This is a genomic window from Pseudomonas sp. ICMP 8385 (genome assembly GCF_002699915.1).
GTDB lineage: Bacteria > Pseudomonadota > Gammaproteobacteria > Pseudomonadales > Pseudomonadaceae > Aquipseudomonas > Aquipseudomonas gessardii.
Genome location: NZ_LKBY01000168.1, coordinates 56216 through 113726 on the forward strand (window position 1 = coordinate 56216; position 57511 = coordinate 113726).

The 57511-nt window shown below is 58.2% G+C and carries 54 protein-coding genes (2 of these 54 cut by a window edge); 35 read left to right on the plus strand and 19 right to left on the minus strand.

The window, feature by feature from the left end; translation table 11 throughout:
• The 3 genes from AO268_RS31525 to AO268_RS31535 all read right to left on the minus strand — a co-directional run.
• Positions 1-2259: the 5' portion of a CHASE2 domain-containing protein gene (locus AO268_RS31525; protein ID WP_076964392.1), read on the minus strand. The gene continues 45 nt to the left of window position 1, outside the view; only the first 2259 of its 2304 coding nucleotides appear in the window; its start codon is at positions 2257-2259; its stop codon lies beyond the left edge, outside the window.
• Positions 2260-2265: 6 nt separating this feature from the next.
• Positions 2266-3255 (minus strand): FecR family protein, encoded by a 990-nt coding sequence (locus AO268_RS31530; RefSeq protein ID WP_169865753.1) that lies wholly within the window; start codon positions 3253-3255, stop codon positions 2266-2268.
• A gap of 375 nt (positions 3256-3630) precedes the next feature.
• A complete protein-coding gene (locus AO268_RS31535; protein WP_076964394.1) occupies positions 3631-3891 on the minus strand; it encodes a hypothetical protein in 261 nt (86 codons plus the stop codon).
• Positions 3892-4090: 199 nt separating this feature from the next.
• On the opposite strand from AO268_RS31535, the gene AO268_RS31540 reads away from it, so the two are divergent.
• Complete coding sequence (locus AO268_RS31540; RefSeq protein ID WP_076964395.1) at positions 4091-4810, plus strand: response regulator transcription factor; 720 nt, start codon at positions 4091-4093, stop codon at positions 4808-4810.
• A 98-nt stretch (positions 4811-4908) separates the two neighbouring features.
• Here AO268_RS31540 and gyrB read toward each other — a convergent pair whose 3' ends face one another.
• From gyrB to dnaA, 4 genes are read right to left on the minus strand one after another with little or no spacing between them, the layout of a single operon-like run.
• Positions 4909-7326 (minus strand): DNA topoisomerase (ATP-hydrolyzing) subunit B, encoded by a 2418-nt coding sequence (gene gyrB, locus AO268_RS31545; protein WP_076964396.1) that lies wholly within the window; start codon positions 7324-7326, stop codon positions 4909-4911.
• Between the two features lie 4 nt (positions 7327-7330).
• Entirely contained in the window at positions 7331-8434 is a 1104-nt protein-coding gene (gene recF, locus AO268_RS31550) for a DNA replication/repair protein RecF (RefSeq protein ID WP_029290195.1), read from the minus strand.
• Positions 8435-8454: 20 nt separating this feature from the next.
• The gene (dnaN, locus tag AO268_RS31555) at positions 8455-9558 is read right to left on the minus strand and encodes a DNA polymerase III subunit beta (protein ID WP_029290193.1); all 1104 of its coding nucleotides are present in this window, start codon (positions 9556-9558) and stop codon (positions 8455-8457) included.
• Between the two features lie 39 nt (positions 9559-9597).
• Positions 9598-11118 (minus strand): chromosomal replication initiator protein DnaA, encoded by a 1521-nt coding sequence (gene dnaA / locus AO268_RS31560; RefSeq protein WP_076964397.1) that lies wholly within the window; start codon positions 11116-11118, stop codon positions 9598-9600.
• Positions 11119-11703: 585 nt separating this feature from the next.
• Here dnaA and rpmH point away from each other — a divergent pair.
• From rpmH to glmS, 21 genes are all read left to right on the plus strand, one after another.
• A complete protein-coding gene (gene rpmH / locus AO268_RS31565; RefSeq protein ID WP_003213577.1) occupies positions 11704-11838 on the plus strand; it encodes a 50S ribosomal protein L34 in 135 nt (44 codons plus the stop codon).
• A 16-nt stretch (positions 11839-11854) separates the two neighbouring features.
• Positions 11855-12259 (plus strand): ribonuclease P protein component, encoded by a 405-nt coding sequence (rnpA, locus tag AO268_RS31570; protein WP_207303162.1) that lies wholly within the window; start codon positions 11855-11857, stop codon positions 12257-12259.
• The gene (gene yidD, locus AO268_RS31575; RefSeq protein ID WP_010465488.1) at positions 12252-12497 is read left to right on the plus strand and encodes a membrane protein insertion efficiency factor YidD; all 246 of its coding nucleotides are present in this window, start codon (positions 12252-12254) and stop codon (positions 12495-12497) included. The genes rnpA and yidD overlap by 8 nt, the downstream gene beginning before the upstream one ends.
• A 2-nt stretch (positions 12498-12499) precedes the next feature.
• The gene (gene yidC, locus AO268_RS31580; RefSeq protein ID WP_076964399.1) at positions 12500-14182 is read left to right on the plus strand and encodes a membrane protein insertase YidC; all 1683 of its coding nucleotides are present in this window, start codon (positions 12500-12502) and stop codon (positions 14180-14182) included.
• Positions 14183-14261: 79 nt separating this feature from the next.
• Entirely contained in the window at positions 14262-15632 is a 1371-nt protein-coding gene (gene mnmE / locus AO268_RS31585; RefSeq protein ID WP_099170854.1) for a tRNA uridine-5-carboxymethylaminomethyl(34) synthesis GTPase MnmE, read from the plus strand.
• 551 nt (positions 15633-16183) lie between these two features.
• Positions 16184-18076 carry a tRNA uridine-5-carboxymethylaminomethyl(34) synthesis enzyme MnmG gene (gene mnmG / locus AO268_RS31595; protein WP_076964410.1) on the plus strand — a complete coding sequence of 631 codons (1893 nt, stop codon included), beginning with the start codon at positions 16184-16186 and terminating at the stop codon, positions 18074-18076.
• Positions 18073-18717 (plus strand): 16S rRNA (guanine(527)-N(7))-methyltransferase RsmG, encoded by a 645-nt coding sequence (gene rsmG, locus AO268_RS31600; protein ID WP_076964401.1) that lies wholly within the window; start codon positions 18073-18075, stop codon positions 18715-18717. The genes mnmG and rsmG overlap by 4 nt, the downstream gene beginning before the upstream one ends.
• A gap of 18 nt (positions 18718-18735) precedes the next feature.
• Positions 18736-19533 (plus strand): ParA family protein, encoded by a 798-nt coding sequence (locus AO268_RS31605; RefSeq protein WP_076964402.1) that lies wholly within the window; start codon positions 18736-18738, stop codon positions 19531-19533.
• A gap of 9 nt (positions 19534-19542) precedes the next feature.
• On the plus strand, positions 19543-20415 hold the full coding sequence (locus tag AO268_RS31610) for a ParB/RepB/Spo0J family partition protein (protein ID WP_076964403.1): 873 nt from the start codon (positions 19543-19545) through the stop codon (positions 20413-20415).
• Between the two features lie 148 nt (positions 20416-20563).
• Positions 20564-20971, plus strand: a complete 408-nt coding sequence (locus AO268_RS31615) for a F0F1 ATP synthase subunit I (protein ID WP_010565865.1) — start codon at positions 20564-20566, stop codon at positions 20969-20971.
• 16 nt (positions 20972-20987) lie between these two features.
• Positions 20988-21857, plus strand: a complete 870-nt coding sequence (atpB, locus tag AO268_RS31620; protein ID WP_017736231.1) for a F0F1 ATP synthase subunit A — start codon at positions 20988-20990, stop codon at positions 21855-21857.
• Positions 21858-21990: 133 nt separating this feature from the next.
• Positions 21991-22248, plus strand: coding sequence for a F0F1 ATP synthase subunit C (gene atpE / locus AO268_RS31625; protein WP_002555987.1), 258 nt, complete (start codon positions 21991-21993; stop codon positions 22246-22248).
• A gap of 56 nt (positions 22249-22304) precedes the next feature.
• Positions 22305-22775, plus strand: coding sequence for a F0F1 ATP synthase subunit B (locus tag AO268_RS31630; protein ID WP_008439543.1), 471 nt, complete (start codon positions 22305-22307; stop codon positions 22773-22775).
• A 12-nt stretch (positions 22776-22787) separates the two neighbouring features.
• The gene (locus tag AO268_RS31635) at positions 22788-23324 is read left to right on the plus strand and encodes a F0F1 ATP synthase subunit delta (protein WP_057439298.1); all 537 of its coding nucleotides are present in this window, start codon (positions 22788-22790) and stop codon (positions 23322-23324) included.
• A 21-nt stretch (positions 23325-23345) separates the two neighbouring features.
• Entirely contained in the window at positions 23346-24890 is a 1545-nt protein-coding gene (gene atpA, locus AO268_RS31640) for a F0F1 ATP synthase subunit alpha (protein ID WP_029290137.1), read from the plus strand.
• Between the two features lie 50 nt (positions 24891-24940).
• Complete coding sequence (gene atpG / locus AO268_RS31645; RefSeq protein ID WP_029290134.1) at positions 24941-25801, plus strand: F0F1 ATP synthase subunit gamma; 861 nt, start codon at positions 24941-24943, stop codon at positions 25799-25801.
• 27 nt (positions 25802-25828) lie between these two features.
• Positions 25829-27205: a F0F1 ATP synthase subunit beta gene (gene atpD / locus AO268_RS31650; protein WP_015886645.1), complete on the plus strand. Its 1377-nt coding sequence runs from the start codon at positions 25829-25831 to the stop codon at positions 27203-27205.
• 44 nt (positions 27206-27249) lie between these two features.
• Complete coding sequence (locus AO268_RS31655) at positions 27250-27666, plus strand: F0F1 ATP synthase subunit epsilon (protein ID WP_099170855.1); 417 nt, start codon at positions 27250-27252, stop codon at positions 27664-27666.
• Positions 27667-27789: 123 nt separating this feature from the next.
• On the plus strand, positions 27790-29157 hold the full coding sequence (gene glmU / locus AO268_RS31665) for a bifunctional UDP-N-acetylglucosamine diphosphorylase/glucosamine-1-phosphate N-acetyltransferase GlmU (RefSeq protein WP_099170857.1): 1368 nt from the start codon (positions 27790-27792) through the stop codon (positions 29155-29157).
• Between the two features lie 228 nt (positions 29158-29385).
• On the plus strand, positions 29386-30153 hold the full coding sequence (locus tag AO268_RS31670; RefSeq protein WP_076964405.1) for a DeoR/GlpR family DNA-binding transcription regulator: 768 nt from the start codon (positions 29386-29388) through the stop codon (positions 30151-30153).
• A gap of 10 nt (positions 30154-30163) precedes the next feature.
• Positions 30164-31996, plus strand: a complete 1833-nt coding sequence (glmS, locus tag AO268_RS31675; protein ID WP_099170858.1) for a glutamine--fructose-6-phosphate transaminase (isomerizing) — start codon at positions 30164-30166, stop codon at positions 31994-31996.
• A gap of 160 nt (positions 31997-32156) precedes the next feature.
• On the opposite strand, the gene AO268_RS31680 is transcribed toward glmS, so the two are convergent.
• The 3 genes from AO268_RS31680 to AO268_RS31690 form a co-directional block, all read right to left on the minus strand.
• On the minus strand, positions 32157-32900 hold the full coding sequence (locus AO268_RS31680; protein ID WP_076963051.1) for a 3-oxoacyl-ACP reductase family protein: 744 nt from the start codon (positions 32898-32900) through the stop codon (positions 32157-32159).
• Positions 32901-33005: 105 nt separating this feature from the next.
• A complete protein-coding gene (locus AO268_RS31685) occupies positions 33006-33953 on the minus strand; it encodes an alpha/beta fold hydrolase (RefSeq protein WP_076963052.1) in 948 nt (315 codons plus the stop codon).
• Between the two features lie 160 nt (positions 33954-34113).
• Positions 34114-35292, minus strand: coding sequence for an MFS transporter (locus AO268_RS31690; RefSeq protein ID WP_099170859.1), 1179 nt, complete (start codon positions 35290-35292; stop codon positions 34114-34116).
• A gap of 212 nt (positions 35293-35504) precedes the next feature.
• Here AO268_RS31690 and AO268_RS31695 point away from each other — a divergent pair, with 212 nt between their 5' ends.
• Positions 35505-36041, plus strand: a complete 537-nt coding sequence (locus AO268_RS31695; protein WP_232243963.1) for a TetR/AcrR family transcriptional regulator — start codon at positions 35505-35507, stop codon at positions 36039-36041.
• Between the two features lie 90 nt (positions 36042-36131).
• Here AO268_RS31695 and AO268_RS31700 read toward each other — a convergent pair whose 3' ends face one another.
• A complete protein-coding gene (locus tag AO268_RS31700; protein WP_169866709.1) occupies positions 36132-37100 on the minus strand; it encodes a bifunctional GNAT family N-acetyltransferase/nucleoside diphosphate kinase regulator in 969 nt (322 codons plus the stop codon).
• 754 nt (positions 37101-37854) lie between these two features.
• Between AO268_RS31700 and AO268_RS31705 the strand changes: the two genes are divergently transcribed.
• From AO268_RS31705 to AO268_RS31735, 7 genes are read left to right on the plus strand one after another with little or no spacing between them, the layout of a single operon-like run.
• Positions 37855-38880 carry a glycosyltransferase gene (locus tag AO268_RS31705; RefSeq protein ID WP_099170861.1) on the plus strand — a complete coding sequence of 342 codons (1026 nt, stop codon included), beginning with the start codon at positions 37855-37857 and terminating at the stop codon, positions 38878-38880.
• The gene (locus AO268_RS31710) at positions 38880-40028 is read left to right on the plus strand and encodes an FAD-dependent oxidoreductase (RefSeq protein WP_099170862.1); all 1149 of its coding nucleotides are present in this window, start codon (positions 38880-38882) and stop codon (positions 40026-40028) included. Before AO268_RS31705 ends, AO268_RS31710 begins: the two co-directional genes overlap by 1 nt.
• A gap of 25 nt (positions 40029-40053) precedes the next feature.
• The gene (locus AO268_RS31715; protein ID WP_099170863.1) at positions 40054-40839 is read left to right on the plus strand and encodes an NAD(P)-dependent oxidoreductase; all 786 of its coding nucleotides are present in this window, start codon (positions 40054-40056) and stop codon (positions 40837-40839) included.
• Positions 40836-41669, plus strand: a complete 834-nt coding sequence (locus AO268_RS31720; RefSeq protein WP_099170864.1) for a sugar phosphate isomerase/epimerase family protein — start codon at positions 40836-40838, stop codon at positions 41667-41669. Before AO268_RS31715 ends, AO268_RS31720 begins: the two co-directional genes overlap by 4 nt.
• Before the next feature lie 2 nt (positions 41670-41671).
• On the plus strand, positions 41672-42028 hold the full coding sequence (locus AO268_RS31725) for an SMR family transporter (protein ID WP_070996626.1): 357 nt from the start codon (positions 41672-41674) through the stop codon (positions 42026-42028).
• Between the two features lie 12 nt (positions 42029-42040).
• Complete coding sequence (locus AO268_RS31730; RefSeq protein WP_099170865.1) at positions 42041-42847, plus strand: glycosyltransferase family 2 protein; 807 nt, start codon at positions 42041-42043, stop codon at positions 42845-42847.
• A gap of 15 nt (positions 42848-42862) precedes the next feature.
• Complete coding sequence (locus AO268_RS31735; RefSeq protein WP_099170866.1) at positions 42863-46039, plus strand: hypothetical protein; 3177 nt, start codon at positions 42863-42865, stop codon at positions 46037-46039.
• A gap of 80 nt (positions 46040-46119) precedes the next feature.
• On the opposite strand, the gene AO268_RS31740 is transcribed toward AO268_RS31735, so the two are convergent.
• Genes AO268_RS31740 through AO268_RS31765 form a run of 6 tightly spaced genes read right to left on the minus strand, consistent with a single transcriptional unit; the run spans position 46120 to position 51806 of the window.
• Positions 46120-47052 carry a phosphatidate cytidylyltransferase gene (locus AO268_RS31740; RefSeq protein ID WP_076963055.1) on the minus strand — a complete coding sequence of 311 codons (933 nt, stop codon included), beginning with the start codon at positions 47050-47052 and terminating at the stop codon, positions 46120-46122.
• Between the two features lies 1 nt (position 47053).
• Entirely contained in the window at positions 47054-47674 is a 621-nt protein-coding gene (locus AO268_RS31745) for a lysophospholipid acyltransferase family protein (protein ID WP_076963056.1), read from the minus strand.
• A gap of 9 nt (positions 47675-47683) precedes the next feature.
• Positions 47684-48127, minus strand: a complete 444-nt coding sequence (locus AO268_RS31750) for a hypothetical protein (RefSeq protein ID WP_076963057.1) — start codon at positions 48125-48127, stop codon at positions 47684-47686.
• On the minus strand, positions 48117-49415 hold the full coding sequence (locus tag AO268_RS31755; RefSeq protein WP_076963058.1) for a phosphatase PAP2/dual specificity phosphatase family protein: 1299 nt from the start codon (positions 49413-49415) through the stop codon (positions 48117-48119). The genes AO268_RS31750 and AO268_RS31755 overlap by 11 nt, the downstream gene beginning before the upstream one ends.
• 2 nt (positions 49416-49417) lie before the next feature.
• Positions 49418-51172 (minus strand): bifunctional alpha/beta hydrolase/class I SAM-dependent methyltransferase, encoded by a 1755-nt coding sequence (locus tag AO268_RS31760; protein ID WP_099170867.1) that lies wholly within the window; start codon positions 51170-51172, stop codon positions 49418-49420.
• 10 nt (positions 51173-51182) lie between these two features.
• Positions 51183-51806, minus strand: coding sequence for a CDP-alcohol phosphatidyltransferase family protein (locus AO268_RS31765; RefSeq protein ID WP_099170868.1), 624 nt, complete (start codon positions 51804-51806; stop codon positions 51183-51185).
• A gap of 216 nt (positions 51807-52022) precedes the next feature.
• On the opposite strand from AO268_RS31765, the gene bufA2 reads away from it, so the two are divergent.
• The 4 genes from bufA2 to cfaB all read left to right on the plus strand — a co-directional run bounded on the left by bufA2 (position 52023) and on the right by cfaB (position 55228).
• Positions 52023-52277 carry a BufA2 family periplasmic bufferin-type metallophore gene (gene bufA2 / locus AO268_RS31770; RefSeq protein WP_076963061.1) on the plus strand — a complete coding sequence of 85 codons (255 nt, stop codon included), beginning with the start codon at positions 52023-52025 and terminating at the stop codon, positions 52275-52277.
• Positions 52278-52339: 62 nt separating this feature from the next.
• Complete coding sequence (gene bufB / locus AO268_RS31775; RefSeq protein ID WP_099170869.1) at positions 52340-53185, plus strand: MNIO family bufferin maturase; 846 nt, start codon at positions 52340-52342, stop codon at positions 53183-53185.
• Entirely contained in the window at positions 53176-53958 is a 783-nt protein-coding gene (locus AO268_RS31780; RefSeq protein ID WP_099170870.1) for an HvfC/BufC N-terminal domain-containing protein, read from the plus strand. Before bufB ends, AO268_RS31780 begins: the two co-directional genes overlap by 10 nt.
• Positions 53959-54043: 85 nt before the next feature.
• Positions 54044-55228 carry a C17 cyclopropane fatty acid synthase CfaB gene (gene cfaB, locus AO268_RS31785; RefSeq protein ID WP_076963064.1) on the plus strand — a complete coding sequence of 395 codons (1185 nt, stop codon included), beginning with the start codon at positions 54044-54046 and terminating at the stop codon, positions 55226-55228.
• Between the two features lie 147 nt (positions 55229-55375).
• Here cfaB and cls read toward each other — a convergent pair whose 3' ends face one another.
• Positions 55376-56815, minus strand: a complete 1440-nt coding sequence (cls, locus tag AO268_RS31790) for a cardiolipin synthase (RefSeq protein ID WP_099170871.1) — start codon at positions 56813-56815, stop codon at positions 55376-55378.
• 130 nt (positions 56816-56945) lie between these two features.
• Here cls and AO268_RS31795 point away from each other — a divergent pair, with 130 nt between their 5' ends.
• A complete protein-coding gene (locus tag AO268_RS31795; RefSeq protein ID WP_099170872.1) occupies positions 56946-57467 on the plus strand; it encodes a DUF3617 domain-containing protein in 522 nt (173 codons plus the stop codon).
• A gap of 14 nt (positions 57468-57481) precedes the next feature.
• Here AO268_RS31795 and AO268_RS31800 read toward each other — a convergent pair whose 3' ends face one another.
• Positions 57482-57511, minus strand: the 3' end of a protein-coding gene (locus AO268_RS31800) for a dihydroorotase (RefSeq protein ID WP_099170873.1). It continues 1308 nt past the right edge of the window; 30 of the gene's 1338 nt are visible here — the last part of the coding sequence; its start codon lies beyond the right edge, outside the window — the gene reads right to left on this strand; the stop codon is at positions 57482-57484.

Here is a 57511-nt window from a genome sequence, read left to right on the forward strand (position 1 = left end):
CCCGACCACACTCGCACAGTCGATCCGCCCCCCATGGCGGTCTATCACCGCCTTGACCATGGTCAGGCCCAGCCCCAGGCCCTCACTGCCCTTGGCCGATGCAAAACGTCGGTATTGGCCGAACAGTTCCGGCAGCTCCTGGGCTGCAATGCCTGGGCCCTGGTCCTGGATATGACAGGCCAGCCCTTGGTCGTTGCGTTCCAGGCGCACCGTCACCGTGGTCCCGGCGGGGCTGTACTTGATCGCATTCTCCATCAGGTTGAACAAGGCGCGGGTCAGCAACGATTGGTCAGCCAGGACCATTTCCTCACCGGCCTCGTCCAGGTCATGAACCAATTGGATAGGTTTCAATTGGGCCAGCAGCGCCACCTGGTCAAACGCATCGAGCACCAGCATGGCAAACAGGCTGGGCTCGAACTGGTAACCGTCGGACTCGGCCTTGGCCAATTGAACGAACGATTCGGTCAGGTTCAATGCGCGGCGCACTTGCTGTTCGATTTGGGTAAAGACCAGCGAGACGTCCGAGACCTCATGGCGCTGTACATCCAGCAAGGCGAGGATTGCCGAGTGGGGCGCCCGCAGGTCATGGGACAGGAACCGCAGCAGGGTTTCACGCTGCTGCTGGGCGTCACGTTCGATACTCAGGTCGGTCAGGCTCAACAGCCAACCCAGCGCCACATCACCATCGGCCGGTAACAACGGCGCCCGTTCCAGGCGCAGGCTGCGTTGCTCGGTGTCGCGGAACTCGACGATTTCCAGGGCTGACAGCGGCGTGTGCACCGCGCCTTGCAAGGGCGGATAGCCCAGGGCCGCCAGTTGCTGCAACAGGTTCTCGCCAATCAGTTCGTTGCCAAACACATCACGGGCGATCCGATTGGCCAGCAGGATTTCGCCCATGGGGTCGGTAATCAGCGTAGCCACCGGCAGGCACTCCAGGCCATCGGCCATAAAGCGCCGGGTGTCGCGGGTACGGCTGACGGCTTGCTCCAGGGCCACGATACGGCCCTGCAACACGTCGCCTTTGCTGACGGCGGCACGACGGCGTTCCGGCAGCACCTTGGGTTCGCTGTCGAGGCGTGCCAATTCCCAACCGAAATAGGCCAGGATCACGCTCAGGCGACGCCAGTTCCAAATCAGGTAGCCCAGCAGCATGCCGATCAGCGTGGCCGCTGGCGACCACCAGAGCCCCAGGCGCAACAGGCCCCAGGAAGCGAGGAGGGCGCCCCCCATGCATCCCAGGGTCAGCCATAGCGCATAGCGCGGGCGCAACAGCAGCAGGCCCAACAACAAGGCCACCATCGTGGTGGACAGCAGTGTGGCCAACCAGCCAGGCAACACGGTAATACTGCGCCCTTGCAGCAGGCCATTGAGGATATTGGCCTGGATCTCGACACCCGGCGTGGTCCCCACGCTGGCCGAAAGCGGCGTCACATAGCGATCGCCCATGCCTGGCGCGGTAGCGCCTACCAGGATGATCCGATCACGCAACAATTGGGCGGGGACTTCGCCACGCAGGACGCTGACATACGGCACGCTGGGAAAGCCGTGGTCGGTGGCGATAAATGGAATACGAATGGCATTGTCCCGTTGCCAGTCGCCCACCTCGGCAGACGCTGGCAACCCTGGCATATCGGCGTGCCGGCCGGTCAACTCGAAGGCCAGCCAGGCCAATTGCGGGACCAGTTGCCCGGGCGGTCCCTCACGCAAGTAGAGGCTGCGCACAATACCGTCGCTGTCCGCTTCCACGTTGATATGGCCAACCCCCCTGGCACAATCGCGCAGTGGCGGCACCGGGAGGATTTGCATGACTGGCTGACCCAGGCGCGGTGTACCTTCGCGAATCAACGGCAACAGGACATTGCCGGCATTGCAGATGGCCTGGGCCAGGCGTTGATCGTTGGCAGGCTCGCGCGCCGGTTCGCTGAAGATCACATCGAGCAGGATCCCGGTGGGTTTGCCGGCACTTAACTGATCAATCAGGTCAGCATGCAGGCGGCGCGACCAAGGCCATTGGCCGAGCGCCTTGAGGCTCATGTCATCAATGGTCACCAGCAGAATGCGCGGGTCCACCGGCAACGGCGCCAGGCGCCGCAGGCCGTCATACAACGGGTTGTTGAAGGAAAGCCCAGGGCTCAGGGAAAGCAGGGCTGTCATCGGCAGCAGCAGCAGGCTGATCCACAGCCACTCCCGGACCAGGCCATGGAACAGGCGTTGGGCCTGGGTTGGCTGGCGCTGTTCAGCCCGGCGCCACCACTTCACCGCGTATTACTGCACACGAGTGGCAGGGGGGTAATAGAAGATGTCATAAACGCCTGCCTCTCCTTCCAGTCCTTGTTCATCAAAGGCCGACACGCGCACGTGATAAAACGAGGCCTTGAGTCCAGTGAAGCTCAAGCGCGGCTCACTGGAGAAGTTTTCCTGCTTGATGTTCATAAATGTTGTATCTGTGGCCACTTGCGCACGGTAGCGCCGGGCACCCGGTTGTGGGTGCAGGATCAGGGTCCAGACCGGCGCATCGCCTTTCTGGCCGTCCTGGCCCATCAACCGTGGGGCGGGCAGTAGCTCAACCGTCTTCAACTCGCCCTGTTCCTTGAGCAATACACCTTGTCGGGCGCCGACCTTCAGTTCACCGTCCACCGGGCCTACCTGGGGTGCTTTCTTGACCTGTCGGCCCACAGGTGGCGGTTCGGTACGGCTGACAGCCACTTGGCCGTTGAGCACCTCGACGACCGATTGCTGATCGTCATTACGCACACGAAAGTGCGTACCGCGTACACCCAGTACGCCCACCGGTGTCACGATCTGAAAGCGGTCATAGTCACTGCTGCGCTTGAGTACGTAGGCTTCGACCTGCCCTTGTTGCAGGATCACCTGCGGGATCGCCTGCTCCTCCACCAGGTGCAGACGCACCTCGGAGCTGGAAGGCAAGACAATGCGCGAACCATCGCCCAGCAACAAGCTGACAAACGCCGAGGGCGAAGTTTTTACGCTTTCCTGTTCATCGATCAGCATGCCTTCTTCCAACACACTGGAGCGTCCCTTGGCATCCAGCTTCCAGGCTTCACCGTTAAGGTGCTGGACGACTGCCGGCAGCGGTTGTGCCCGGCACATCAGGTTGTCATCAATATAGGGCGCCCGCGCAGGTGCAGGCTTGGCCAAAAGGGGCGGGCTGTTGATAACCAGGGCCAGGGCCAGGCTTGAGCCCAACAGGGAAGAAAGGCAATAGGGGCGGGGAAAGAGGGTCATGGCACTCATCAAGGTTCTAGTTCTAAAGGTCCGTGGACTGTACGTTCGTTCAGAAAGCGTCTTGCAGCAGCAGGACCTTGAATCTTGCCTACGATACCCGATGACGAATAGAACTCGATAGCCGTAGTAGCAGGGATGAGGCGCGATGGGAAAAGATGACACATCCCTGTGTCTGCCAGTTCGACAATGCCGAGCCGGGTGTACATCGAAGAAATACTGTCCATCACATCCCCCCGACAGCAGCCCGTAGCGAACCGCGGACTACAGATGATACGTCCCTGTATCGAGAGCGCTTCCCGCGCACGCCCTCCGTGTGTCACTCAGCGAAAGAGAATTTACCTACAAGAGTGGTGCATAGGGGGGGAGCACAACATTTGTTCAGAATCAGAAGATCCACCGTTGGTCCTGGTCAAGCACGCTACCGTGTTGAAAGGCCTGCGGTGCATCAACCGTGCTGAGTCCAGCGTAACCAAGGCCATCTACGGCCTCGTTGTACACCGGTACTTCCTCAAGTGGCACACTGCGGGCATCCACTGTTTGCGTGCCTAAACCGGTGGCCACAACCAACATCAACATCTTTCCCCACACATTGACCTTCTGCACGAGACGCATGTGTCCCGACAACGCATAAAACCTGATTGCCATTGATCCTTTTCCTGAGGGGCTTGAGCCGGTATCTTTCCAGTTGGGTACACGATGTCTAACGGCCTTAGGGCTATCTGATATCAGCGTACCGAGAGATTCAGGGGGCTTGAGAAACTGGCCATAATTGTTCAGATTCAACGGTGAACCAGTACGCTCTCTTTAACCGCTGCAATACTCTTCAAGAAGAAAGGACCCTGCCATGCGTGTCGCGATACTGGATGACGAACCTGCTGAATTGCGGCGGGTGGAACAGACTCTGCGACAAATCCCAAGTGCCTCGGAGCAGCCATGGACGCTGCATTGCTTCGAGCGCGGTGAAGACCTGCTGCGCCAGTTGCGCCGAGAAACCTTCGACCTCTTGGTGCTCGATTGGCAACTGCCGGACCTGAGTGGCCTCGCGATCCTGCGCTGGACCCGTGAACACATGGAGGCGCCGCCTCCCGTCATCATGCTCACCAGCCGCGATGGCGAGAGCGATATTGTCCAGGCGTTGAACAGCGGGGCGGATGACTATGTCAGCAAGCCATTTCGGCCCAATGAGTTGAAGGCGCGGGTTAGTGCGGTGTTGCGCCGTCATGGCCTGCAGAAGTCTGCAGCCACTGAAGTGCTGATCTTCAATGACCTGACCTTCGACGATGCCGAACTGACCGTTACCCGCGCCGGCAGCCCCATCAACCTGACCGAGCGTGAATACCGTCTGGCACGCTGCCTGTTTGCCAATCTGGCTCGCCCACTGTCACGGGAGTATCTCTACGAACGTTTCTGGACCCATGAAGAGATGGTGTCGTCGCGGCCGTTGGATACCCATATCTATCGGCTACGCAACAAGCTGGGGCTGACCCCAGAGCGGGGTTGGCAGTTGCTAACGATCTATGGGTATGGCTATCGCTTGGAGAGCGTGAGCGCGGCGACTGCATAAGCCGATGTTCCACGTGGAGCATTTTGGACGCGCCCGGAATCTGGGCAATAAAAAAGGCCAACGTAAACGTTGGCCTTTTTTATTGCGCAATCGCGTTATCAGAAGTCCAGGTTGGACACTGCCAAGGCATTGCTCTCGATGAAGTCACGACGTGGCTCAACCGCATCACCCATCAGGGTGTTGAAGATCTGGTCCGCGCCAATGGCGTCTTCGATGGTCACGCGCAGCATACGACGCTGGGCTGGGTCCATGGTGGTTTCCCACAGCTGATCCGGGTTCATCTCGCCCAGACCTTTGTAACGCTGGATGGTGTGGCGCTTGGTGCTTTCGGCCATCAACCAGTCCAGGGCTTCCTTGAACTCCTTGACCTGCTTCTTGCGCTCGCCACGCTGAATATAAGCGCCGTCGTCCAGCAGGGTGCTCAGTTGCGCGCCCAAGGTAACCACGGTCTTGTAATCATTGCTGCCGAAGAAGTCGCGGTTGAAGGTGACGTAGTTCGACAGGCCGTGAGAGATCAGTTCGACCTCTGGCAGCCAGACGTTACGTTCACGGTCTTCGCGCAGGCTGGCTTTGTACACCAGGCCGGACTTCTCGACCGTGCGCAGGCGCACTTCATACTGGGCCAGCCAATCCTGCATCGCTGCGTGATCGCCCAACTGTTCCAGGCTCACGGCTGGCAGGTAGATGAAGTGCTCGGTCAGCTCCTGAGGGTACAGGCGCGACAAACGCTTGAGGGTCTTCATCACCATGCGGAAGTCGTTTACCAGGCGCTCCAGCGCCTCACCGGAGATACCCGGGGCTTCGTCGTTCAAGTGCAGGCTGGCATCTTCCAGGGCCGACTGCGTCATGTACTCTTCCATGGCGTCGTCGTCTTTGATGTATTGCTCTTGCTTGCCCTTTTTCACTTTGTACAACGGCGGCTGGGCGATGTAGATGTAGCCACGCTCGATCAGCTCCGGCAACTGACGGAAGAAGAAGGTCAGTAGCAGGGTACGGATGTGCGAACCGTCGACGTCAGCATCGGTCATGATGATGATGTTGTGATAGCGCAACTTATCAATGTTGTACTCATCGCGACCAATGCCACAGCCCAGGGCGGTGATCAAGGTGCCGACTTCCTGGGAGGAAATCATCTTGTCGAAACGGGCTTTCTCAACGTTGAGGATCTTACCCTTCAACGGCAGGATCGCCTGGGTGCGGCGGTTACGCCCCTGCTTGGCGGAGCCGCCAGCAGAGTCACCTTCCACCAGGTACAGTTCGGAGAGGGCAGGGTCCTTCTCCTGGCAGTCCGCCAACTTGCCTGGTAGGCCAGCGATATCCAGTGCACCTTTACGACGGGTCATTTCACGGGCTTTACGCGCCGCTTCACGAGCCCGCGCCGCGTCGATCATCTTGCCGACAACCAGCTTGGCTTCGTTGGGGTTTTCCAACAGGAAGTCGGAGAAGTACTTGCCCATTTCCTGTTCGACAGCGGTCTTCACTTCAGAAGAAACCAGCTTGTCCTTGGTCTGGGAGCTGAACTTCGGATCTGGCACCTTAACCGAAATAATCGCAGTCAGGCCTTCGCGGGCATCGTCACCGGTGGTGGCAACTTTGTGCTTCTTCGCCAGGCCTTCGGCTTCGATGTAGGTGTTCAGGTTGCGCGTCAGTGCGGAACGGAAACCCACCAGGTGAGTACCGCCATCGCGCTGGGGAATGTTGTTGGTGAAGCACAACAGGTTCTCGTTGAAGCTGTCGTTCCACTGCAGGGCGATTTCCACGCCGATGCCGTCTTCACGCTGGATATTGAAGTGGAACACCTGGTTGACCGCAGTCTTGTTGGTGTTCAGGTATTCAACGAACGCACGCAGGCCACCTTCGTATTTGAACAGCTCTTCCTTGCCGCTGCGCTCGTCCTTGAGGACGATACCCACACCGGAGTTGAGGAAGGACAGCTCACGAATCCGCTTGGCCAGGATGTCCCAGCTGAAGTGGATATTCTTGAAAGTGTCAGCCGAAGGCTTGAAGTGAATCTGGGTACCCGTGGTTTCGCTTTCACCGACGATCGCCATCGGTGCCTGAGGCACGCCATGCACATAGGTCTGTTCCCAGATCTTGCCGCTGCGGCGAACGGTCAGGATCAGTTCTTCTGACAGAGCGTTGACCACCGACACACCTACACCGTGCAAACCGCCGGATACTTTATAGGAGTTGTCGTCGAACTTACCGCCAGCGTGGAGCACGGTCATGATGACCTCTGCCGCCGATACGCCTTCTTCTTTATGCACATCTACCGGAATGCCACGACCGTTGTCGCGCACGGTGATGGATTCATCCGGGTGGATGATGATGCTGATGTCGTCGCAATGGCCGGCGAGCGCTTCGTCGATGGAGTTGTCGACCACCTCGAACACCATGTGGTGCAGACCGCTACCATCATCGGTGTCGCCAATGTACATACCGGGACGTTTGCGTACGGCATCCAAACCTTTCAGCACTTTAATGCTGGTCGAGTCGTACGTGTTTTCTTCGCTCATGCCTTCACTCCCGATGGTCGTGGGTCTGGGTGATACGGCCTTGTTCCACGTGGAACAAAGCGACTGGCGTTTCCGTCTGCCAGCCTTCCCTCAATAATTCGTGGTCTACACAGGTAATAAACACCTGGCAGCGTAAGTCTTCCAACAAGCGGCATAGCGCGCGGCGGTGTTGCTCATCCAATTCGGAGGGCAAGTCATCCACCAGATAAATACACTGCCCGCGCCGGGCCTGGCTAACCAAATGCCCCTGGGCGATACGCAGCGCGCAGACCACCAACTTCTGCTGGCCACGGGACAAGATATCCGCGGCGTTATGTGCACCTAATCTAAGGCGCAAATCAGCGCGTTGCGGTCCTGCCTGGGTGTGGCCAATTTGCTGATCCCGTTGCAAAGAGGTGGCGAGTACTGCACTCAAGTCACGCTCTTTGTCCCAACCACGGTAGTAACTCAGCGTCAGCCCCTCGAGTTCCAGCAACTCACTCAAGGTCTGCTCAAAGACTGGTTTCAAGGCTTTGATGTAGGTGCGGCGGTATTCATCAATTTCGTCGCTGGCCAGGCACAGTTCACGGTCCCAGGCCGCTTGCGAAGCGGCGTCAAGTGTACCATGCCGCAGCCATGAGTTCCGCTGCCGCAGGGCCTTCTGCAGGCGCTGCCATGTGGCCATGAACCGCGGTTCCACGTGGAACACTCCCCAATCGAGGAACTGTCTGCGGATTTTGGGTGCGCCTTCCAGCAAGCGGAAGCTGTCAGGGTTGATCAATTGCAGGGGCAGGATTTCCGCCAACTGCGCGGCACTGCGCGCATTCTGCCCATCAATACGGATCTGGAACTCCCCCTGGCGATCACGGGATATCCCCAGGCTGCTGTGCCCGCCTTGCGCCAGTTCAACCTGGCCAAATACGGTGCACGCCAATTGCTCGTACTGAATTACCGGTAACAGGCGGGCGCTGCGAAAAGAACGAGCCAGGCCCAGCAAGTGAATGGCTTCCAGCACGCTGGTTTTGCCACTGCCGTTGGCGCCGTGGAGGATATTGATGCGGGGGGAGGGGGAGAAGGTCACCGGGTGCAGATTGCGCACCGCGGTGACCGAGACGCGACTGAGGGACATCTAGCTTCTGCTGAGCATGATTACAGGCGCATCGGCATAACAACGTAAGCCGAGTCGTCGTTATCGGATTCTTGCACCAGGGCGCTGCTGTTGGAGTCTGACAGGATCAGACGCACCTGCTCGGTGGTCATCACCCCCAGCACGTCCAGCAGGTAGCTCACGTTGAAGCCGATTTCCAACGAACCACCGTTGTAATCAACGCTGATTTCTTCTTCAGCTTCTTCCTGCTCCGGGTTATTGGCCTGGATTTTCAGTTGACCGTTGGCCAATTGCAGGCGAATGCCGCGATATTTTTCGTTGGACAGGATCGCCGTACGGCTGAAGGCTTCACGCAAGGCCTGACGATCACCGATCACCAGTTTGTCGCCACCCTTGGGCAGCACGCGCTCATAGTCCGGGAACTTGCCATCTACCAGCTTGGACGTGAAGGTGAACTCGCCTGTGGTGGCCCGGATGTGATGCTGGCCCAAAACAATGCTGACGTTACCGTCCGGCTCGGTGAGCAGGCGCGCCAGTTCGAGGATACCTTTGCGCGGCACGATCACCTGGTGACGATCCGGCTGGCCGATATCAGCCTTCATCGAGCACATTGCCAGGCGGTGACCGTCGGTGGCCACGGCACGGATAATGCCTTCGGAGACTTCCAGCAGCATACCGTTGAGGTAGTAACGCACGTCCTGCTGGGCCATGGCGAAGCTGGTGCGCTCGATCAAACGGCGCAGGCGGCTTTGCTCCAGGCTGCAGGTCAGCGAACCCGGGCCTTCTTCCACAGTCGGGAAGTCGTTGGCCGGCAAGGTCGACAGGGTGAAACGACTGCGCCCGGCCTTGACCACCAACTTCTGCTCATCGACCTTGATGTCGATCAGCGCGTCGTTGGGCAGGCTTTTGCAGATATCCATCAGCTTGCGCGCAGGCACGGTGATCTCGCCGGGCTCGGCGGGTTCTTCCAGCTGTACACGTCCAACCAGTTCGACTTCCAGGTCGGTACCGGTCAACGACAGCTGCTGGCCTTCGACAACCAACAATACGTTGGAAAGTACCGGCAAGGTCTGTCGGCGCTCGACGACGCCTGCGACCAGTTGCAGGGGTTTCAACAGGGCTTCGCGTTGAATGGTGAAATGCATGGTCTAGTCCCTTGCCTTAATAAGCTGCGCTGGTGTTCATCAAGTTGTCAGTGTACGCAGCAGGTTCTTGTAGTCCTCGCGAATATCCGCGTCGGATTCCTTAAGTTCATTGATCTTGCGGCACGCGTGCAAGACCGTGGTGTGGTCGCGACCACCAAACACATCGCCAATTTCCGGCAGGCTATGGTTGGTCAGCTCTTTGGAGAGCGCCATGGCCACCTGACGGGGACGCGCTACCGAGCGCGAGCGGCGCTTGGATAGCAGGTCGGAAATCTTGATCTTGTAGTACTCGGCCACGGTGCGTTGAATGTTATCCACACTGACCAGTTTGTCTTGCAACGCCAACAGGTCTTTGAGGGATTCGCGAATCAACTCGATGGTAATGTCGCGGCCCATGAAGTGCGAGTGAGCGATGACCCGCTTAAGCGCGCCTTCCAGTTCACGCACGTTGGAGCGAATGCGCTGGGCAATGAAGAACGCCGCGTCGTGAGGCAGGTCGACTTTCGCCTGGTCGGCCTTCTTCATCAGGATCGCGACCCGGGTTTCCAGTTCCGGCGGCTCTACCGCAACGGTCAGGCCCCAGCCGAAGCGCGATTTCAGGCGTTCTTCCAGGCCTTCGATTTCCTTCGGGTAACGGTCGCTGGTGAGGATGACCTGCTGGCCACCTTCAAGCAGGGCGTTGAACGTGTGGAAAAACTCTTCCTGGGAACGTTCCTTGCGCGCGAAGAATTGAATGTCATCGATCAGCAGCGCATCAACGGAGCGATAGAAGCGCTTGAATTCGTTGATCGCATTGAGTTGCAACGCCTTGACCATGTCGGCCACGAAGCGCTCCGAGTGCAGGTACACGACCTTGGCATTCGGGTTCTTCTTTAATAGGTGGTTACCTACGGCGTGCATCAAGTGCGTCTTACCCAAGCCAACGCCGCCATACAGGAAGAGCGGGTTGTAACCGTGCTTGGGATTATCAGCCACCTGCCAGGCCGCGGCGCGGGCCAGTTGGTTGGATTTACCTTCGACGAAGTTCTCAAAGGTAAAGGTGCGGTTCAGGTAGCTGGTGTGCTTGAGTGCGCCTTCGACCTGGACCGTGCGCTGTTCGGCGCGCACCGGTGCCTGCTGCGAGCTGGCGCCCGCCATTGGGTCGAAGCTGTCGCGGGACGGCTCTTCACTGACCGGCGCATTTTTTTGCGCCATGGATTTGCTCGGCGCTGGCTGCGCCAGCGCCGGTGCGTGGTTGACCGGTGCGGCAGCGGCCTGGGCGTGCGATGCAGCGGCCGCCAGCGGCGCATTAGGCGCAGCGCGCGGCGCGGAGCTGCGTTTGCTGCCTATTAATAAGGAGAGCGCCGGAGCCATCCCATTGCCATGTTCGTCGAACAATTCGAGAACGCGGCTCAGGTACTTCTCGTTGACCCAGTCGAGTACAAAACGATTGGGTGCGTAGACACGCAACTCGTCGCCTTCGGCTTCGACCTGTAGCGGACGGATCCAGGTGTTGAATTGCTGGGCAGGCAGCTCATCGCGCAAAAGCTCCACGCACTGCTGCCAAAGTTCCACTGACACGGATATCCCCTAAGTTGAAAGCCGGTGAGGCAAAAACAGCCGCCATTGTAGCGGCGAGCGGCCCACTTATCCACATGTAGGTTTCTCACAGCCCGCCAAGAATCAATGCCTTAACCGTGAAAAAGGCGACAAATGGTCTGTGCATAAGCTCTGTGGATAAGCGCCCCTAAGCTCGTTGTACAAGTGGGGTCAAAAGTCTGTGGGTAACTGGCCTGTGGATAAGTTGCCATTCCACACACAGCTTATCCGATAGCGCAGCACAGGCAGAGCACCGTTTCTCCCCCGTGTTGTCATTCTCTGTACAGCACGTGGAATATGGCCTTAAGGCAGTTATCCACAGATGATCGCGTCCCTAGCTTTTATAAGCTTTACAGAAAAGCTTTAAATAACTTCCTTCTTTATTTTTATATCTATGGCATTGCTCGTCAAAGTCGAACCGCCTGGAATCGGTCCCGATGCCTTCAGATATCTAATTGAAGGAATAGCTGGTTGGAAATTGACCTAGAGGCTTGCTTTCTCTAGAATCCCCGGTCTCTTAAAACGGGGGCCATTCCGGCCCGTTGTGGACGAACCAGGTAACACGCCATGAAACGTACTTTCCAACCAAGCACCATCAAACGCGCCCGTACCCACGGTTTCCGTGCTCGCATGGCTACCAAGAACGGCCGTGCTGTCCTGTCGCGTCGCCGCGCCAAAGGTCGTGCGCGTCTGGCAGTTTGATAATCCGGTACTGGTGGTGAGTCAGGACTTCAGTCGGGAAAAGCGTCTGCTAACCCCCCGGCATTTCAAGGCAGTCTTTGACTCCCCCACCGGCAAGGTTCCGGGGAAAAGTCTCCTGCTCCTTGCGCGTAACAACGATCTGGATCACCCCCGTCTCGGGTTGGTGATCGGCAAGAAGAGCGTAAAGCTCTCCGTTGAGCGCAATCGCCTCAAGCGTCTGATGCGCGAATCGTTTCGCCTCCACCAGGACACTCTGGTTGGTTGGGATATTGTTATCGTTGCGCGCAAAGGCTTGGGGGACGTAGAAAACCCCGAATTGATTCAGCATTTCGGCAAGCTCTGGAAACGTTTGGCTCGCACCAGCAAGCCGACCCCAGCAGTCAGCCCCGAAACTGTAGGGGTAGACAGCACTGATGCGTAAACTGGCCCTCGTTCCGATCCAGTTTTACCGCTATGCCATTAGTCCGCTGATGGCCAGCCACTGTCGTTTCTACCCCAGTTGTTCCTGCTACGCGTATGAAGCCATAGAAAATCATGGCCTTCTGCGCGGTGGCTGGCTGACCTTTCGTCGTTTAGGTCGCTGTCATCCGTGGAATCCCGGTGGTTATGACCCGGTTCCGCCTATCCCTACCTCCCGTTCTTCTTCGATGGCCGAGTAATCATGGATATTAAACGCACGATCCTGATCGTCGCCCTGGCAATCGTGTCCTACGTTATGGTTCTGAAATGGAACCAGGACTATGGCCAGGCTGCCCTGCCGACTCAGAATGTTGCTACCAATCAGTCTGCTCCTGCTATTGCAGATGCACCGTTGGGTAACAATGCTTCCGCCAGTGCCGATGTACCCAGCGCGAATGCCGATACCAGCACCCCTGTAGATAACGCGGTCATCACCAATAAAGACCTCATCCACGTCAAGACGGATGTGCTGGACCTGGCGATCGATCCACAGGGCGGCGATATCGCCCAGTTGAAATTGCCACTGTATCCACGTCGCCAAGACCACCCGGATGTTCCTTTCCAGTTGTTCGATAACGGTGGCGAGCGTGTTTATCTGGCGCAAAGCGGCCTGACTGGCACTGATGGTCCTGATGCTCGCGCTACCGGTCGTCCGGTTTATTCGACCGAACAGAAGACTTATCAACTGGCTGATGGCCAGAACCAGTTGAACGTCGACCTGAAATTCAGTCACGACGGCATCAATTACATCAAGCGCTTCAGCTTCACCCGCGGTTTGTACGATCTGAAAGTCACGTACCTGATCGACAACACCAGCGAAAAGGCCTGGACCGGCAACCTGTTTGCCCAGCTCAAGCGTGATGGCAGCTCCGATCCGTCTTCCAGCACTGCCACCGGCACCGCGACTTACCTGGGCGCCGCCCTGTGGACAAGTAGCGAGCCGTACAAAAAAGTGTCGATGAAAGATATCGACAAGGCCGCGCTGAAAGAAACAGTGCAAGGTGGTTGGGTAGCCTGGCTGCAACACTACTTTGTAACCGCGTGGATCCCGAACAAGGGTGAAGCCAACCTGGTCCAGACCCGCAAGGACAACCAGGGCAACTACATCATTGGTTTCACTGGCCCGGCGTTGACCGTTGCGCCAGGCGCCAAGGCTGAAACCAGTGCCACCTTGTATGCCGGCCCGAAAAGCCAGGCCGTACTCAAGGAGTTATCCCCAGGTCTGGAACTGACTGTGGATTACGGCATCCTGTGGTTCATTGCCCAGCCAATCTTCTGGTTGCTGCAACATATCCACAGCATTGTTGGTAACTGGGGCTGGTCGATCATCTTCCTGACCATGCTGATCAAGGGGATTTTCTTCCCGCTGTCGGCCGCCAGCTACAAGTCGATGGCCCGTATGCGAGCCGTTGCGCCGAAACTGGCTGCACTCAAAGAGCAACATGGCGACGACCGGCAGAAAATGTCGCAAGCCATGATGGAGCTGTACAAGAAAGAGAAGATCAACCCGCTGGGTGGATGCTTGCCGATTCTGGTACAGATGCCGGTGTTCCTGTCGCTGTACTGGGTACTCCTGGAAAGCGTGGAAATGCGCCAGGCGCCGTTCATGCTGTGGATAACTGACCTGTCGATCAAGGACCCGTTCTTTATCCTGCCGATCATCATGGGCGCGACCATGTTCATCCAGCAGCGCCTGAACCCGACTCCTCCAGATCCGATGCAGGCCAAGGTAATGAAAATGATGCCTATCATCTTCACCTTCTTCTTCCTGTGGTTCCCGGCTGGTCTGGTTCTGTACTGGGTGGTCAACAACGTGTTGTCGATCTCTCAACAGTGGTACATCACACGTAAGATCGAAGCGGCTGCCAAAAAAGCCGAGGCGTAACTTACTCTGTGGATAACCACTCAAGACGCCCCCTCGTGGGGCGTTTTGCATTCTGTCACTTTTGTCTGGGAAACCGCTGATGAGCGCTCCTCGTGAAACCATCGCCGCCGTCGCCACCGCTCAAGGCCGGGGCGGTGTCGGTATCGTTCGTATTTCCGGGCCGCTTGCCGGCATGGCCGCCCAAGCGATCAGTGGGCGTGAGCTCAAGCCCCGGTATGCGCATTACGGGCCTTTTTTCGGCGAGGAGCTTGAGGTACTGGATGAGGGCCTGGCCCTGTATTTCCCGGGCCCGAACTCATTCACCGGTGAAGATGTGCTGGAACTGCAGGGCCATGGCGGGCCTATCGTCCTGGATATGCTGCTGCAGCGCTGCCTGCAACTGGGTTGCCGCCTTGCCCGGCCGGGTGAATTCAGCGAGCGCGCATTTCTCAACGACAAGCTCGACCTGGCCCAGGCCGAAGCCATCGCCGACCTGATCGAGGCCAGTTCTGCACAGGCGGCGCGCAATGCCTTGCGTTCGTTGCAGGGGGCGTTTTCCCTGCGTGTGCATAACCTCACCGAGCAATTGATCAGTTTGCGCATCTATGTCGAGGCGGCGATTGATTTCCCGGAAGAAGAAATCGACTTTCTTGCCGATGGCCATGTCCTGGCCATGCTCGATAAGGTGCGGGACGAGTTATCCACAGTTTTGAAGGAGGCCGGGCGGGGCGCATTGCTGCGTGATGGCATGACCGTGGTGATTGCCGGCCGGCCCAACGCCGGCAAGTCCAGCTTGCTCAACGCCCTGGCGGGGCGTGAAGCGGCGATTGTCACCGAGATTGCCGGCACCACCCGGGATATCCTGCGCGAACATATCCACATTGATGGCATGCCGCTGCATGTGGTCGATACCGCGGGGTTGCGTGATACCGATGACCAGGTGGAAAAGATTGGTGTGGAGCGGGCGCTCAAGGCTATCAGTGAGGCTGATCGTGTCTTGCTGGTGGTAGACGCGACGGCGCCTGAGGCCCTGGATCCTTTTGCCCTGTGGCCGGAGTTTCTTGAGCAGCGGCCAGACCCGGCCAAGGTCACGCTGATTCGCAACAAGGCAGACCTGACCGGTGAAGCCATCGCCCTGGAAGTCAGTGACGATGGCCATGTCACCATCAGCCTCAGCGCCAAGTCTGCCGGCGATGGCCTGGAGCTGCTGCGCGACCATCTCAAGGCCTGCATGGGCTACGAACAGACCTCGGAAAGCAGCTTCAGTGCTCGCCGTCGCCACCTTGAGGCACTGCGCCATGCCAGTGCCGCCCTTGAGCATGGTCGAGCGCAGTTGACCCTGGCAGGGGCAGGAGAGCTTCTGGCCGAGGATTTGCGCCAGGCACAGCAGCTTCTGGGGGAGATTACCGGGGCATTCAGTTCCGATGACCTGCTGGGTAGGATCTTTTCCAGTTTCTGTATCGGTAAATAACCCTTCGTTGTTCACAGACAGGCCATTGGTGCCTGTCTGTTTTGTCCGTTTCAGGACACTCCCACGTATTTTCTAACAATAACCTCGCCCCGAGGTGGCCTTGCCGTGAGCGAATTTTGCCGGGGTTGATGCGTTTCTGTGGATTAAGCCCTGTGAATAACCGCCCCTGTGCCCAGTTGATAACAGGGCTTGAAACCTGAGTAAAAACCCCTCTGTGGATAACCACCTGTTTAATCCACAGGCTTAAAGCACTTATCCAAGGGCCTCCCGACCACCTAACCACAGACTTTTGATTCTCTGTACATAAAGTAAATAAAGGCCTGTAGCAATCTATCCACAGAAAGTAGGCTCAGTAGAAATAAACATAAAAACAAAGATTTAATAAATTTCTCTCTTTTAATTTCTATTGTCTGTGATTCATCCACAGCTGGTTAAATTTTGTGCAAAGGGTTCTTTAGGAAGGGCTAAGTCCCTATACTTGCCGCCATAGCTCCAAAACCCTTTCAACAAACAATTCCTGATTACCTACATAAGCAGGCACGAGGTGCGTGGTGGATTTCCCTTCCCGTTTTGAAGTGATCGTCATCGGCGGCGGTCATGCCGGTACCGAGGCAGCACTGGCGTCAGCCCGCATGGGGGTCAAAACCCTGTTGCTGACGCACAACGTGGAAACCCTCGGTGCCATGAGTTGCAACCCCGCCATCGGTGGGATCGGCAAGAGCCATCTGGTCAAGGAAATTGACGCCCTTGGCGGTGTGATGGCCATGGCTACCGACAAGGGTGGTATTCAATTTCGCGTGCTCAACAGCCGCAAAGGCCCGGCCGTGCGGGCTACCCGGGCACAAGCCGACCGCATCCTGTACAAGGCGGCCGTGCGCGAAACCCTGGAAAACCAACCCAACCTGTGGATATTTCAACAGGCAGCGGATGACCTGATCGTCGAGCAGGACCAGGTGCGTGGTGTTGTCACTCAGATGGGCCTGCGTTTTTTCGCAGAATCCGTAGTGTTGACCACCGGTACCTTCCTCGGTGGACTTATCCACATCGGGATGCAGAACTATTCCGGTGGTCGCGCCGGTGATCCGCCGTCGATTGCCCTGGCTCATCGCCTGCGCGAACTGCCACTGCGTGTCGGTCGCCTGAAAACCGGGACCCCGCCGCGTATCGACGGGCGTTCTGTGGATTTCTCGGTGATGACCGAGCAAGCCGGGGATACGCCGATCCCGGTAATGTCGTTCATGGGTTCCAAGGAGCAACACCCCAAGCAGGTGAGTTGCTGGATTACCCACACCAATGCGCGTACCCACGAAATCATCGCCGCCAACCTCGATCGTTCGCCGATGTATTCCGGGGTAATCGAGGGCATCGGCCCGCGTTATTGCCCGTCGATCGAAGACAAGATCCACCGCTTTGCCGACAAGGAAAGCCATCAGGTCTTTATCGAGCCGGAAGGTTTGACGACCCACGAGCTGTACCCGAACGGGATTTCCACTTCCCTGCCGTTCGATGTGCAAATCCAGATCGTGCAGTCGATTCGCGGCATGGAAAACGCGCATATCGTGCGCCCTGGCTACGCTATCGAATACGACTACTTCGACCCACGGGACTTGAAATACAGCCTGGAAACCAAAGTGATCGGCGGTCTGTTCTTCGCTGGGCAAATCAACGGCACCACCGGTTACGAAGAAGCCGGCGCCCAGGGTTTGCTGGCCGGGACCAACGCCGCATTGCGTGCCCAGGGCAAAGACAGCTGGTGCCCGCGCCGCGATGAAGCGTACATCGGGGTGTTGGTCGACGACCTGATTACCCTGGGTACCCAGGAACCGTACCGGATGTTCACCTCCCGGGCCGAATATCGCCTGATCCTGCGCGAAGACAACGCCGACCTGCGCCTGACTGAAAAAGGTCGCGAACTGGGCCTGGTCGATGACGCACGTTGGGAAGCATTCTGCAAAAAACGCGAAAGCATCGAACTGGAAGAGCAGCGCCTGAAAAGTACCTGGGTACGCCCGGGCACCGAGCAGGGCGATGCCATTGCCGAAAAGTTCGGTACGCCGCTGACCCACGAGTACAACCTGTTGAACCTGCTGTCCCGCCCGGAAATCGACTACGCTGGTCTGGTCTCGGTAACCGGCGGCGGCGCAGAAGATCCACAGGTGGCTGAGCAGGTCGAAATCAAGACCAAATATGCCGGTTACATTGACCGCCAGCAGGACGAGATCGCTCGACTGCGCGCCAGTGAAGACACCAAGCTGCCGGCGGATATCGATTACACCGGGATTTCCGGGCTGTCGAAAGAGATTCAAAGCAAGCTGGGGATAACTCGTCCCGAGACCCTGGGGCAGGCTTCCCGTATCCCGGGTGTCACCCCAGCAGCCATTTCGCTGTTGATGATTCATTTGAAAAAACGCGGCGCGGGCCGTCAGTTGGAGCAAAGCGCTTGAGTTCGTTGGTCACCTCGCAACACGCCGAAGAGTTATCCACAGGGGCACGCCAGTTGGGCGTGGACCTGACCGCAGCCCAGCACGAATTGCTGCTGGGCTACCTGGCCCTGTTGATCAAATGGAACAAGGCCTACAACCTCACGGCGGTGCGCGATCCCGATGAAATGGTCTCGCGCCACCTGCTCGACAGCTTGAGCGTGATGCCATTTATCGAAAATGGCCGCTGGCTGGACGTCGGCAGTGGCGGTGGTATGCCTGGCATCCCGCTGGCCATCCTGTTTCCCGAGTCGCAAGTGACCTGCCTGGACAGCAACGGCAAAAAAACCCGCTTCCTGACCCAGGTCAAACTCGAACTCAAGCTGGACAACCTGCAAGTTATCCACAGCCGCGTCGAAGCCTTCACGCCTGAACGGCCCTTCAACGGAATTGTTTCCAGGGCCTTCAGCAGCATGGAGAACTTCAGCAACTGGACCCGCCACCTGGGCGACCTGAACACCCGTTGGCTGGCAATGAAGGGCGTTCATCCAAGCGACGAGCTGTTAGCATTGCCGGCAGACTTCCACCTCGATAGCGAACATGCCTTGGCCGTACCCGGTTGCCAAGGCCAACGCCATCTGCTGATACTGCGCCGCACGGCATGATTGGGAACACAAGCAAGAATGGCTAAGGTATTCGCGATAGCGAACCAGAAAGGTGGCGTGGGCAAAACCACCACCTGCATCAACCTCGCAGCATCCCTGGTCGCTACCAAGCGTCGGGTGCTGTTGATCGATCTCGATCCACAGGGCAACGCCACCATGGGTAGCGGTGTGGATAAACACGGCCTGGAAAACTCGGTCTACGACTTGCTGATAGGCGAGTGCGACCTGGCCCAGGCCATGCACTATTCCGAACACGGCGGTTATCAACTGCTGCCGGCCAACCGCGATTTGACCGCGGCGGAAGTGGTGCTGCTGGAAATGCAGATGAAAGAAAGCCGTCTGCGCAGCGCCCTGGCACCGATCCGCGAGAATTACGATTACATTCTGATCGACTGCCCGCCGTCGCTGTCGATGCTGACGCTCAACGCATTGGTCGCCGCCGATGGGGTGATTATCCCCATGCAGTGCGAGTACTTCGCCCTCGAAGGCTTGAGCGACCTTGTGGATAACATCAAGCGTATCGCCGAGTTGCTCAACCCGAACCTGAAAATCGAAGGCCTGCTGCGGACCATGTATGACCCGCGCCTGAGCCTGATGAACGATGTGTCGGCGCAGCTCAAGGAACACTTTGGCGAGCAGCTCTACGACACCGTGATCCCGCGTAACATCCGCCTGGCCGAAGCGCCAAGCTATGGCATGCCCGCGCTGGCGTACGACAAGTCATCGCGCGGTGCCATTGCCTACCTGGCGCTGGCCGGCGAGATGGTTCGTCGCCAACGCCGTCATTCACGCACCGCTGCAGCCCAGCCAACTTAAGGAATCCCCATGGCCGTCAAGAAACGAGGTCTCGGACGTGGACTGGATGCACTGCTGAGTGGTCCGACTGTCACTTCGCTGGAAGAACAGGCGGTGCAGGCCGACTCCCGTGAGCTGCAACACTTGCCCCTGGACCTGATCCAGCGTGGCAAGTACCAGCCGCGCCGGGACATGGACCCGCATGCGCTGGAGGAGTTGGCGAACTCGATCAAGGCCCAGGGCGTGATGCAGCCGATTGTCGTACGCCCCATTGGTGGCGGCCGGTTTGAAATCATCGCCGGCGAACGCCGCTGGCGCGCCAGCCAGCAGGCTGGCCAGGAAACCATCCCGGCGATGGTGCGCGATGTGCCGGATGAAACGGCCATCGCCATGGCACTGATCGAGAATATCCAGCGCGAAGACCTCAATCCCATCGAGGAAGCCATTGCCCTGCAGCGCTTGCAGCAGGAATTCAAGCTGACCCAGCAAGAAGTGGCCGACGCGGTGGGCAAATCCCGTGTCACGGTTTCCAACCTGCTGCGCCTGATCGCGCTGCCGGAAGTGATCAAGACCATGCTGTCCCACGGCGACCTGGAAATGGGTCATGCCCGTGCTTTGCTCGGTTTACCGGAAAATCAACAGGTTGAAGGGGCGCGACACGTTGTCGCACGAGGTCTCACCGTTCGTCAGACCGAGGCCCTGGTGCGCCAGTGGCTCAGTGGCAAACCTGCGCCGGTCGAAACCACCAAGACTGATCCGGATATTGCGCGCCTGGAGCAGCGCCTGGCCGAGCGGCTGGGCTCTGCGGTACAGATTCGCCACGGCAAGAAGGGCAAAGGGCAATTGGTTATCGGATATAACTCCCTCGATGAGCTTCAGGGCGTTCTTTCCCATATCCGCTGAAACATTTGCTTATGTAGCGCGCAGTCGGAAATCACTACCTGGCAGTTGAATAGGGGCTGAACCGCCCCTATACTCTGCGCGCATTTTGTCGGCACAAATTATGCCAAGTTATTGATTTCCGGCAGCCGACCATTGAGGAGCAAGAGTGATGGAAACCCGCACGCCAAACACGTTGCCGTTCCATCGCTTGGCTGTTTTTCCGGTTTTATTGGCCCAATTTGTCATTTTGCTGATCGCTGCATTGGCGCTTTGGTACTGGCATGGGGTCGTAGCCGGATATTCAGGACTCTGCGGAGGCCTGATAGCCTTGCTGCCCAATATGTATTTTGCTCACAGGGCCTTTCGGTTTTCCGGCGCCCGGGCAGCCCAGGCTATCGTCCGGTCCTTTTATGCCGGCGAGGCAGGGAAACTGATTTTGACGGCAGTGCTGTTTGCACTGACCTTTGCAGGTGTGAAGCCATTGGCGCCGCTGGCTGTATTCGGCGTCTTCGTGTTGACCCAACTGGTCAGCTGGTTCGCTCCCCTGCTAATGAAAACAAGACTTTCGAAACCTTAGGGCGTTTGAGGCAACCATGGCAGAAACAACCGCTTCGGGCTATATCCAGCACCACTTGCAGAACCTGACCTTCGGTCAGCTTCCCAACGGCGGCTGGGGCTTTGCCCACTCCGCAGCAGAGGCCAAAGAAATGGGCTTCTGGGCTTTCCACCTGGATACTCTGGGCTGGTCGGTCGCATTGGGTCTGATCTTCGTCCTGATTTTCCGCATGGCGGCCAAGAAGGCGACTTCCGGTCAGCCAGGTGCCTTGCAGAACTTCGTTGAAGTATTGGTCGAATTCGTCGATGGCAGCGTGAAAGACAGCTTCCATGGCCGTAGCCCGGTGATTGCACCGCTGGCACTGACCATCTTCGTCTGGGTGTTCCTGATGAACGCCGTCGACCTGATTCCGGTGGACTGGATTCCTCAGTTGGCCATGGCGATCTCCGGCGATCCGCACATCCCGTTCCGCGCGGTATCGACCACTGACCCGAACGCGACCCTGGGCATGGCCCTGTCGGTGTTCGCGCTGATCATTTTCTACAGCATCAAGATCAAGGGCATCGGCGGCTTCATCGGCGAACTGACCCTGCACCCGTTTGGCAGCAAGAACATCTTCGTTCAAGCTCTGCTGATCCCGGTGAACTTCCTGCTGGAATTCGTCACCCTGATCGCCAAGCCGATTTCCCTGGCCTTGCGACTGTTCGGCAACATGTATGCCGGCGAGTTGGTGTTCATCCTGATCGCTGTGATGTTCGGCAGCGGCCTGCTCTGGCTTAGCGGCCTGGGCATTGTTCTGCAGTGGGCGTGGGCTGTGTTCCACATCCTGATCATCACCCTGCAGGCGTTTATCTTCATGATGCTGACCATCGTCTACCTGTCGATGGCGCACGAAGAGAACCATTAAGACCAGTCTCGACTAGTCTGATGTCCTTCCCGGTGAAACGGGAAGGTGGCCCCCAAGGGCTATGAAACGATTTGTTTTACCGCTTTAAAATCTAAAAAACCTAAACCATACGACGTAAAAGTCGGGAGGAAAGATGGAAACTGTAGTTGGTCTAACCGCTATCGCTGTTGCACTGTTGATCGGCCTGGGCGCCCTGGGTACTGCCATTGGTTTCGGCCTGTTGGGCGGCAAGTTCCTGGAAGGCGCAGCGCGTCAGCCAGAAATGGTTCCAATGCTGCAAGTTAAAATGTTCATCGTTGCCGGCCTGCTCGACGCCGTGACCATGATCGGTGTTGGTATCGCTCTGTTCTTCACCTTCGCGAACCCCTTCGTTGGTCAACTCGCCGGTTAATCACTCGTTTTTTCGAGTGATTGGTGTGTTGTGCAACGAACGAGCGAGGTATTGGCGTGAACATTAATGCAACCATTATTGGTCAGTCCTTAGCGTTCTTGATTTTTGTTGTTTTCTGCATGAAGTTCGTATGGCCTCCGGTCATCGCGGCTTTGCACGAACGTCAGAAGAAGATCGCGGATGGACTGGACGCTGCCGCACGAGCAGCTCGCGACCTGGAGTTGGCCCAAGATAAAGCGGGTCAGCAACTGCGCGAAGCGAAGGCTCAGGCAGCTGAAATCATTGAGCAAGCCAAGAAACGCGGTAACCAGATTGTTGAAGAGGCTGTTGAAAAAGCCCGTATCGACGCTGACCGTGTGAAGGTTCAGGCTCAGGCCGAGATCGAACAGGAACTCAATGGTGTCAAAGATGCGCTGCGTGCCCAACTGGGTGCTCTGGCCGTCGGCGGTGCTGAAAAGATCCTGGGTGCCACAATCGATCAAAACGCGCACGCGGAGCTGGTAAACAAACTGGCTGCTGAAATTTAAGCGAGGGCGATCATGGCAGAATTGACCACGTTGGCCCGACCTTACGCTAAGGCAGCCTTCGAGCACGCCCAGGCCCACCAGCAGCTGGCCTCTTGGTCAGCCATGCTCGGCCTGGCTGCAGCAGTGTCGCAAGACGACACCATGCAGCGCGTGCTCAAGGCCCCGCGACTGACGAGCGCAGACAAGGCCGCCACGTTTATTGACGTGTGCGGCGACAAGTTTGATGTGAAAGTGCAGAACTTCATCCACGTCGTTGCCGAAAACGACCGTCTCCCGCTTTTGCCGGAGATTGCCGCTCTGTTCGACCTGTACAAGGCCGAGCAAGAGAAGTCGGTAGACGTTGAAGTGACCAGTGCTTTTGCATTGAACCAAGAACAGCAAGACAAACTCGCCAAGGTTCTCAGTGCACGACTCGACCGGGAAGTGCGCCTGCAAGTTGCGGAAGACCCATCCCTTATTGGGGGTGTTGTCATTCGCGCCGGCGACCTGGTTATCGATGGCTCGATTCGCGGCAAACTCGCGAATCTTGCCGAAGCATTGAAATCTTGAGTTTGAAGGGGCAGCAGAGCAATGCAGCAACTCAATCCTTCCGAAATAAGTGAAATTATCAAGGGCCGCATCGACAAGCTCGATGTGACCTCCCAAGCCCGTAACGAAGGCACTGTCGTCAGCGTATCTGACGGCATCGTGCGGATTCACGGTCTGGCCGACGTAATGTACGGCGAGATGATCGAGTTTCCGGGCGGCGTCTACGGTATGGCCCTCAACCTGGAGCAAGACTCCGTAGGTGCCGTTGTATTGGGCGCGTACACCAGTCTGGCTGAAGGCATGAGCGCCAAGTGCACAGGCCGCATCCTCGAAGTTCCGGTGGGTAAGGAACTGCTGGGTCGCGTTGTCGACGCACTGGGTAACCCTGTTGACGGTAAAGGTCCACTGGGCAACACCGAGACCGACGCGGTCGAGAAAGTTGCTCCAGGCGTGATCTGGCGTAAGTCGGTAGACCAGCCTGTACAGACTGGCTACAAGGCTGTCGATGCCATGATCCCAGTCGGCCGTGGCCAGCGTGAGCTGATCATCGGTGACCGTCAGATCGGTAAGACCGCTCTGGCGATCGACGCGATCATCAACCAGAAAGACAGCGGCATTTTCTGCGTCTACGTCGCGATCGGTCAGAAACAATCGACCATCGCCAACGTGGTTCGCAAGCTGGAAGAAAACGGCGCCCTGGCCAACACGATCATCGTGGCTGCCAGTGCTTCGGAATCTCCTGCGCTGCAATTCCTGGCACCGTACTCCGGTTGCACCATGGGTGAATTCTTCCGCGACCGCGGTGAAGACGCGCTGATCGTTTATGACGATCTGTCCAAGCAAGCAGTGGCTTACCGCCAGATTTCCCTGCTGCTGCGCCGTCCACCAGGCCGTGAAGCCTACCCAGGCGACGTGTTCTATCTCCACTCCCGTCTGCTGGAGCGCGCATCCCGCGTTTCCGAAGAGTACGTAGAGAAGTTCACCAACGGCGCAGTAACCGGCAAAACCGGTTCCCTGACCGCACTGCCGATCATCGAAACCCAGGCTGGCGACGTTTCTGCGTTCGTTCCGACCAACGTGATTTCCATCACCGACGGTCAGATCTTCCTGGAATCGGCCATGTTCAACTCCGGGATCCGTCCTGCTGTGAACGCCGGTGTTTCGGTATCCCGTGTGGGTGGTGCCGCTCAGACCAAGATCATCAAGAAGCTTTCCGGTGGTATCCGTACCGCTCTGGCTCAGTACCGTGAACTGGCGGCATTCGCCCAGTTCGCTTCTGACCTGGACGAAGCGACCCGTAAGCAACTTGAGCATGGTCAGCGCGTTACCGAGCTGATGAAGCAGAAGCAATACGCGCCAATGTCGATCGCTGACATGTCGCTGTCGCTGTATGCCGCTGAGCGTGGGTTCCTGACTGACGTCGAAATCGCCAAGGTCGGCAGCTTTGAACAAGCGCTGATTGCTTACTTCAACCGAGATCATGCCGATTTGATGGCCAAGATCAACGTGAAGGGTGACTTCAATGACGAAATCGACGCTGGCCTGAAGGCCGGTATCGAGAAGTTCAAGGCCACCCAAACCTGGTAAGCCGCAGCGGGAGCCGCAAGGCTCCCGCTTGCTAACCTGATAGGTGTTACATGGCAGGCGCAAAAGAGATTCGCAGTAAGATTGCGAGCATCAAAAGCACGCAAAAAATTACCAGCGCCATGGAGAAAGTGGCGGTCAGCAAAATGCGCAAGGCACAAATGCGCATGTCGGCTAGCCGTCCTTATGCGGAGCGTATCCGCCAGGTAATTGGGCATCTGGCCAACGCCAACCCGGAATACCGCCACCCGTTCATGATCGAACGCGCCGTCAAGCGTGTAGGTTATGTGGTAGTGAGCAGTGACCGTGGTTTGTGCGGTGGTTTGAATACCAACCTGTTCAAGGCCCTGGTCAAGGACATGGCGGTAAACCGCGAAAACGGCGTCGAGATTGATCTGTGTGTTGTTGGTAGCAAGGGTGCGGCCTTTTTCCGCAACTTCGGCGGTAACGTCGTTGCAGCTATCAGCCACCTGGGTGAAGAGCCGTCGATCAATGACTTGATCGGCAGTGTGAAGGTGATGCTGGATGCGTACCTGGAAGGCCGGATTGACCGCCTGTCTGTGGTATCCAACAAGTTCATCAACACCATGACCCAGCAGCCAACCGTGGAGCAATTGATTCCACTGGTGGCGACCCCGGATCAGGAACTCAAGCACCACTGGGACTACCTCTACGAACCAGACGCCAAAGAGCTGCTAGACGGCTTGATGGTGCGCTACGTGGAGTCGCAGGTGTACCAGGCGGTGGTCGAGAACAACGCAGCTGAACAAGCGGCGCGGATGATCGCGATGAAAAACGCTACCGACAACGCCGGTGATCTGATCAGCGATTTGCAGCTGATCTACAACAAGGCGCGTCAGGCTGCGATCACCCAAGAGATCTCGGAAATCGTCGGCGGCGCTGCCGCGGTTTAACGGTTCAAATATTCAGAGGATCCAGCTATGAGTAGCGGACGTATCGTTCAAATCATCGGCGCCGTTATCGACGTGGAATTCCCACGCGACAGCGTACCGAGCATCTACAACGCGCTGAAAGTACAAGGCGCGGAAACTACTCTGGAAGTTCAGCAGCAGCTGGGCGACGGCGTAGTTCGTACCATTGCGATGGGTTCCACCGAAGGCTTGAAGCGCGGTCTGGACGTTGTCGACACTGGCGCTGCCATTTCCGTACCGGTCGGTAAAGCGACCCTGGGCCGGATCATGGACGTACTGGGCAACCCGATTGACGAAGCTGGCCCGATCGATACCGAAGAGCGCTGGGGCATTCACCGTCCAGCACCTTCGTTCGCCGAGCAAGCGGGCGGCAACGACCTGCTGGAAACCGGCATCAAGGTTATCGACCTGGTTTGCCCGTTCGCCAAGGGCGGTAAAGTCGGTCTGTTCGGTGGTGCCGGTGTAGGCAAGACCGTAAACATGATGGAACTGATCCGTAACATCGCCATCGAGCACAGCGGTTATTCCGTGTTCGCCGGTGTGGGTGAGCGTACCCGTGAGGGTAACGACTTCTACCACGAGATGAAGGACTCCAACGTTCTGGACAAAGTGGCACTGGTCTACGGTCAGATGAACGAGCCGCCGGGTAACCGTCTGCGCGTCGCACTGACTGGCCTGACCATGGCCGAGAAGTTCCGTGACGAAGGTAACGACGTTCTGCTGTTCGTCGACAACATCTACCGTTACACCTTGGCCGGTACTGAAGTATCCGCACTGCTGGGCCGTATGCCTTCGGCAGTAGGTTACCAGCCGACCCTGGCTGAAGAGATGGGCGTTCTGCAAGAACGTATCACTTCGACCAAGGAAGGTTCGATCACTTCGATCCAAGCGGTATACGTACCTGCGGATGACTTGACCGACCCATCGCCTGCGACCACCTTCGCCCACTTGGACGCCACCGTCGTACTGTCCCGTGACATCGCTTCCCTGGGTATCTACCCAGCGGTCGATCCACTGGACTCGACTTCGCGCCAGCTGGACCCGAACGTGATCGGCCAGGAGCACTACGACACCGCTCGCGGCGTTCAGTACGTGCTGCAGCGTTACAAAGAGCTGAAGGACATCATTGCGATCCTGGGTATGGACGAGCTGTCGGAAACCGACAAGCAGTTGGTATCCCGCGCTCGTAAGATCCAGCGCTTCTTGTCGCAGCCGTTCTTCGTGGCTGAAGTCTTCACCGGTGCCTCGGGTAAATACGTTTCCCTGAAAGACACCATTGCTGGCTTCAAAGGCATCCTCAACGGTGACTACGACCACCTGCCAGAACAAGCGTTCTACATGGTCGGCGGCATCGAAGAAGCGATCGAGAAAGCCAAGAAACTGTAATCCAGGCGCCCGGCAACGGGCGCTCATCAGGTTGAGGCAATCAGATGGCTATGACAGTCCATTGCGATATCGTCAGCGCGGAAGGGGAAATCTTCTCCGGTCTGGTAGAGATGGTAATTGCACACGGCGAGTTGGGTGACCTGGGTATTGCCTTGGGCCACACACCGCTGATCACCAGCTTGAAGCCCGGTCCGATTACTCTGACCAAGCAGGGCGGGGAAAAGGAGGTGTTCTACATCTCTGGCGGTTTCCTCGAAGTTCAGCCGAACATGGTCAAGGTTCTTGCCGACACCGTGCAACGTGCTGGCGACCTGGATGAAGCCTCCGCTCAGGAAGCCGTCAAGGCTGCCGAGAAGGCTCTGCACGAAAAAGGTGCGGACTTCGACTACAGCGCTGCTGCTGTACGTCTGGCCGAGGCTGCAGCCCAGCTGCGCACGCTCCAGCAGATCCGCAAGAAGTAAGCGGCCAAGCCGTCATGCTTCATGCGCGATTGATTAAAAAGGGTAGCCTCGGCTACCCTTTTTCTTTTTTTGCAAAACACTTCTTTGGTCTGAAGCCGGACCGCCCAGGATTGGTAGCCATTCATGTCTCTTGAAATCGTCATTCTCGCCGCTGGCCAGGGCACTCGCATGCGTTCTGCCCTGCCCAAGGTACTGCACCCGGTTGCGGGTAACTCCATGCTGGGCCATGTTATCCACAGCGCCCGGCAACTGGACCCACAGCGTATTCACGTAGTGATTGGCCATGGTGCCGATGCGGTGCGTGAGCGTCTGGCAGCCGCTGACTTGAATTTCGTATTGCAGGACAAGCAACTGGGTACCGGTCATGCCACCGCGCAAGCTGTGCCGTTCATCAAGGCCGACACCGTGCTGATCCTCTACGGGGATGTGCCGCTGATCGAAGTGCAAACCCTGCAGCGCCTGCTCAAGCACGTAGTGCCGGGCCAGATGGGCCTGCTCACCGTTGAACTGGACGACCCCACCGGTTATGGCCGCATCGTGCGCGATGCCGACGGCAAGGTCGCCGCCATCGTCGAGCATAAAGATGCCAGCGAGGCCCAGCGGGCGATAACCGAAGGCAATACCGGGATTCTCGCGGTGCCGGCGGCTCACCTGGCAGACTGGATGAGTCGCTTGTCGAATAACAATGTCCAGGGCGAGTACTACCTCACCGACGTCATCGAGATGGCCGTCAGCGACGGCCTGCTGGTCGCCACCGAGCAGCCCCACGACCCGATGGAAGTGCAGGGCGCCAACGACCGCAAGCAACTGGCGGAACTGGAGCGTCACTACCAGCTGCGCGAAGGCCGCCGCCTGATGGCGCAGGGCGTGACACTGCGTGACCCGGCGCGTTTCGACGTACGCGGTGAGGTTACCGTGGGCCGCGACGTGCTGATCGATATCAACGTGATTCTCGAAGGCCGCGTAATTATCGAAGACGACGTGGTGATTGGTCCGAACTGCGTGATCAAGGACAGCACCCTGCGCAAAGGCGTGGTGGTCAAGGCCAACAGTCACTTAGAGGGCGCTGTGATGGGCGAGGGCAGCGATGCCGGGCCGTTCGCACGGTTGCGTCCTGGAAGCGTGCTGGAGGCCAAGGCCCATGTGGGTAACTTTGTTGAGCTGAAAAATGCCCACCTGGGCGAGGGCGCCAAGGCTGGTCACCTGACTTACCTGGGCGATGCCGTTATCGGTGCGCGCACCAACATCGGCGCCGGTACCATCACCTGCAACTACGATGGCGCCAACAAGCACCAGACCGTGCTGGGTGAAGATGTATTCATCGGCTCCAACAACTCGCTGGTTGCCCCAGTGAAAGTGGGCGATGGTGCCAGCACGGCTGCTGGCTCCACCATCAATCAGGATGTGGATAACTTGCAGCTGGGTGTGGCCCGGGCCCGCCAACGCAACATCGACGGCTGGAAACGCCCGGTCAAAATCAAAAAGCCCTGAGTTATCCACAACCTCCCAGGCACCACCCATCCATGTGGGAGCTGGCTTGCCTGCGATAGCGATATTTCAGTCACGTTTTCATCGACTGATACACCGCTATCGCAGGCAAGCCAGCTCCCACATTTTTTGATCGGGGCCTTAACAAAATTTCATTCGGCCGCTTGACGACTTCCCGCCAATAGGTTTTGATTGCCTTCGTTATCTTTCGGAACGAAACTTATAATCACCATGTCGAAACGAAATACACCACAACGACGCCACAACATCCTCACCTTGCTCACCGAGCAGGGTGAAGTGAGCGTGGATGAATTGGCCAAGCGTTTCGAGACCTCCGAAGTGACCATCCGCAAGGACCTCGCCGCCCTGGAAAGCAACGGCTTGCTGCTGCGCCGCTACGGTGGCGCAATCACCATGCCCCAGGAGCTGGTGGGCGATCCTGCCCAGCCCATTTCCGTGCACAAGCGCGCCATTGCCCGGGCGGCGGTCAAACGCCTGCGTGAACATGCACGGATCATCATCGACAGCGGCAGCACCACCGCCGCGATGATCCCCGAACTGGGCCATCAGCCCGGCCTGGTGGTGATGACCAACTCCCTGCATGTGGCCAGTGCCCTGAGTGAACTGGAGCATGAGCCGGTGCTGTTGATGACCGGGGGCACCTGGGACCCGCATTCGGACTCGTTCCAGGGGCAGGTGGCCGAACAGGTGCTGCGCTCTTATGACTTCGACCAACTGTTCATCGGCGCCGACGGCATCGACCTGCAGCGCGGCACCACCACCTTCAATGAATTGCTGGGCCTGAGCCGCGTGATGGCCGAAGTTGCCCGTGAAGTGGTGGTGATGGTCGAGTCCGACAAGATTGGCCGCAAGATCCCCAACCTGGAACTGCCCTGGAGCAGCGTCCATACCCTTATTACTGATGATCGCCTGCCGCTTGAGGCCCGCGACCAGATTCAAGCCCGCGGCATTACGCTGATTTGCGCGGCAGTCATCTAGGAGAGAAACCATGTGTGGAATTGTAGGCGCAGTCGCTGAACGAAACGTTACCGCCATTTTGCTCGAAGGCCTCAAGCGCCTGGAATACCGTGGCTACGACAGTGCCGGCGTGGCGGTCTTCAGCAACGCGGGCAAGCTTGAGCGCATGCGTCGCCCAGGCAAGGTCAGCGAATTGGAACAGGCTCTGGCCGGTGAGCCCCTGGCGGGCCGCCTGGGCATCGCCCACACCCGCTGGGCGACCCACGGGGCACCGTGCGAGCGCAATGCACACCCACACTTCTCCGGTGATATTGCGGTGGTGCACAACGGCATCATCGAAAACCACGAAGTGCTGCGCGAACAACTCAAGGGCCTGGGCTACGTCTTTACCTCGGACACCGACACTGAAGTTATCGCCCACCTGCTCAACCACAAGCTCAAGGACCACAGCGATCTGACCACCGCCCTCAAGGCCACGGTCAAGGAGCTGCATGGCGCCTACGGCCTGGCGGTGATCAGCGCCAGCCAACCGGACCGCGTAGTTGCCGCCCGCAGTGGCAGCCCGCTGGTGATCGGCCTGGGCCTGGGGGAGAACTTCCTCGCTTCCGACCAACTGGCCCTGCGCCAGGTCACCGACCGCTTCATGTACCTGGAAGAAGGCGATATCGCCGATATCCGCCGTGAAAGCGTGGCGATCTGGGACGTCAACGGCAACTCCGTCGAGCGCGAAGCGGTGCAGTACCGCGATGGTGCCGAAGCCGCCGACAAGGGCGCGTTCCGCCACTTCATGCTCAAGGAAATCCACGAGCAACCGGCCGTGGTGCAGCGCACCCTGGAAGGTCGCCTTGGCGACAAGCAAGTACTGGTTAATGCGTTCGGTCCGCAAGCCGCCGAGCTGTTCGCCAAAGTGCGCAATGTGCAGATCGTCGCCTGTGGCACCAGCTACCACGCCGGCATGGTCGCGCGTTACTGGCTCGAAGAACTGGCCGGCATCCCGTGCCAGGTCGAAGTGGCCAGCGAGTTCCGCTACCGCAAGGTGGTAGTGCAGCCCGACACCCTGTTCGTCACCATCTCCCAGTCCGGCGAGACTGCCGACACCCTGGCTGCCCTGCGCAATGCCAAAGAATTGGGCTACCTGGCGAGCCTGGCGATCTGCAACGTGAGCATCAGCTCCCTGGTGCGTGAGTCCGACCTGACCCTGCTGACCCAGGCCGGTCGCGAAATCGGCGTAGCCTCCACCAAGGCCTTCACCACCCAATTGGTGGGGCTGCTGCTGCTGACCCTGTCCCTGGGGCAGGTGCGCGGCACATTGGCCGCAGGCGTGGAGGCCACCCTGGTCGAAGAACTGCGCCGCCTGCCCACCCGCCTGGGCGAAGCCCTGGCCATGGACAGCACCGTAGAGAAAGTCGCCGAGCTGTTTGCCGACAAGAACCACACCCTGTTCCTCGGCCGTGGCGCGCAATACCCAGTGGCGATGGAAGGCTCCCTGAAACTCAAGGAAATCTCCTATATCCACGCCGAAGCCTACCCGGCCGGTGAACTCAAGCACGGTCCATTGGCCTTGGTGGACGACGACATGCCCGTGGTCACCGTGGCGCCGAACAACGAACTGCTGGAGAAGCTCAAGTCCAATCTGCAGGAAGTACGTGCCCGTGGCGGCCAACTGATCGTGTTCGCCGACGAAAAGGCCGCCATGACCAACGGCGAAGGCACCCACGTCATCAACATGCCGCACATCCACGACACCCTGTCGCCGATCCTCTACACCATCCCGCTGCAGTTGCTGTCGTATTACGTGGCCGTGCTCAAGGGCACCGACGTTGACCAGCCGCGTAATTTGGCCAAGTCGGTGACGGTTGAGTAACGTCTACCGGTCATGAGAAAGGGCTGAAACTACGAATCTGTCGCTGGCGCCTTCGCAGGGAACGTTGAAGGCGCCGCAAACGTGGCGGCGCCGTTAAGCTCCCCCTGCTACGGAGGCGAGAGCCGCCTGCGCATCGCAGGGACCAGGACGACACCCTCGATCAAGCGGTGAACCCACCATCGATGGTCAGGCTTGCTCCAGTGATAAAACCGGACTCCTCGCCTGCCAGGTATGCCACAAACGCCGCTATTTCCTCTGGGCGACTGAAACGATCCAAGGCCATTTGCTCTCTCATGAACCCTGAGAACTCGCCATCCTCGGGGTTCATGTCCGTAGCCACCGGACCGGGCTGGACGTTGTTGATCGTAATACCTCGGGGCCCCAGGTCGCGGGCCAGTCCTTTGACCAGGCCGACCAGGGCGGACTTGCTCATGGCATAAGCCGCGCCCCCCTGGAAAGGCATGCGCTCGGCATTGCAACTGCCGATATTGATCACACGGCCACCCTCGGGCATGTGCTTGATTGCCGCCTGAGTGGCGACGAAGACCGCGCGGACATTGACCGCCAGGACCTGATCGAAACTCTCCAGGGAAAGATGCTCGATAGGTGCTATCACAGCCACCCCGGCGTTGTTCACCAGGATATCGATACCGCCCAGGGCAGCGACCGTCTGTTCGACCGCCGCGATGACACTCTGCGGCTCGGCGCTGTCGGCCTGGATGACCACGGCCCTGACACCCCGTTCACGGGCAAGCGTGGCCGTCTTTTCCGCGCTTTCGCGTTGACTCACATAGGTCAATGCTACATCGGCACCTTCTTCGGCAAGCCGCAGCACAATGGCGGCTCCAATACCACGACTACCCCCCGTGACCAGGACTCGCTTACCGGTCAATTTTTTACTCATGGGAACTCTCCAGTTATTGAGATCAACTTTTTCATGCTGAATACATCTCCCGAAGCAACAACAGCCTTCTCTTGGATAAAACTTTGCGGCGAACGAATAGATTGTTTATTTCTTATTAAGAAACTTCACCACCAACTCATTCATGGGCGCCGCGCACTCTTCTGGCAACCAGTGGCCACAGCCAGGAAGAATGTGGCCCTCTACATCATTTGCATATTCTTTCATCTGATCGATCTGAAACTGCCCCATACCACCGTGACCACCACCGCTTAGCGCCATGGTCGGCATCGTCAACTTGGTTTTCGACAACTTGATGTTTTGTTCAATGCTCTTGTTCAGGGCCCGATAGTATTCAAAGGAGGCATTCAGGCTATGTGGCTTGGAATAAGACTTGGCATACAGGTCCAGCAACTTCTCGGTGAACACACTCGTATTCGTACCGTGGGACTTGATGAAATGACTGAGAAAGAACTTTTCCTTGCCGGTGATCAGGGTTTCAGCCAGCTTCCCATTGGCCGCGAAGAAGCTGAAGTGCCAGACCAGCGACTCGCCTTCGGGCGTGAAGGCCGGAAAGTCATAGGCTTTGGCATCTGGAATGGGGGCTTCCATATAGACCAGTTTGGCAATATCTGCCTGGTTCTTGACCACCATCGGATACGTGTTCCAGATACCAATGTCATGGGCGACAAGATTAAAAGGCTTATCCGGGCTGAAGTTTTTAGCGAGCTTGTACAAATAGGGTGCTACGTCCTCCCCGGAGTAAGCCTTGGGCGGCTCGGACTGCCCTAGCCCAGGAAGATCGGGAGCGACCACCGTGAAGTTGCGCGCCAGTTCAGGCATCAATTGATGCCATTCGTACCAGGTCTGGCCAAAGCCATGCACCAGCATGACCAGGGGGCCACTGCCACCGGTAACGTAATGCATCTTCACGCCATCGACTTCCTTGTACTCACTTTTAAATCCCGGCGGCAGCGGAAACTCGGTTTCCGCCAGGGCCCATCCTGAAAAACTCAAGGCGACAGCAGCCAGCACACCCTTAATAGATGTTTTCATGGAACTTCCTCTTTAGTGTTTAATTGAAAACTTTCAGTATCAGAAAGTTTGTAGCGCCAACGACACGACCGACCAATGCTGCAACAGATACTTGTCGCTCCCTATATTTATTGCCTTATCGAACCGACAACTTGACGGGTTCCAGTCAATGACTCTTTTATCAATGTCCGATATTGACAGTAACCGTCGATACACCTGGCTTTTTGTCATCCGACAGGACGAAAAGCAGCAGAGCAACCACCGCGGCCACCAGGCTCAGTGCAGCCCCTACCCAACCGAGCAGAGACAACCCGCCACTCTTTATCACCAGCCCTCCGGCCACGGCCCCTAGACCGATCCCCACATTGCAAGCCGATACATTCAGGGAGGCCGCGAAGGCCGGCGCTTGTGGCGCGGACTTCATGACCCTTACTTGCCCGACGATAAACAGAGCCGCCTGGGCAACGCCCCATACCACCAGGCTGGCCATCAGCATCCAGGCGTCATGGATGACCAGCGTCAATGAACTCAAGCCGACCGCCATCATCAGAGCAAACACCAGCGTCGCGCCCAACGGGCTATGGTCCACGAACTTGCCTCCCAGCCAGTTGCCAATCAGCCCCACCAGGCCAAACCCCATGAGCGTCCAGCCGACAAGCGCACCATTGAAGCCGGCGAGGCGTTCGAGAATGTCGGCCAAATAGGTGTAGGTGGTGAACATCGCGGTAAAAACCAGCAGCGATAGCAGCAGATGCCCAAGCACCCAGGGACTGCGCAACACCCGGACCTGCTGACGCATCGACAGGACGGCATGCCCCTCCATGCGTGGCAGCAACAGCAACAGAATGGCCTTGGCGAAGGACATCACTGCCAGGATCGCGAACGCAGTCCGCCAACCCCAGGCATCCGAGATCAAGGTGCCGAGAGGTATGCCCAGTACAGTGGCCGCTACCACACCAAAAAACACCCACGATACGGCCCTTCCCGCCTTCGCTGGCCCGGCCAGTTGGGCTGCCGCTTCACTGGCCATGGCCCAGAACACCGGCAACGCCAGGGCCGGGAAAAAACGCGCGAGCGCCATGACCCAAAGGTTATTGGCTGACGCGGCTACTGCATTCGACACCGCAAAGATCAGCAGGCAACCGACGAATAATCGCTTGCGTTCGACATGGCTCAAGGCAGCGGTGAGGAAAGGACCAAAAATGGCGACGGAAAAAGCGAAAAGGCTTACCAGCAACCCAGCCTGGGAAATGCTGATCCCCAGGTCCCGTGCCATCGGCGGAAGCAGGCCGATGATCAGGAATTCGGTGGTGACAATGGTAAAGGCTGCCGAGGCGAGCAATGAAATGGGTAGCAACACGATAATACCCTCGATGGAATCCAGTGCCCCCTGGAGCGGTTAGCGCAAGGCGGGGCATCGCCGATTTACGTAGTGATCGCTATGCTAATTGAAAAAAGATCGGCGTCAAGTATATTTGTATCGATCGATATTTATATATTTAGAGGGCGCTACTGATGGCTATACGCGGAAGACCTCGGACCTTTGACAGGGAGAAGGCCCTGGCCTTGGCCATGGAGGTTTTTTGGGAGTACGGCTACGACGGCGCATCCCTGACACTGCTGACCGGCGCCATGGGCATCAGCACTCCCAGCTTGTACTCGGCATTTGGCAACAAGGAAGTTCTGTTTCGCGAGGCGCTGGCGCATTACCTGTTCTTGCATGGCCCGGACCACCAGGGCTCCCTGGGCAACGCCGCCACCGCCCGGGAAGGCATAGCCGGGTTATTGCGTGAAACGGTGGACATGCTTTGTACCCACCAGCAATCCCGTGGCTGCCTGATTGTGCTGGCAGCCTTGTCCGGGAACCCGGAGAGCAAGGCGGTACGAGATGCCCTGTGCCAGCAGCGCAAGGAGTCCGTCCGGTTGTTTCGACAGCGCCTGGAACAAGGGGCAATTGATGGTGAATTGCCGGTCGAGCGGATCGAGGAGTTGGCGGTGTTCTATTCCACTGTCCTGTTTGGCCTGAGCATCCAGGCTCGAGACCAGGTTCCCCGGGAACAACTGTATTCGGTGGTCGATACTGCGATGCGCGCCTGGCCGCAGGAATAGCCGTTGTGCCAGTCGGACGGTCCGCATCAGGCACGGAAAGCGAGGCACCGTCCTTTGGGGGCACCTCGCGCCTGATGGACGAACACTGAGCTACAGGTGGAAATCGCCCGCAGCCTCCGGCTGGTAAAGCACTTTCCTGATCTCAATCCGGCGGGTCCGATCAGAAATCCGCCAGTCGATGGCGTCCCCTTCCTGATAGCCGAGGATGGCGGCGCCGATGTCGGAATACACGGAATGCTTCCCTGCATTGCTGTCGGCGTCTTCAGGGTAGACCAAGGCCACTTCGATCTCTTCTTCGTCCAGCTGCAGCAAGGTCCTGGAGTTCATCGTGACGACATTGCACGCCACCTGCTGCGGCTTGACGACAATGGCACGCTCAAGCTCATGTTCGAGGTCAATAACGGCTGGGCCTTGCTCGAGCGCGATCAGGCTCTCGAGCCTGGCCTTGTCGATTTCAGTGATGTAGATCCTGGTGGAGTCGCCAAAGGCGCCTTCGCGCAAGAACTGGAGGTAGCGCCCCGCCGTCATGGAAAATGATTTCAATGTCGGCGTTTCGCTCTCAAGCACAAAGCCGCTGCGCAGAAAGGCTTTCAGCGAGCGCGCGTTGTCCGGGTGGATCTTGGCGATGAGCTTCTTGGCCCGCATGTCGAGGAACGCCAGTTTCATGCCTTCACGGATCGTGCGGGCGCCAAGGTTGCGGCCCCATTTGTCGCTGTCTCCGATGACCAGGACGATCTCGCAATCTGAGCCGGTCTTGATTAGACGGACAAAGCCCACCGGGGCGTCATGCCGGTCATAGGCCATGAAGAATCGACCGCCCCGGTTGAATAGATGGGTCAGGATCGGCAATTGAGTCCGATCGATGGCTTGCTCGATGGAGCGGGAGACATGACGCGAATCGCTCAGATAGCAGGTGACGCGCTCATCCTCCAACCAATCCATCAGCGTCAGCGCGTGCGCCCGAGTAATTTCAGGGCACAGCGAAATGAAAGGCTTGTTCATCTTCAGCACACTTATTTGTAGTCGAAAAGGATGGAAGCCTGTCATGGCTATGGCCATGACGGTTCTTTCGGCAACCGGCTATGTTAAGACATAACGCGGGTAATGCCGAATCCTGCCCCTTGGTCCGACCCAGGCTCGCCGCAAGCGGCTCCATCAAATGTACGTGGATGTCGTGTCATTACTGGGGGCAACAGTTTTAATTTTCTAAACTCAAAGGATCAACTTCAAGTCTTCCAGGAGTCTCGGTGAGTTGATCTTCCCCACACCCTGCGAGGGCTATGCCTTCGCGGGATGTTTTATTTGCGCTGGTCATCCCGATAAGCCCTAGTGCTTGATTTGAGATCAACTGCCTACAGCCTATCCTGGCAGAATACGGCCGACCGAATTAAACAATAGAAATGAATCAACTTTTTAATTAACTAACTCTTTTGAAAGGATGGTTTAGTCGACGGCTCAAGGTGTTTATTATCCCGGTCTCAAGGCTGGCATAATGCCATTTTGGCGTCGTTGAGGCGCCTTTTTTTGTGTTATGATCCTGCGCAACTTTGGGTTGGCGCTAGCTTCGATAGCTTTTTTCTATTTTGCCGTGCCCCCGGTTTTTCAGGCTGTAGCTGCTGTTTTTGGCGAGTTTTGAGCCAACAGCTTCAAGGAAGAGCGATTTGAACGTTTGGCAATGGCTACCCCTTCTAGGCAGTGACGATCCTGTGGCTCTGAAACTCTCGGTCAGCGGTGTGAGGCATTCCGGCTATATATGGCAGTCTCGGATAAACGACTCATCCAGTCTTTTAATTAATTTTTGCGAGAGTTGGTGATGGCTTATTTTCCCTGTTTTTTATCTGTCGTTTTTGTCGTTCGTAATCAGGGCGATAAAATTGAAAAAATACTGTCCGAAGCCGCCGAAGTCATTGCAAAAACTGTCAGTGACTATGAGCTGATCGTTGTTGATAACGCCTCCGATGATGACAGTGTCATGGTCTTGAAGGGCCTGACGAGCGAGAAAGGCCTGGCCAACTTGCAGGTCTATGCATTGACCAAGGAAGTGGACACCGACACCGCGTCCTGGGTCGGCCTGGAAAACGCCTTGGGTGATTATGTCGCCGTCATCGATCCGTTGGTGGACGACATCAACTTCGTCCCGCAGATGCTTGATCAAGCCGTCAGCGGCGCCGATGTCGTATTTGCCCACAACGAACAAAAAAGCACCCAGAGCCTGGCCTATCGTTGGGCCAATGCGGTGTTCCACAGCATGTACAACCGCTTCAATGGGGTCCATCTCGCCAAGGAAGCGCCTCAGTACCGCATCCTCAGCAAGCGCGTGATCAACTTCATCCTGCAGCACCCCCAGCCTTCGATGACATACCGCCATCTGCCGGCCACCGGTGGTTTTGCCCGAGCCTACCTCAAGTACAGCGCCGTGCCCCAGGCTTCCAGCCCCAAGCGCCTGGGCGACAGTATTGATCGCGGCGTGCGCTTGCTGGTTTCCACTACGCGCGCGCCTATGCGCCTGGTGACCTACCTTTCGCTGTTTGGCGCGGTTGCCAACCTGGTGTACTGCGTCTATGTGATCTCGGTGGGTATCTTCAAGGCTGATGTAGCACCTGGCTGGATCAGTTTCTCGCTGCAGCAGTCGGGTATGTTTTTCCTGATTTCACTGGTGTTGCTGGTGCTGGGTGAATACATCCTCAACATGGCCAGCCTGTCGAATGAAGGGCCGCTCTATCATGTAGGCCAGGAGTTCACCAGCGCCCGCATGACCCGGCGCGAGAAGCTGAACATTGAAGAGGCAGCACCTGGTCCGGTCGCGCCCAAGGCTCAGCCCTCCGAACGAGTTTCCTGATGTCGAGCGCCCAAGCCAGCCAGCCTGAGCAGGATGCCGTCATTATCGGTGGGGGGTTTTACGGTGCAGCGATTGCGGTCTACCTGGCCAAGCAACGGGGCCTCAAACGGATCCTTTTGGTAGAGCGCGAGCCTGCATTGATGAGGCGCGCCAGTTACAACAACCAGGCGCGTGTGCATAACGGCTACCACTACCCGCGTAGTTTCACCACGGCCTATCGCAGCCGGGTAAACTTGCCCAGGTTTGTCCAGGACTGGCCGCAAGTGGTCAAGCAGGACTTTACCAAGCTGTACGCCATTGCCCGTCGTAACTCCAAGGTCACGGCCAAACAGTTCGAGCGCTTTTGCCGCGATATCGGTGCCGACCTCAAGCCCGCCGATCCAGCGCTGCGCAGCTTATTTGAGCCACGATTGATCGAAGAAGTGTTTCTGGTCGAAGAGTATGCGTTCGATACCACCCTCCTGGCAGCGTGGGCGACTCGTGAGCTGGCAGAAAGCGGCGTGCAGATCCGCTACCAGACACGGGTCACCTCGATTTCCAAGGGCATTGAGTCGCCTTTGCAGGTGGTCACTCAAAACGCTCAGGGTGAGCAGGTACTGACGACCTGTCGATATGTCTTCAACTGCACGTACAGTGGCCTCAATCAGTTTGCAGGTGATTTCGCGGGGGTCAGTACCGGCCTCAAGCAAGAGATCACGGAAATGGCCTTGATGCAGATGCCCGAATCCCTTGAGGGGTTAGGCGTCACGGTGATGGATGGGCCGTTCTTTTCACTGATGCCATTCCCTGCTCGTGGGCTGCATACGTTGTCCCATGTCCGCTATACGCCGCATTTGCACTGGAACGATGAAAAAGGCCTCGACCCTTATGAAAAGCTGCGGCTTTATGAGCGCGATACGCGGGTCGATCGTATGGTCAGGGACGTCGGGCGCTATATCCCCGAAGTCCTCAAGGCCCAACACAAGGATTCGCTGTTCGAGGTCAAGACCATCCTGGTGAAGAACGAAGGGGATGATGGACGCCCGATTCTGTTCGAGAAGCATGCCGAACTGCCAGGTTGCTTCTCTGTGCTGGGTGGGAAGATAGACAACATTTACGATGTGCTTGAAAAACTCGATACCGAGAATTTTTCCCATCAAGGTCAATAAAACTTCAGGTTTGGAGCGGAAAAAGATGAATTCGCTTATTGGTTTCTCCGGGTTTGTCGGGGGCACGCTTCTTAAACAGGCTTCTTTCGAGGACTTGTACCGGTCCACCAACATCGGTGAGATAGAAGGCAAATCCTTTGACCTTGTGGTCTGTGCCGGCGCGCCGGCGCAAAAATGGATTGCCAACCGCGAGCCTGAGGCCGACCGCCAGAAGATCGAAGCACTGATCGCCCACCTGAAAACTATCCAGTGCAAGACCTTCGTGCTGATCAGCACAGTGGATGTGTTCAAAAGCCCTATCGGCGTTGATGAAGACACCCCGGTCGATGAGTCCGGCCTGCATGCCTATGGCCTGCACCGTCGGCTGCTGGAAACCTTCGTTGAAAGTCATTTTCCGAATCACTTGATCGTTCGCCTACCGGGGCTCGTCGGCCCTGGGTTGCGCAAGAACGTGATTTTTGACTTCCTCAACGACAACAACCTCCAGGCGATTGATAGCCGGGGCGTGTTCCAGTTCTACCCGATGATCAACTTGTGGTACGACATCCAGATTGCACTCGATGCGGGGCTCAAGCTGGTCCACCTGACCGCGCAGGCAGTGAGTGTCGCCGATATTTCGCAAAAGGGTTTCGGCAAGCCTTTCACCAATACCCTGGCCAATGCGGCGGCTACCTATGACATGCAGACCAAGCATGCGCAGCTGTTTGGTGGCACTGGGCGCTATCAGTACAGTGCTCGCGAAACCGTGCAGGCTGTACGGGCCTATGCGCAATCGGAGCCGCTCAAGGCCGCATCGGGAGCACAGGCATGAGGCTGGCGATTTCTAATATCGCGTGGGAGACCACCGAGGACGAAGTCATCGCTGAGCTGCTTGCGCGTTTTGCCGTGGATGCGATTGATATAGCACCGGGCAAATACTTCCCGGAGCCTGCCAAGGCCACGGACGCAGAGATTGCGCGGGTCAAGGACTGGTGGGCGCAGCGCGGCATCGCACTGACCGGCATGCAGGCACTGTTGTTCGGCACTACTGGCCTGAATGTCTTCGGCTCCGTGCAAAGCCAGGCGGCCTTGCTGCAACACCTGGCGGGTGTGTGCCGCATTGGCGCAGGCCTGGGTGCAACACGGATTGTGTTTGGCTCGCCAAAGAACCGTGATCGCAGTGGTTTGACCGACCAGCAGGCGCAGGATGGCGCTGTGGCGTTCTTCCGGCAATTGGGCGATATCGCCCAGGCGAGCGGTGTGACGATCTGCCTGGAGCCCAACCCCACCTGCTACGGGGCGAACTTCATGACCACCAGCGCGGAAACGGCAGTGGTGGTGCGGGCCATCGATCACCCGGCGATCCGTATGCAACTGGATACCGGGGCGCTTGCGATCAACGGTGAAGACCCATTCACCGTGCTTGAGGACTGTGCCGAGTTGATCGGGCATATCCACGCCAGTGAACCAGACTTGCTCCCGCTGGGTGACGGCGGTACTGACCATGAAAAAATGGCACGTGCCGTAGCCCACTACTTGCCCGGGCATGTGGTCACCATTGAGATGGTGGCGACCAAGACCGAAGCCCATACGCAATCGATCGAGCGTGCGCTGCAGGTTGCCCGCCAGCACTACCGCGGCTTCGACGAGGTGACGGCATGAGCATGAAATGGATCATCTTGATCCTGGGTATCTTGTCGAACGCCTCTGCCAGCGTCCTGGTGAAGATGGCGATGATGCCCCCACGCAAATTCCCTTCCTTGAGCGACCCGATGGCGGCTCTCAGCAACTGGCCGTTCTGGGTCGGGCTGGGCCTGTATGGCGCTGCGTTTCTGCTCTATGCCGCGGCATTGGCCCGTTTGCCGCTGAACGTGGCCCACCCGGTCCTGACGGCCGGGGCTATCGCGACGGTCGCCTTGTTTTCACTGCTGTTTTTCCGTGAGTCCTTCCACTGGACCACTGGAGTCGGCATCGCCCTGGTTATTGCTGGCGTAGGGCTGATCACAGCTCGCGTCGTTTGATGGAAATTAAAAATGACTTCTTCTGATATTGCTCCCGATGTACGTGCCGGCTGGCAGGTTCCGTCCTTTGACACGCCACTCTGGCTGGGTCGCCAGCACCCTTGGTGCGTGGTCATTCCGGTCATCAACGAAGGTGAGCGGATCAAGAACCTGCTCGCCCGTATGGCGGCGTTCAACATCGCAGACATGGCCGACATCATCATCGTCGATGGTGGCAGCTCTGACGGCTCCCTCGAGTTGCAATCCCTGCAACAGGTGGGTGTGCGTGGCCTGCTGGTCAAGACTGCCCCGGGCAAGTTGAGCGCGCAGTTGCGCTGCGCCTATGCCTTTGCGCTGGACCAGGGCTACGAGGGTATCGTGACCATCGATGGCAACGACAAGGATGATCCAGAGGCCATCCCACGCTTTATCGAAGCGCTCAAGCAGGGTGTGGATTTTGTCCAGGCTTCGCGTTTTGTCGAGGGCGGTGTCGCTGAGAACACCCCAATGTCCCGTGATTTTGCGATCCGTTTTATCCATGCACCGATGCTGAGCCTGTTTTCAGGCTTCAAGTGGACCGATACCACCCAGGGCTTTCGCGCCTACAGCCGCAAGATGCTGATTGATCCGAAGATGGCGATCTTCCGTGATGTGTTCAATACCTATGAGCTGCTTGCCTACCTGTCGTATCGCGCGCCGAAGTTGGGCTATCGCTGCGTGGAACTGGCGACGGTGCGTCGCTACCCCCAAGGTGAAGTCCCTACGAAGATCAGTAGCGTAAAAGGCAACCTTTCGGTGCTGGCTGTATTGTTCCGAGCCTGTTTTGGCAAGTACAACTAAAGATCTGGTAGTGAAATGTTCAAGCATTTGGAAATGAATGAAAGGGTTTCTTGCGCACTGGCTGCTTTAATTTTTTCGGCGCTGGCTTTAGTGTTCTGCCTTGACGTTGCAGTCGCGCCAAAGTATGCGGATTTTGTCGTCGGGAGTGTCACGTGGTCGGCGCAGACAAAATTTCAGGACCTTGTTGCTGTTCCTGCTTTTCTTGTTGCCTTTGTATGTGCGTTTTTGTTTTTAGCCTCGACAATAGAGCGGCAGAAAAGATTATTCGGAACTGATTCTGCACTTGAACTTTCCAGCCAATATTTATGGTGGTCACTTCCTGCGATTGCTGCCATTGCGTCTTTTGTTTTTTTTGAGCAGAAAGATTCACGGATTTTCTATGGCTCAATTTCCGGAATTACTTTTATCGCCCTGGCCGCAACGGCGAGTGCTTTAAGGGGTATTGATGTCAACCCCCGCATCTATAGTGTGGGCGCGTTGGGTATTCTTTTGCTGGCGCTTGTAAAACCAGAGCTTGCACTAGTGCTTGGTCGGGCCCCGGCGGCGATGGCATCGGATATTGATCTCACCCGACTGTCGCGCCTTGGATACGTCATCGCAGCGCTAGGATGGGTAGCAGGCCTTATTTATGCGATCTGGAGCCCTAAAGGTTTTTCGCGAAACGTTTCCAAGTTACTGCTTATTGTTCAACTGGGGCTTTCTACGTTTTACTTGGTGCTGTACCCCGCAAGGCTTCAAGAACCGAACGGTAGTGTTTCAAAATATGATACTAGTGTGTGGTTGAAAGTTTTGCTGGTTGGCATGATTGCCTGGGCCATCATCGATGTTATCAAGCGTTTTAAAAAATACTCTCTGTCCCAGGATTTATCCGCACTATTTTCACCCGTTGCTTTTTTTGGATTATTGCTTGCATTAAAAGCAGGGAATACGATTTTTCCGGTTGTTAGTCCTGATGATTACCATTTTGGCGAGAGCATGCTGGGGTGGTGGTCATATCTTCATGGGGTCGTACCATATATTGGTTATATTCCAGCGCATGGCATTATTGGTGACGACTTTACACAGTTTTTGTCATTTGCTTTTTATGACGGATCGGCAGGCACCATCGCCCAAGTAGGTAATCTTGCCTTTGCTGTCCTAGCGTTCGCCTCCTTCCTGTCACTGTATTATTTCACTCGTAGTATTGGCTTTGCATTCATTTCAATTTTCTGCCTGTTTGGGAACTTGAGCTGGCTGTATTTGACGCCATTTCTATGCCTTTGGTTAAGCCCAAGACTGTATATACGACCCACTCACTGGCTTATGGTGTGGATGGTGACTGCGCCAATAGCGGTATTGGGGGTTCCGCCGCAAGGGCTGCTGCTGGCGGCGGCGAGCGGCCTGATGGCGGCCTATTTTGCCTGGCGAGTTTGGCAGAATCGTAAGACAGAGCCTCTGACCGGGGTTATTGCGATGGCTGTAGTGATTCTGGTTGTGGGCTTAGTCACCCCCATCGGTTCAATGTTGTTGGGGGCGATTCGTTATGTGTTGGAAAACGGTCCTATCAACCAAGTTGCCTACGGTATTCCATGGAGTCTGAGTTGGGTTGCCGGTGGGCAGCGAGGTTTCGTTTTTGAAGTTGTCCGCATGTCCTGGGTCGCTATTCCTCTGGTTTGCCTACTGCTTATATATGGTTGGTGCAAAGACGCCAATCGTCGTGCTGTCGCTGTTTTTCCCTTGGTTATTGTGTTGTTTTTCGTTTTGTTGTTGATTCCCTACTCAATGGGGCGTATCGATCCTGGCGCGATGTCCCGACCGGGACTTGCCGCGAGTCTGGGTTGGGCAATCCTGTTACCGGTTGCCGTGTGGAGAGTCCTCGACTCTGGTACCCGGGTGATGATGATAGTAATTGTTGCGAGCATAAGTTCGGTTTTGGGTTTTGCCCCGTTTACGACAGCGATCAACAATCTAATCCAATCCACGGCTGCAACTATTGCTACACCCGTACTGCGAGATGGTCCAAGTGCTGGATTGCCTAACCTCGGGCGTGCTTCCGTTCAGGAAGAACACTGGGTGAGATTAACCAGCCTGTCGAAAGTTTTGGCTGAGCATGTGCCAGCGGGTGAGACTTACCTGGACCTGACGTCGCGTAACGCGCAGTACTTTTATCTAGGTTATCGACCGCTCTTACCGGTAACTGCGGCCTATAATATGGTTTCGCCCGCCCAGCAACAGCGGGCCATCGATACATTGAAAGGAAGTCTGCCGACCGTTGCATTACTGGAGGGTGTGAATGTTATCCATGATGGCGGCGGGCTAGCTCTGCGTAATCCTTACTTGTATCGTTTTATTGTTGATCATTATGATCCTGCGTATGTAAATGGTTTCATTCTGGGTTACAAAAAAGGCAGTGTCGAAGCTCAATCACTGCAGATTGATATTCCTCTGATGGACTTTACGGACGTTCACTGGCTGCGCGGGGTGCACCGTAATGCAGCGGCAGCGTATGTAGAGGATCCTGCGCTGGTAAGCCTGATCAAGGTGGGCGATGAAGTTCGTACGCACTCAGGTGATGTACGTCGTGTCGTGCGTGTTGATGTCGCGGGGCAGAGTGTTTGGCTGGAAGGACCTCCACTTGAGGTTTCTTCTACAGGTTCAAAAAGCTCAGTGACACTACTCAAAACAGATGCTCGTGAGCTTGCTGAATACAAGACAGCTTTGTTACAGACGGCTTTTGGGCAAGCTGAGTTGCAAAAAATCCCAGTGGCATGGGGGCGTTCCCAAGCGTCCTTGGATAAAAAAATGACAAGGGTCAAATCACTGGATGACTTGAACCCAAGCCTCAATCAATTAGCGGTGCAAGAGGAGGCGTATCGGGTTGAGGGCGCAGATCCATCCATGAGTTTCGACCTCTCTGCTCTGAAGATCTCTGGTCACGACGCAGGCCTGCTCAAGTTCGAGTTCCGCTGCTCAGGCCGCGCCGCCGAGCCGCGTATGCAGGTGTTCTGGTGGGGTGATGGGCAGCAAGGGCCGTTCGAGGCCTCCAGTGTCCGTTTCAATGCAGAGGACGGGACGTTGATCGTGCCACTGGATGCATCACCGCGTTGGTTGATGTTGCAGCATGTGAAGGGTATCCGGATTGATCTGGACAATGCCGGCGCTTGCAGCAGTTTCAAGGTCGATAACCTGGGGCTCTACCAGCGACAGCACTGATATAAGGTGCTCGCAACCCACAAGACCCGATGTCCCTGGCGGACATCGGGTCTTGTCGTTTCAGTACGGTGGGGTGCTACTCAGGTCCACCAATAACGCACCAGATGAAAGAAAATCGGCGCCGCAAAACACACCGAATCCAGCCGATCCAGCATCCCGCCGTGTCCTTCGATCATATGTCCCCAGTCCTTCACGCCTCGGTCGCGCTTGATCGCCGACATCACAATCCCGCCGGCAAAACCCAGCAGGTTGATCAGCAGTGCAATCAGGAAGGACTGCCAGGGGTTGAACGGGGTGGTCCACCACAGCGCTGCGCCGATCAGGGAGGACAGCAGGATCCCGCCGACAAAGCCTTCGACGGTTTTCGACGGTGACAGGTTGGGCGCGATCTTGTGTTTGCCGAACAGTTTGCCGCACACGTACTGCAATACATCCGAGAGCTGCACCACGATCACCAGGTAGGCGATCAGCAGCAGGTTGCGGCCCTCGTAGCCGACGATATCGAGGGTCAGCAGCGCAGGCACGAAGGACACGCAGAACACCGCGATCATCAGCCCCCACTGCACTTTCGACGCTCGTTCCAGGAAGTGCGTGCTGTCGCCGCCCAGCGAGGCCAGGATGGGCAGCAGCAGGAACACGTAGACCGGGATAAAGATCGAGAACAGGCCGTACCAGTCAAAGTAGATCAGCAGGTATTGCAGGGGCAGCGCCAGGTAGAACGCGGCGACCAGTGCCGGGTAGTCGCTGCGGCGAGTGGGTGTGAGGGTGAGGAATTCGCGCAGGGCGTAGAACGATACGGCGTAGAACAGCAGGATTACCGCGCCGGTGCCGAGCCAGAAGGCGATGCCGATCATCACCACCATCACCCACCAGGCATTGATGCGGGCGTTGAGGTTGTCGATCACCGCGTTGGGTGTGCCACGGGTGCGCAGCTTGAGGATCAGGCCGATCAACGAGGCGAGCACCAGGATCAGGCCGATGCCGCCGAACAACATCAGGGTTTGGCTATCCATGTCAGGAAGGCTCCGGGGCGAGGGCGAGCAGGGCGTCGCGGCTGCGGGCGAGAAACAGGGTTTTGTCTTCACCGTCTGCAAGCTGCAGCGGTGCGCCAAAACTGGTGGTGCACAACAGCGGCAGCGGCAGCACACGGCCCTTGGGCATCACACGGTTGAGGTTGGCGATCCACACCGGGATCAGTTGTGCCTGTGGATAACTTTTTGCCAGGTGATACAGGCCACTCTTGAAAGGCAACAGGCCATCTTCCAGGTTGCGCGTGCCTTCGGGGAATATGATCAGCGAGTCGCCGTGCTCCAGGGCTTCGAGCATCGGTTGCAACGGGTTGTCCACAGGGTCTTTGCGTTCGCGGTCGATCAGCACGCCGTTGAACACCCGGTTGATGATGTAGCGGCGCAGTGCACTCTTGTTCCAGTAGTCGGTGCCGGCCACCGGGCGCGTGGCTTTGCGCAGGTTTTGCGGCAACGACGCCCACAGCAGCACGAAGTCGCCGTGGCTGCTGTGGTTGGCAAAATAGATGCGCTGCACGGGTTCCGGGGCGCAGCCCAGCCACAGGCTGCGGGCGCCGGTTACTGTGCGGGCCATGGAGGTAATCAGGGTCGCGACCAGGGGTTCGAGCATGAGGATTCCTTATCCGGCGAAGGGCAGCCACGGGCTGGCCAGGATGACGGCCAATGTCAGTAACACTTGCGCGCCCAGCAGGTAAGCCTGTTTGCGCAGTAACTTGAGGGCGCCACGCCGGCGTTCGGTCCAGGGCCGGCTGGGGCGGTTGGCGGGTTGCAGGCCCAGGGTCTGTAGGGTCTGGTCCAGCTCGCCGGTACGTTCTATGTCCTTGGCCATCAGCGCAAACAGATCGGCGTCGAAGGCCACCCGTAGTGCCCAGTACTTTTGCAGCAGTCCGAGGATAATCATCCACAGGCTCAGCAGCAGGCAGATCGGCGTGATGCTGACCATCAACCATTGCGCCAGGCCAAACAGCACCCCGAGCAGGGTCAGGCCTGTGGATAACTGATCCAGGGAGCGGCCTCGGCGTAGCAGGCTGGCGACCACCTGGAGTTGCATATCAGCGGGCATAAGGCAGTGCTCCCAAGGCTTGACGATGATTGGCGTGCAGGACCACATCCGGTCGTGCTGTACGAATAATAGCCAGCGCTTCATCCACTGTGCTGGCGCGCCCGCTGTGCAGCAGCCAGGCCGCCACGGCGCTGGCGCTGCGGGAGTAGCCAAGGGCGCAGCACACCAGCAACGGCCCGTGTTCGCGCAAGCGCTCAATGGCTTGGGCCGCTTCCAGGCACTGCGCAGGTGTAGGGGCGGTCAGGTCGAGGACGGGCAGGGCATGGTATGCGCGGCCCTGTGGATAAATAGGCAGTTCGGCACACAGATCGACCACGGCACTGAATGAATTCAGCTGCGCTGGCGTCGGAATCCGCCCCAGCCACACGTTATCCACAACCCGGTCTGGCTGCGGATGCTTGCGCGTCCATAGCCGCGAGTTGAGCCACGCCGCCGCGAGATAAGGCGCATACAGCCAGCGTGCTGCCGGGCTGAGGCGGCCATCGGCGCGTTTCTGAAAGCCTGCGGCGCCCAGCAGCCAATAGTTGAGTGCCACCAGCAACACCGCGACGGCAGGCCACAGCAGCCATAACCAGGCGCCGCCCCCGGTAAAGGCGGCTATCGCCAGCCCCAGGGCGCCCAGTGCGTAACGCAACCCCAGGCGCCAGCGTTTCGGGTCTTTGGCCAGCCGCGCATTCAGCAGCGGGCTTGGATGATCCACCGGCCAGAGCCACACACACAGCCAGCCGGCCAGGGCGCCTGTGGGTAAGTCGATAAAGTGATGTTGGTAAGTGGTCAGCACCGAGATACCAATCAGCGCGAACCAGCCATGCACCAGCCAGCGCCACAGGCCTTGGCTATGCCGCTGGTACATGACCCACAGGATCACCAGCAAAGCGATATGCAGCGACGGCGCCTGGTTGAACGGTTTGTCGAACCCCGCCAGCACCGCGAACAGCCAACCGAACACGCCGTCCATTTCCGGCCGCTCAAAGGTGAAGCGCAACGGCCAGAGCAGGAAGCAACTTACGGCAATCACCTGAGCACTGAGCAGGCGCAGGGCATGTTGCTTGAGCTCATGGCGGCTGTTGGGCAGCAACAGGGAGAAACCGTAGAGCAGGTCGATCGACCAATAGGGCACGATGGTCCAGGCCCAGAACGGCATATGGGTTTCCCAGCCGAACACCAACGTGCCGACGTCGCTGCGCTGGCTGGTGACCCAGGTGGCAAAGCCGTAGGTGCTGAAAAACAGCGGCGCCAACAGCAGCAGCCACAGCAACGCGGGTTTGAAGAGGCCCGGTTCGCGCATGGTCAGATCTTCTGCGCCAGCGATACGCTGAAAATGCCCCACTCATCCACACGCTGGGTGATCTTGCGAAAGCCCGCCGCTGCCACCAGTTGATCCATTTCCGCCTGGCTGCGACGGCGCATCACCCAGGCCTGGCCCTGGCGATGGCTGGTCAGGGCACGGGCGATCAGTTCCAGTTGCGGGTGCCACGGTTGGCCGGTGTACACCAGGTAGCCACCGGGCTCCACGGCTTCGGCCAGGCCAGCGAGGGAACCTGCGACCATAGCGTTGTCGGCAAACAGCTCATACAGCCCGGACACCACCGCCAGCGTCGGCTTGGGCGCCAGTGCCGCCAGGTCGGCCCGGTCGAAGGCATCGCCTTTGACGAACTGCGCAATATCCCCCAGGCCTTTCTCGCGAATCAGCGCGCCACCGTCGCGCACGTTGATATCGCTGTAGTCGCGCAACAGGATCGATTCCGGCAGTGGGGAAACGCCCTGCAAGGCTTCCAGAATGTACCGACCGTGCCCTGCGGCGATGTCGACGATACGCACCTCGCGCCCGTCGTCCCGCAGCTGGGTCATGGCCAGGCGCAGCAACTCTTCGGCATGCAGCTTGCGCTGGCGGATCCCGCGCCAGCCAATGGAGTTCAGGTAGTTGGTATCGATCATCCGCCCTAGCGCGCCCTTACCGGTGGGGGTATTGCGGTACACGTAGTCCAGGGTGCTGCCCGAGTCGAAACCGGTGTCGAAGCCCAGCTTCACCCCCTCGGACAATTGGCGGCCCAGGCCCATGCTGGCGCGGGTCATGCGCCAGTACAGGTCGCGCAACGAGTTGCGCGGCAGCGGCGCGGCGAGGGCTTCGGATTCGGCGCAGGTCGCGCCGAGCTTGTCGGCATCCAGCAGGCTGGCGCGGTCCAGCGGGTGGGCAAAGTTTTGCAGGATAAAACGCCTGGCGCTGGCCAACGCCACGGCGCGCTCACGTTCGCCGAGGGTGTCGTGGAAAAAGCCGGGGAGGATGTGCAGTTCCTTTTTCAGGCTGCCAAGGCGCTCGAAGAACTGTTGCTGGGGTTTGCGATGCACCACAAAGTCCGAGCCGGAGATCAGCAGTTGGGTCGGCACCTGGATGGCCTGGGCATCGGCGACTACGCGGTCGGCCGCTTCGTACAGGCCCAGCAGCACATTCACCGAGATCGCCTTGGTGATCAGCGGGTCAGTGTCATAGGACGCGACACGCTCGGGGTCATGGCTGAGGAACTTGGCCTTGACGTAGCTGTTGACGAAAAAGTTGCCGCGAAAGCGCCGCATCAACGCCAGGCCCGGGCGGGCGAAGGGCACGTAGAGCTTGACCTTGAAGGCCGGGGAGGCAAGCACCAGGGCGCGGATGTTCGGCGCGTAGTCATGGACCCAGGTGGCGGCGATCACCGCGCCGACGCTTTGGGCGATGACGGCGAGGTTGTCTGGCGCGATGCCATAGGCGCTGCCGATATGGTCGCAGAAGGTCTGCACATCCCGCGCGCTGGTGGCAAAGCTTGGGCTGTCGCCACGCTCGCCGGGGGACTGGCCGTGGCCACGGGCGTCCCAGGCGAAGAAATCGAAGTGCGGCAGGTCCAGTTCATCCACCAGGTGTGCAATGCGCCCGGAATGCTCGTGGCCCCGATGGAACAGCAGGATCGCCTGGCGTGGCTCGGGCCCGGTGGCGGTGGTCGCGGGCCAATGCCGATAGAAAAGCTCTACGCCATCATGGGTGCTGAAGGTGTGCTGTTGCTGTTCGCGCATCGCAAGATCCTTATGCCGTCGGGGAGATGTCGGGTTGTTCTTTAAGGCCCTGGCGCACTCGATTGACCAGGGTATAGGCGAGCAGTGCAGCCACCAGCCACATCACCCCATCGACCCAGCCTGCGCCGAGCCAGCCCAGGGCCACGCCGGTGGCCAGCACACCGAGGACAAATGCACGATCACTCTTGCCCATGGGGCCGTCATAACGCCGCGAGGCACCGACCATGGGCCCGAGCACGCCGGCGTATTCGCTGAACACCGCCAGCAGCGTCACCAGCAACACCGGCGCCAGGCTGGCCCCGGGGATCAGCGCAAACGGCAGGATCAGCGCACTGTCGGCGATCACATCGCACAGTTCATTGAGGTAGGCGCCCAGGCGTGATTGCTGGCCGAACTCCCGGGCGAGCATGCCGTCGATGGCATTGAGGGCCATGCGCAGGATCATCCACAACGGGATCAATACGAACACCCAGGCGTACTGGGCGAAACCCGCGACCAGCAGGCCCACCAGCAACGATACGATCCCGGCCAGCACGGTGATCTGGTTGGCGGTGGTGCCGTTGTCATACAGGCGCTGCACCAGGGGCCGCAGCAGGTTTTGAAAACGCGGTTTGAGCTGATAGATCGAAATCATGAGAGTGACGCTTCCTTGTCCGTGATCCCGCGAAAAATCTGGTGTGAGTGTGACGATAAATCGCGGTGGGCACTAGTGATGGTTCCTACAAGGACTCAGGAAACCACGAAAATTCTCACAGCGTTGTAACGCCTCTCAGGCACCTCACTCTAGTGCTGTGTCGGGACTGAACAAACCGTTCAGCCGACCCCCTACAGACCCATGAGGAATACCACAATGAATATCAAGAATGCCGTTTCCGGTGCTGCCCTGGCCATTGCTGCCGCCACGATGTTTGCCGGTGTCGCGACCCAGGTCCAGGCGGCCGATGAAGCGAACGTGCATTGCTATGGCGTGACCTCCTGCAAAGGCATGAACGACTGCAAGACCGCCGAAAACGCCTGTAAAGGCCAGGCTGTCTGCAAGGGCCATGGCTTCAAGGCCATGACCAAGGCCGCCTGCGATGCGGCGGGTGGCAAAGTCGGCGAATAACCGCGAATACGTGATCCCGCAGCGGTGTGCACGTCGCTGCGGACACTTTCCAGGAGTTCGTCATGTCGCTATCGGTTCCTTGCCTGGGCTACGGCCTGGGATTACGCAGCACTTACTATCAACAGATTATCGAGCAGTCGCCGGATGTGGACTGGTTTGAAATCGTCTCCGAGAATTATCTGGTGCCGGGCGGCAAGGCCCTGTACTACCTGGACGCCATCGCCGAGCGTTATCCGTTGGTGATGCATGGGGTGTCCCTGTCGATCGGCGGGCCCCATGCCCTCGATAGGGATTACCTCAAGCAACTCAAGCAATTGGCCGACCGGGTCAAGCCGGCGTGGGTCTCCGATCACCTGTGCTGGAGCCGTGGCAACGCCCATCAACTGCATGACTTGTTGCCGCTGCCCTATACCGGGGAAAGCCTGCGCCACGTCGCGGCCCGTGTGCGGCAGGTACAAGATGTGTTGCAGCGGCCATTGGTGCTAGAAAACGTCTCCAGTTATGTGCGATCCCGGGACGATGAATTCACCGAGTGGGAATTCCTCAGCGCCTTGAGCCACCTCAGCGGTTGCGAGCTGCTGTTGGACGTCAACAACGTGTATGTCAGCTCGCGCAACCATGGCTTCGACCCCTGGACCTTTATTCGCAACCTGCCGCCGCAGAGCATCCGCCAACTGCATTTGGCCGGGCATATGGACTACGGCGACTACGTGGTCGATACCCATGACCATCCGGTGTGCGATCCGGTGTGGCAACTGTTTCAACAGACCCTGGAACACCTGGGGCCGGTGGCCACTTTGCTGGAGCGTGATGACCACTTCCCGCCGTTCGCCGAGTTGCTCGATGAGCTGGGCAAGGCCCGTGAGTTGGGGGCTGGCGCCTTGGCCCGGAGGTCGCTATGCGCCTGATCGACTGGCAGCTGGCATTTGAACGGCATCTCTTGGCAGAGGCTGGCAACTGTGGTTTTGCCAGCACCTTGATCGGTGGCCCGACCCTGGATGTCGAGACGGGCCTGGCGATCTATCACAACGCCTATCGGGCCCGTTTGCTGGAAGTGATGCAGGGGGATTTCCCGGCCGTGTGGCATTGGCTGGGGGATGATGAATTTGCCGGGTTGGTGGCGGCCTATGTGCAGCGCTATCCATCGGCGCATTTCAGCTTGCGCTGGCTGGGGCAACGGTTTGCAGACTTTATCGACGAGCATCTGGTCGCCGAACAAGCCGCCCCCCTGGTGGAGCTGGCGCGCCTGGAATGGGCCTTTACCCTGGCGTTTGATGCGCCTGCGGGCCAACCCCTGAGCCTGCCGGACATGACCCGGCTGGCGCCCGAGGCCTGGCCGTTGTTGCAGGTTGAGTGGGTGCCGGCGGTGCAGCAGGTGTTGTGTCGCTTCAACAGCCGGCAGATTTGGCGTGCGGTCAAGGCACAGGCTGGGTTTCCCGGCAGCCAGCCGTTGCCGCTGGCCGAGGTGTGTCTGATCTGGCGTGACCAGCAGGTGTGCCGCTACCGCAGCCTGGAGCCCGCCGAGGCATATGCCCTGGCCGGGATGGTCGACAAGGGGTGGACGTTTTCAGAACTGTGCGCCGAATTGGCAGTCACTTATCAAGAGGGCGCGCCGCTGCAAGCTGTTACCTGGTTGAAACAGTGGGTTCAGGACGGTTTGCTGCAATGTCGGGCACCATAGAATGGGGCTATTAAATCGATAGCCTGCTACTTTTTTATGGATGGTCTACCCTCATTTCAGACGTCTGAAACGAGGGGGACTACTCATGTTTGCGCAACTTCCACCGGCCTTACAGAATCTTCAGCTTCCGCTGCGTCTGCGACTCTGGGATGGCCATGAATTCAACCTGGGCCCGGAGCCCAGCGTCACCATCGTGGTCAAGGACCCGGTGATGGTGACGCAACTGAGCCATCCTACGCTCGACTCCCTGGGGTCTGCCTTCGTGGAAGGCAAACTGGAGCTGGAAGGCTCCATCAGTGATGTTATCCGGGTGTGTGATGAATTGAGCCATGCCCTGGTCGAGGAGGCTGAGCACACCGGAGCGGTGCGCTCGATCCACGACAAGGCCACGGACGCCGCCGCGATTTCCTACCACTACGACCTGTCGAACGAGTTCTACCAGCTCTGGCTGGACCGTGACATGGCCTATTCCTGCGGTTACTTCGAGACCGGCAGCGAATCCCTCGACCAGGCCCAACAAGACAAATTCCGCCACCTGTGCCGCAAGCTGCGCCTGCAGCCTGGGGAGTATCTGCTGGATGTCGGTTGCGGCTGGGGCGGGTTGGCGCGTTATGCGGCGCGTGAGTTCGGGGTCAAGGTGTTCGGCATCACCCTGAGCAAGGAACAACTGGCATTGGCCAGGGAGCGGGTGCTCGCCGAGGGCCTGGAAGACCGGGTGGAGCTGGCGTTGCTCGACTACCGCGACTTGCCACAGGACGGGCGGTTCGACAAAGTGGTCAGCGTCGGTATGTTTGAACATGTCGGCCACGCCAACCTGGCGCAGTACTGCCAGACCCTGTTTAGCGCCGTGCGTGAAGGTGGCCTGGTGCTCAACCATGGCATCACGGCCAAACATACCGATGGCCGCCCGGTGGGGCGTGGTGCCGGGGACTTTATCGAGCGTTACGTGTTCCCCAATGGCGAGCTGCCGCACCTGGTGATGATCAGCGCCGAAATCAGCGAAGTCGGCCTGGAAGTGGTCGACGTGGAAAGCCTGCGCCTGCATTACGCGCGCACCCTGGACCACTGGAGCGAGCGCCTGGAAGACAACCTGGAGGCGGCGGCAAACATGGTCCCGGCCCAGGCGCTACGTATCTGGCGCCTGTACCTGGCGGGTTGCGCATATGCGTTTGCCCGGGGCTGGATCAACCTGCACCAGATCCTGGCGGTCAAGCCCCATGCCGATGGCAGCCATGAGTTGCCGTGGACGCGGGAAGATCTCTACCGCTGAGATCTTTGGCTACGTTGAAATACTAAATGTGGGAGCTGAGCTTGTGTGGGGGCTGGCTTGCCTGCGATGCAGACACCGCGTTTTTTCAGTTACAACGCAGTGATGCAATCGCAGGCAAGCCAGCTCCCACATTTTGTCCGGTGCAATTTATAGGATGGGGGAAATCAACCGCGCCACGCGCATCCCCAGTTGCTGCAGGCGGCGGGTCTGCTGGCTTTCTTCCTGGCTGGTTTCGTGGGCCTGGGCGAAGTCGTCCAGCAGCATATGTTCCACTTCGCTGGCGAAGGCTTTATCGACAGTCAGCAACATCACTTCAAAGTTGAGGCGAAACGAACGGTTGTCCAGGTTCGCACTGCCGATGGCGCTGATTTCGCGGTCTACCAGCACCACTTTCTGATGCAAGAACCCCGGCTTGTAGCGGAATACCCGCACGCCGGCGCGCACCGCCTCAATCGCGTACAGGCTGGAGGCGGCGTAGACAATGCGATGGTCGGGGCGTGACGGCAGCAGCAGGCGCACGTCCACGCCGCGCAACACCGCCAGGCGCAGTGCGGCGAATACGGCTTCGTCAGGGATGAAATACGGGCTGGTGATCCACACCCGCTCAGTCGCCGCATGAATGGCTTCGACGAAAAACAGCGAGCAGGTCTCATACGGGTCCGCCGGACCGCTGGCCAGCAATTGGCAGAGTACGCCGTCATCGGCATAGGTGTCGGGCAGGATCAGCGGCGGTAGTTCACGCGCGGCCCAGAACCAGTCTTCGGCAAACGACTCCTGCAGGCACGCCACCACCGGGCCGCTGACTTGCACATGGGTGTCGCGCCAGGGGGCCAGCGGTGGTTTCTTGCCCATGTATTCGTCGCCGACGTTATGCCCGCCGACAAACCCGGTCAGGCCATCGACCACGACAATCTTGCGGTGATTGCGGAAATTTACCTGGAAGCGATTGAACCAGCCGCTGCGGGTGGCAAACGCCTTGATCTGCACCCCGGCGTCACGCAGCGATTGCACATAACCGTGGGGCAGGGAATGGCTGCCGATGCGGTCATACAGCACATAGATGGCCACACCCTCGGCGGCCTTGGCCTTGAGCAGGCTGTGCAGCTGGCGCCCCAGTTGATCGTCATGAATGATGAAAAACTGCACCAGCACCGCAGTCTTGGCAGCGCGGATGGCGTCGAAAATGGCGCTGAAGGTGGCGTCGCCATTGACCAGTAAACGTACCTGGTTATTGGCCAGGCACGGCATGCGTCCCAGCTTGGGCATGGCGCGCAGCGAGGCATAGGCGTGGGAGTTGCGCGCGGCCAGGGCTTCTTCGACCCAGGGGCGCCAGTTCAATTCGGTGATGGCCTTGTGCATTTCCTGGTTGGCCTGGCGCCGGGCCTGGATATAGGCATCGAAGCTGCTGCGGCCAAAGATCAGGTAGGGGATCAGCGTCAGGTACGGCATGAACATCAGCGACAGTGCCCAGGCAATCGAGCCTTGGGCGGTACGCACGGTCAGCACCGCGTGCAGGGCGGCCAGGGAGCCGAGAAAATGCAGGGTGGCGATAAAGTAGCCAAGCAAATGCGGGCCGAAGAAATCCATGGACAACGATACTCCTGACGATCCAATGCGTAACAGACCATGTTCGACGGCGATTGTCGCTATTTTATTGAGCATGCAACGCCGAGCGCTTTGCGACGTCTAACGCCGACAATTACCCAGGAGTTACCCGATGAATGCTCGTCTGCTTGGTTTGGCCATGGTTGTAGGGTTGACGCTGCCTGTGGCAGCGCAGGCGCAGATGTTGGCGCCGGGCTTGTGGGAATTGACCACCAGCAATATGAAAGTCGATAACCAGAACCTGCCGGACTTGTCGTTGATCCTCGGCCAACTGAAACAACAGATGACCCCGGAACAGCGCGCGATGCTGGAAAAACAGGGCATCACCATGGCCGGCAAAGGCGTGCAGGTCTGCCTGACGCCGGCCCAGGTGGCCTCCGATACCATCCCGCTGACCGACCCGCAATCGGGTTGCAAGCAAGAGGTAACCGACAAGACTGGCAACCAGTGGAAATTCCGCTTCAGCTGCCCGAAAGCCGAGGGCACGGGCGTGGCCACATTCCAGAGCCAGAAGGCATTCACCACCACGGTCAACGGTACTTTCAATGCCACCGGCGTGCAGCAGAACGGCAGCCTCGACACCCAGGCACAGTGGCTGGGCAACGACTGCGGCACGGTCAAGCCCCGCGCCTGAACGGCTCCTGGGTTTTAGCGCAGAAAATGCAGGGGCAGCCCCTG

Excerpts from the sequence above, each read along its gene's own strand:
- AO268_RS31530 (WP_169865753.1), bottom strand. The coding sequence starts at position 3,255 with ATGAGTGCCATGACCCTCTTTCCCCGCCCCTATTGCCTTTCTTCCCTG.
- AO268_RS31535 (WP_076964394.1), bottom strand. The coding sequence starts at position 3,891 with ATGGCAATCAGGTTTTATGCGTTGTCGGGACACATGCGTCTCGTGCAG.
- AO268_RS31540 (WP_076964395.1), top strand. The coding sequence starts at position 4,091 with ATGCGTGTCGCGATACTGGATGACGAACCTGCTGAATTGCGGCGGGTG.
- gyrB (WP_076964396.1), bottom strand. The coding sequence starts at position 7,326 with ATGAGCGAAGAAAACACGTACGACTCGACCAGCATTAAAGTGCTGAAA.
- recF (WP_029290195.1), bottom strand. The coding sequence starts at position 8,434 with ATGTCCCTCAGTCGCGTCTCGGTCACCGCGGTGCGCAATCTGCACCCG.
- dnaN (WP_029290193.1), bottom strand. The coding sequence starts at position 9,558 with ATGCATTTCACCATTCAACGCGAAGCCCTGTTGAAACCCCTGCAACTG.
- rpmH (WP_003213577.1), top strand. The coding sequence starts at position 11,704 with ATGAAACGTACTTTCCAACCAAGCACCATCAAACGCGCCCGTACCCAC.
- yidD (WP_010465488.1), top strand. The coding sequence starts at position 12,252 with ATGCGTAAACTGGCCCTCGTTCCGATCCAGTTTTACCGCTATGCCATT.
- yidC (WP_076964399.1), top strand. The coding sequence starts at position 12,500 with ATGGATATTAAACGCACGATCCTGATCGTCGCCCTGGCAATCGTGTCC.
- mnmE (WP_099170854.1), top strand. The coding sequence starts at position 14,262 with ATGAGCGCTCCTCGTGAAACCATCGCCGCCGTCGCCACCGCTCAAGGC.
- AO268_RS31605 (WP_076964402.1), top strand. The coding sequence starts at position 18,736 with ATGGCTAAGGTATTCGCGATAGCGAACCAGAAAGGTGGCGTGGGCAAA.
- AO268_RS31610 (WP_076964403.1), top strand. The coding sequence starts at position 19,543 with ATGGCCGTCAAGAAACGAGGTCTCGGACGTGGACTGGATGCACTGCTG.
- AO268_RS31615 (WP_010565865.1), top strand. The coding sequence starts at position 20,564 with ATGGAAACCCGCACGCCAAACACGTTGCCGTTCCATCGCTTGGCTGTT.
- atpB (WP_017736231.1), top strand. The coding sequence starts at position 20,988 with ATGGCAGAAACAACCGCTTCGGGCTATATCCAGCACCACTTGCAGAAC.
- atpE (WP_002555987.1), top strand. The coding sequence starts at position 21,991 with ATGGAAACTGTAGTTGGTCTAACCGCTATCGCTGTTGCACTGTTGATC.
- AO268_RS31635 (WP_057439298.1), top strand. The coding sequence starts at position 22,788 with ATGGCAGAATTGACCACGTTGGCCCGACCTTACGCTAAGGCAGCCTTC.
- atpA (WP_029290137.1), top strand. The coding sequence starts at position 23,346 with ATGCAGCAACTCAATCCTTCCGAAATAAGTGAAATTATCAAGGGCCGC.
- atpG (WP_029290134.1), top strand. The coding sequence starts at position 24,941 with ATGGCAGGCGCAAAAGAGATTCGCAGTAAGATTGCGAGCATCAAAAGC.
- atpD (WP_015886645.1), top strand. The coding sequence starts at position 25,829 with ATGAGTAGCGGACGTATCGTTCAAATCATCGGCGCCGTTATCGACGTG.
- AO268_RS31655 (WP_099170855.1), top strand. The coding sequence starts at position 27,250 with ATGGCTATGACAGTCCATTGCGATATCGTCAGCGCGGAAGGGGAAATC.
- glmU (WP_099170857.1), top strand. The coding sequence starts at position 27,790 with ATGTCTCTTGAAATCGTCATTCTCGCCGCTGGCCAGGGCACTCGCATG.
- AO268_RS31670 (WP_076964405.1), top strand. The coding sequence starts at position 29,386 with ATGTCGAAACGAAATACACCACAACGACGCCACAACATCCTCACCTTG.
- glmS (WP_099170858.1), top strand. The coding sequence starts at position 30,164 with ATGTGTGGAATTGTAGGCGCAGTCGCTGAACGAAACGTTACCGCCATT.
- AO268_RS31680 (WP_076963051.1), bottom strand. The coding sequence starts at position 32,900 with ATGAGTAAAAAATTGACCGGTAAGCGAGTCCTGGTCACGGGGGGTAGT.
- AO268_RS31685 (WP_076963052.1), bottom strand. The coding sequence starts at position 33,953 with ATGAAAACATCTATTAAGGGTGTGCTGGCTGCTGTCGCCTTGAGTTTT.
- AO268_RS31695 (WP_232243963.1), top strand. The coding sequence starts at position 35,505 with ATGGAGGTTTTTTGGGAGTACGGCTACGACGGCGCATCCCTGACACTG.
- AO268_RS31700 (WP_169866709.1), bottom strand. The coding sequence starts at position 37,100 with ATGGCCATAGCCATGACAGGCTTCCATCCTTTTCGACTACAAATAAGT.
- AO268_RS31705 (WP_099170861.1), top strand. The coding sequence starts at position 37,855 with ATGGCTTATTTTCCCTGTTTTTTATCTGTCGTTTTTGTCGTTCGTAAT.
- AO268_RS31710 (WP_099170862.1), top strand. The coding sequence starts at position 38,880 with ATGTCGAGCGCCCAAGCCAGCCAGCCTGAGCAGGATGCCGTCATTATC.
- AO268_RS31715 (WP_099170863.1), top strand. The coding sequence starts at position 40,054 with ATGAATTCGCTTATTGGTTTCTCCGGGTTTGTCGGGGGCACGCTTCTT.
- AO268_RS31720 (WP_099170864.1), top strand. The coding sequence starts at position 40,836 with ATGAGGCTGGCGATTTCTAATATCGCGTGGGAGACCACCGAGGACGAA.
- AO268_RS31725 (WP_070996626.1), top strand. The coding sequence starts at position 41,672 with ATGAAATGGATCATCTTGATCCTGGGTATCTTGTCGAACGCCTCTGCC.
- AO268_RS31730 (WP_099170865.1), top strand. The coding sequence starts at position 42,041 with ATGACTTCTTCTGATATTGCTCCCGATGTACGTGCCGGCTGGCAGGTT.
- AO268_RS31735 (WP_099170866.1), top strand. The coding sequence starts at position 42,863 with ATGTTCAAGCATTTGGAAATGAATGAAAGGGTTTCTTGCGCACTGGCT.
- AO268_RS31740 (WP_076963055.1), bottom strand. The coding sequence starts at position 47,052 with ATGGATAGCCAAACCCTGATGTTGTTCGGCGGCATCGGCCTGATCCTG.
- AO268_RS31745 (WP_076963056.1), bottom strand. The coding sequence starts at position 47,674 with ATGCTCGAACCCCTGGTCGCGACCCTGATTACCTCCATGGCCCGCACA.
- AO268_RS31750 (WP_076963057.1), bottom strand. The coding sequence starts at position 48,127 with ATGCCCGCTGATATGCAACTCCAGGTGGTCGCCAGCCTGCTACGCCGA.
- AO268_RS31755 (WP_076963058.1), bottom strand. The coding sequence starts at position 49,415 with ATGCGCGAACCGGGCCTCTTCAAACCCGCGTTGCTGTGGCTGCTGCTG.
- AO268_RS31760 (WP_099170867.1), bottom strand. The coding sequence starts at position 51,172 with ATGCGCGAACAGCAACAGCACACCTTCAGCACCCATGATGGCGTAGAG.
- AO268_RS31765 (WP_099170868.1), bottom strand. The coding sequence starts at position 51,806 with ATGATTTCGATCTATCAGCTCAAACCGCGTTTTCAAAACCTGCTGCGG.
- bufA2 (WP_076963061.1), top strand. The coding sequence starts at position 52,023 with ATGAATATCAAGAATGCCGTTTCCGGTGCTGCCCTGGCCATTGCTGCC.
- bufB (WP_099170869.1), top strand. The coding sequence starts at position 52,340 with ATGTCGCTATCGGTTCCTTGCCTGGGCTACGGCCTGGGATTACGCAGC.
- AO268_RS31780 (WP_099170870.1), top strand. The coding sequence starts at position 53,176 with ATGCGCCTGATCGACTGGCAGCTGGCATTTGAACGGCATCTCTTGGCA.
- cfaB (WP_076963064.1), top strand. The coding sequence starts at position 54,044 with ATGTTTGCGCAACTTCCACCGGCCTTACAGAATCTTCAGCTTCCGCTG.
- cls (WP_099170871.1), bottom strand. The coding sequence starts at position 56,815 with ATGGATTTCTTCGGCCCGCATTTGCTTGGCTACTTTATCGCCACCCTG.
- AO268_RS31795 (WP_099170872.1), top strand. The coding sequence starts at position 56,946 with ATGAATGCTCGTCTGCTTGGTTTGGCCATGGTTGTAGGGTTGACGCTG.